The organism is Streptomyces sp. NPDC054961, from assembly GCF_053609145.1.
In genome coordinates this window covers 195,660-246,263 of record NZ_JBSGWY010000003.1, presented here as the reverse complement: position 1 = coordinate 246,263, position 50,604 = coordinate 195,660, and the positions used below count along the sequence as shown (strand labels likewise).

Here is a 50,604-nt window from a genome sequence, read left to right as displayed (position 1 = left end):
TTCGCCACCTGGCGCCCCCCGGGCGCGCCTCACGCTATCGTGCGCCCCCGCCCCGGGGCCCCCCCGGGGGCGCCCGGCGCGCGCTCCGGCTAGAGCGCCGCCGCGGACGCTGCGTCGGCGGTGGCCCGGGTGGTCGTGGCGATGGTGGCGGAGCCGACCACGCGCGTGCCGTCGTAGAGGACGATCGCCTGCCCGGGGGCGACGCCGCGGACCGGCTCCGTGAAGCGCACCTGCAGCTCGCCGTCCACCAGCTCGGCGAAGACCTCGGTCTCACCGCCGTGGGCGCGCAGCTGCGCCGTGTACGTACCCGGGGCGGCGGGGCTGGAGCCGCACCAGCGCGGGCGGATCGCGGTGAGCGCGGTGACGTCGAGGGCCTCGACGGGGCCGACGGTGACGGTGTTGTTCACCGGGGAGATGTCGAGGACGTAGCGCGGCTTGCCGTCGGGGGCCGGGTGGCCGATCCGCAGGCCCTTGCGCTGGCCGATGGTGAAGCCGAAGGCGCCCTCGTGGGTGCCGACCTTCTCGCCGGTGACCCCGTCGACGATGTCGCCCTCGGCCTTGCCGAGACGGCCGGCGAGGAAGCCCTGGGTGTCGCCGTCGGCGATGAAGCAGATGTCGTGGCTGTCGGGCTTCTTCGCGACGGCCAGACCGCGCTCCTCGGCCTCGGCGCGGATCTCGTCCTTGGTGGTGAGGGTGTCGCCGAGCGGGAAGAGGGCGTGGGCGAGCTGCTTCTCGTCGAGGACGCCGAGGACGTACGACTGGTCCTTGGCCATGTCCGAGGCGCGGTGCAGCTCGCGGGTGCCGTCGTCGTTGAGGACGACGGTGGCGTAGTGGCCGGTGCAGACGGCGTCGAAGCCGAGGGCGAGGGCCTTGTCGAGCAGCGCCGCGAACTTGATCTTCTCGTTGCAGCGCAGGCACGGGTTCGGGGTGCGCCCGGCCTCGTACTCGGCGATGAAGTCCTCGACCACGTCCTCGCGGAAGCGCTCGGCGAGGTCCCAGACGTAGAACGGGATGCCGATGACGTCGGCGGCGCGGCGGGCGTCGCGGGAGTCCTCGATCGTGCAGCAGCCGCGGGCGCCGGTCCGGAAGGACTGCGGGTTCGCGGAGAGCGCGAGGTGGACACCGGTCACGTCGTGCCCGGCTTCGACGGCGCGGGCGGCGGCGACGGCGGAGTCCACGCCGCCGGACATGGCGGCGAGGATGCGCAGGGGGCGGGGGCTGCTCGGCAGGTTCTCAGTCATAGCACCGTCCAGGGTACGGGGAACCGCGCGGGGTCACAGCGCGTTATCGGGTCAGGGGGGTGGAGAACCATGGGGAGCAAGGGCGACGGCGGTGCTTCGGGCACCGAAGGGGCCGCGGGGAACAAGGGTGCCGCGGGGGTCAGGCGGCCGGGGCGGACCCGCAGGGCGCTGCTGTTCGGCGGGCTCGGGGTCGTCGCGGTGGCGGCGGTCGCCGGGCGGGACGAGCTGGGACGGGCCTGGTGGCTGGTGCCGGGGGTGTCCAAGCCGCGCAAGGAAGGTGAGCTGGACCACGCGGGGGCGGGGTGGACCTCGGCCTCGCCGGCGAACTGGCGGCTGGCGGACCGGCCCGCCGACTATCGCGTGGACCGGATCGTCGTGCATGTCACACAAGGCAGTTTCGCGTCCTCGGTGGACGCCTTCAAGAATCCGTTCCACCGGGCGTCGGCCCACTACATAGTCGGCCAGGACGGTCACATAGAGCAGATGGTGCGCGAGCTCGACGTCGCCTTCCACTCGGGGAACCGCTCCATGAACGAGCGCAGCGTCGGGATCGAGCACGTCGGTTTCGTGGACCGGCCGCAGGACTTCACGGACGCCATGTACGAGGCTTCGGCGCTGCTCGCCGCCGGGATCTGCCGGAGGTACGGCATACCCGCGGACCGCAAGCACCTCGTCGGCCACTCCGAGGTCCCGGGCGCCGACCACACGGATCCCGGGCCCCATTGGGACTGGAACCGCTACGTCCGCCTGGTCGGCGAGGCCCTGCGTTCAGAGCACTAGTGCCGCGTCAGGCAACGTTCGCCCCGTCGGGGCAAACCTTGCCCGACGCGGCACTAGCTGAGGCCCGCCGTGCGGGCGCGGGTCACGGCCGGGCCGATGGCGGCGGCCACCGCGTCCACGTCGGCCTTCGTGGACGTGTGGCCGAGGGAGAAGCGCAGGGTGCCGCGCGCCAGCTGCGGATCCGTGCCGGTGGCCAGCACGACGTGGCTGGGCTGGGCCACGCCCGCCGTGCAGGCCGAGCCGGTGGAGCACTCGATGCCCTGGGCGTCGAGCAGGAGCAGCAGGGAGTCGCCCTCGCAGCCCGGGAAGCTGAAGTGGGCGTTGGCGGGGAGCCGGTCGACGGGGTCGCCGCCCAGGACCGCGTCGGGGACCTCGCGGAGCACGGCGGCGACGAGCTGGTCGCGCAGCGCGCCGATCTCGGCGGCGAAGCGTTCGCGCCGCTCGGCGGCGAGCACGGCGGCCACCGCGAAGGCGGCGATCGCCGGGACGTCGAGGGTGCCGGAGCGGACGTGCCGCTCCTGGCCTCCGCCGTGCAGGACGGGTACGGGGCTCTGGTCGCGGCCGAGCAGCAGCGCGCCGATCCCGTACGGTCCGCCGACCTTGTGGCCGCTGACGGTCATGGCGGCGAGGCCGCTGTCATCGAAGCGGACGTCGAGCTGGCCGAAGGCCTGGACGGCGTCGGAGTGCAGCGGGATGCCGGACTCGCCCGCGATGGCGGCCAGTTCCGCGACCGGCATGACCGTGCCGATCTCGTTGTTGGCCCACATGACGGTGGCGAGGGCGACGTCCTCGGGGTTCCGCGCGATCGCTTCGCGGAAGGCTTCGGGGCGCACGCGGCCGTAGCGGTCGACGGGGAGGTACTCGACCTGGGCCCCTTCGTGCTCCGCGAGCCAGTGCACGGCGTCGAGGACGGCGTGGTGCTCGACGGGGCTGGCGAGGATGCGGGTCCGGGCGGGGTCCGCGTCGCGGCGGGCCCAGTAGAGCCCCTTGACGGCGAGGTTGTCGGCCTCCGTGCCACCCGCGGTGAAGACCACCTCGCTCGGCCGGGCTCCGAGCGCCTCGGCGAGGGCCTCGCGGGCCTCCTCGACGGTGCGGCGGGCGCGGCGGCCGGCGGCGTGCAGGGAGGACGCGTTGCCGGTGACGCCGAACTGGGCGGTCATCGCCGCAGCGGCCTCCGGGAGCATCGGAGTGGTGGCGGCGTGGTCGAGGTAGGCCATGATCCCCCGATTCTACGAGTCCCCCGTGCCCCGGGATCCCGCGCGGGGCGGGGTCGGTGGTCCGGGGCCTCGGCCGGACCCGCCGGGGGGAGGGCGGCGGGGGAGGGCGGGGCAGGGCCACCGCTGCGCGGAGCCGCTGTCCCCTACCCGCCCTTCCACCGTTCCCCGGGCTCGCCCTGACCGAAAGACCTGGGGCTCCGTCCCGGACCCCGCGTCCCGAACCCCGGCGGGGCTGGACGTGCCGGAGGCTCGGGCGGTGTCAGGGAGCGAGCCGCGACGCCGAGGTCAGGGAGCGAGGCGCGGCGCGCGTGCCAGTTGGCGGGACTGGGCCACCAGCCGGTCCGCCGAGTCCCAGATCTCCGCGTCCTCCTCCAGGAAGCCGCCCGCCAGGTTGCGCGTGGTGATGGCGACGCGGAGCGGGCCCGGGGCCGGACGGTGGCGGACGTGCGTGGTGAGTTCCACGGTCGGGGTCCAGCCGACGAGGCCGAGGTCGAAGGAGGTCGGCGGGAGCGCGTCGACCGCCAGCAGCAGCGAGAGGGGATCCGCGTCGCGCCCGTCGGCGAGCTCGAACCAGGACCGCATCTCGCCCTTGCCCGACGGCTGTCCGACCGCCCAGCCGGCCGTCGCCGGGTCCAGGCGCAGCCGGAGCCGGTCCACGATCGCCGAGCTGCCGGGGATCGGCGCCGGGCCGGCCTCGGGGCCGAGGCAGTCCTCGTAGGCGGGGATGAGCGGCGGGAGGGCCGTGGTGTGGACGGCGTCCGGGAGCGCGGAGAGGTCCCCGTACGAGGCGAGGACGCGGAGGCGCTCGATCTCGGTGCCGTTCTCGTCGTACTGGAAGAGCGAGGCCTGGCCGGTGGAGAGCGTGCGGCCGACGCGTACGACCTCGGTGCGGATCACGGCGGGGCCGGGCACGGACGAGGTCAGGTAGTGCGCGGAGACCGTGAACGGGTCCGGGTGCGGCAGGGTCGCCGACAGGGCGCGGCCGACGAGGGCCAGGAGGTAGCCGCCGTTGACGGCGGTGATGATCGTCCACCCGGCGGAGAGGTCCGCGTCGTACACCCCGGGGTCGCCCGCGCGAGCGGTGACGGCGGTGTCGCGGTCGAACTCGCTGTCGCCGACGGTGGCCTTGGCAGCTGCGTGTGACATGCGGACGACGGTACAACGAAGTAGCTACTAAGCGGTAGCTTTCTTGGGTTTCGGCCTCGTCACGGCTCCTCCGCGACCGCCGAGCGCCGGTTCCAGGCGAGCGGCGCCCGCAGGTGGTAGCGGATGGCCAGGAGCCGGAGCACGAAGGTGGTGACGATCGCGACGCCGGTCGTGACGGCGTTCAGGATGTCGAAGCTGATGAAGAGGGCGACCATCGAGGCTCCGATGATGGCCGGCACCGCGTACATCTCGCGGTCGCGCAGCAGCGAGGGCACCTCGTTGACGAGTACGTCGCGCAGCACACCCCCGCCGACGGCCGTGGCCAGGCCGAGCGCGGCGGACGCGGTGAGGCCGAGGCCGAACTCGTACGCCTTCGTCGTCCCCGTCACGCAGAACAGTCCGAGGCCGGCCGCGTCGCAGACGTTGATCGCGCGGTTGATCCGCTGCACCTCGGGATGGAGGAAGAACACTATGGCGGCGGCGACCAGGGGCGTCACGAAGAAGCCGAGGTCGCCGAAGGCCGCGGGCGGGGTGGCACCGATGACGATGTCCCGGAAGAGACCGCCGCCGAGGGCGGTGACGAGCGCGAGGACGGCGATGCCGAAGACGTCGAAGTTCTTGCGTACGGCGAGCAGGGCCCCGGCCAGGGCGAAGACGAAGATGCCCGCGAGGTCCAGGCCGTGCTGGATTCCGGGCGGGAAGAGATCGTGGAGCACGGGCCCCATTCTGCCGGTCGCCTCGCGGCGTGCGGGAACGGGTGGTCCGGGCAGGGGCCCGGAGATCGTTCCGGGGCTCTTTCCACGCTGGCGCACACCCCGCCGGGCGCGGGCAGCGCCGCCGAGCACGAGCAGCGTCGGGCAGGCGCGGGCAGCGTCGGGCAGGCGCTGCCGGGGCCGGCCCGGGAACCGGACGCGCCTCGAACGCCGGCGGGGCTGAAGTGCGCCGGCGTTCGAGGCGAGGGGTCCTGGGTCCGGGGCTCGGGCGGGCCCGGCTCGGCCGTTACTCCGCGACCGTGGACACCGCTTCCGCCGCACCCGGGAGCGGCGGGTCGTTCGGGGACTGGTCGGGCGCGTTCTCCGGGTGGTGACAGGCCACCTGGTGGCCGGTCTTCAGAGCGACGAGCGGCGGCTCCTGCACCGTGCAGACCTGCGTCGCCTTCCAGCACCGGGTGTGGAAGCGGCAGCCGCTCGGCGGCGAGATCGGCGACGGCACGTCGCCCTTCAGCAGGATGCGGCCGCTCTTCGCGCCGCGCCGCCTCGGGTCCGGCACCGGCACGGCCGACATCAGCGCGGTCGTGTACGGGTGCATCGGAGCCTCGTACAGGGACTTGCGGTCGGCGAGCTCGACGATCTTGCCGAGGTACATGACCGCGATGCGGTCCGAGACGTGCCGGATGACCGACAGGTCATGCGCGATGATCACGTAGGTGAGGCCGAGCTCCTCCTGGAGGTCGTCCAGCAGGTTGACCACCTGGGCCTGGATCGACACGTCCAGCGCCGAGACCGGCTCGTCCGCGACGACCAGCTTCGGCTTGAGCGCGAGCGCCCGCGCGATGCCGATGCGCTGGCGCTGGCCGCCGGAGAACTCGTGCGGGTAGCGGTTGTAGTGCTCCGGGTTCAGGCCGACCAGGGAGAGCAGCCGCTGCACCTCCGCCTTGAGGCCGCCCTCGGGCTGGACGCCCTGGAGCTTGAACGGGGCGCCGATGATGGTGCCCACCGTGTGCCGCGGGTTCAGCGAGCCGTACGGGTCCTGGAAGATCATCTGCACGTCGCGGCGCAGCGGGCGCATGGCGCCGACGCTCAGGTGCGTGATGTCCTTGCCCTCGAACTCGACCGAGCCGCCGGTCGGTTCGAGCAGGCGCGTGATCAGCCGGCCCATGGTCGACTTGCCGCAGCCGGACTCGCCGACGATGCCCAGGGTCTCGCCGCGCCGGACGTCGAAGTCGATGCCGTCGACGGCCTTCACGGCCCCCACCTGGCGGCGCAGCAGCCCCTTGGTGATGGGGAAGTGCTTGACCAGGCCGGTCACCTTCAGCAGGGGTTCGGGGGACGAGTCCGCCTGCGCGGGGACCGTGCCCGCGGCCGGGCCCGTCCCCGCTTCCGTCTTCTTCTTATCGGTCACAGCTTCGGCGCAATCTCTTCGGTCCAGATCCGGTTCCGCTGCTCCGGGGAGAGGTGGCAGGCGGCCCAGTGGCGGCCGTCGTCCTCCGCGGATCCGTCGACCAGGGCCAGCTCGGGCCGCTGGGTACGGGTGATGCCGCCCTTGGGGAGGTCCGCGTAGGGGCAGCGCGGGTGGAAGGCACAGCCGCTCGGGATGTTGATGAGGCTGGGCGGCGAGCCCTTGACCGGGATGAGGCGCTCGGTCTGGTCGCGGTCGATGCGCGGCATCGAGCCCAGCAGGCCCCAGGTGTAGGGGTGCCGGGGCTCGTAGAAGATCTTCTCGGCGCTGCCGCGCTCCACGCACCGGCCGCCGTACATCACGAGGATGTCGTCGGCCATCTCGGCGACCACGCCGAGGTCGTGCGTGATCATGATGACCGCGGAGCCGAACTCCCGCTGCAGGTCCCGGATCAGGTCCAGGATCTGCGCCTGGACGGTGACGTCCAGGGCGGTGGTCGGCTCGTCCGCGATGAGCAGCTCGGGGTTGTTGACCAGCGACATCGCGATCATCGCGCGCTGGCGCATGCCGCCCGAGAACTCGTGCGGGTAGGAGTCCACGCGCTGGTGGGGCTCGGGGATGCCGACGCGGTCGAGCATCTCGACGGCCCGCTTGCGCGCCGTCTTCTTGTCCACGTCGTGGTGGGTCCGGTAGGCCTCGACGATCTGCTTGCCGACCGAGTAGTACGGGTGCATCGCGGACAGCGGGTCCTGGAAGACCATGGCCATCTTGCGGCCGCGCAGGGTGCGTACGTGGTCGGCGTCGGCCTTGATCAGGTCCTCGCCGTCGAGGACGACCTCGCCCGAGATCTGCGGGCGGTTGCGGACGTGGCCGGTGCGGTGCAGCCCCATGATCGCGAGCGAGGTCACCGACTTGCCCGAGCCGGACTCGCCCACGATGCCGAGGGTCTTGCCGCGCTCCAGGTCGAAGGAGAGCCCGTCGACGGACTTGACCAGGCCGTCGTCGGTCGGGAAGTGCACCTTGAGGTCGCGCACCGAGAGGAAGGCCCGGTCCCGCACCCTGCCCTGTTCGGGCACGAAGGCGGGGCCGGAAGCGGGGGCCGTGGAGCCGGACGCGGGGCCCGGGACGGACGCGGCCCCGGCGTCAGTGGTGTGGTTCTCGGTCACGTCAGCCTCACGCGCGGGTCGATGACGGCGTACAGCAGGTCCACGATCAGGTTGGCCAGCACCACGAACAGCGCGGCGAGCAGGGTGACACCCATGATCACCGGGAGGTCGCCCGCGCTGATGGCGGCGACGGCCGCCGTCCCCAGACCCTGGAAGTTGAAGGTCGTCTCGGTGAGCACCGCGCCGCCGAGGAGTCCGCCGAGGTCGAGGCCGAACATGGTGACGACCGGGGTCAGCGTGGAGCGCAGGGCGTGCTTGCGGATGACCACGCCCTCCTTGAGCCCCTTGGCGCGGGCGGTGCGGATGTAGTCCTCGCCGAGCACGTCCAGCATCGTGGCGCGGGTGATGCGGGCGTAGGTGGCGGCGAAGAGGAAGGCCAGGGTCACCCAGGGCAGGATCAGGGAGTTGAGCCAGGCCCCTGGATCCTCGGTGAGCGGTTTGTAGTTGGAGACGTCCAGCCAGCCGAGGCCGTAGACGAAGACCGCGGGGGCCACCATGCCGGTGAAGAAGATCGGCAGGGAGACGCCGGCGAGGGCTCCGACCATGACGGTGCGGTCGACGGCGGTCCGGCGCTTGAGCGCGGAGATCACACCGGTGGCCACGCCCGCGATCAGCCAGATGACGGCCGCGCCGAGCGCGAGCGACAGGGTGACCGGCATGCGGTCGACCAGGGTGTCCCAGACGGGGACCTCGGTCTTGAAGGAGTAGCCGAAGCACGGGGCCGAGCAGTGCGTGATCTCGGTGCCGCCGTCGTAGTCGCGGCCGGTGAAGATGCCCTTCATGAAGATCAGGTACTGCTCGGAGATGGGCTTGTCGAAGCCCATCTTGACCCGGATGCCCGCCAGGGCGGTCGCGTTGGTCTCGCGTCCGGCATACATGAGCGCCGGGTCGCTGCCGGTCAGCTTCGGGACCGCGAAGAAGATGCCGAAGGTGACCGCGGAGACCACCAGCAGCGTTGCGACGACGTTGAAAAGTCGCCGTATGAGGTAGACGAGCACTGCAGTCGGCCGCTCGGGCCGACGGCCGCCGCCCCTTGTGGGGACGGCAACCGCCGCCTGCGGCCTTCACCTGCCCTTCGGACTAGCGCATGTGCGGTGAAGGCGTAACCAGCTGGTGTCTGACGAGCCGTACGGTCGGCCGCCCGATCGATCGGACGAGTCGGGCGGCCTGCGAACCGTGGTGCGGCTGCGACTGACTACTTCGCGACGCCGAGGGTGGCAAGGTCGATCTTGCCCAGGGAGTCGTTGAAGTAGACGTTGGTCAGGCGCGGGTTGTGGTAGACGAAGGCCTTGTCGAAGTTGATCGGCAGGTACAGCGCCTTCTCCATGACCTTCTGGTTGATCTGGGTGTAGAACGGCGCGGCGGCTTCCGGGGTGGCGGCGGCAGCGGCGGTCTTGAACAGCCCGTTGATCTCAGGGTCGTTGATCATGGTGTAGTTGTTGTTGCCGTTCGGCAGGATGAACGACCCGTCGACCAGCGGCTGCAGGAAGCCCGAGCCGGAGTTGTAGTCGGCGCCCCAGCCCATCACGATGATGCCGTAGCCCTTGGCCTTCACGTTCTCCGGCGAACCGATGACGGAGGAGGAGAGCTTGCCGTCGTACTGGTCGATCGTGACCTTGATGCCGACCTTGTCGAGGGCCGCCTGCAGGGACTCCGCGGACTTCACCTCGGGGGCGCGGTTGTTGCGGACCGCGATGGTGGTCGTGAAACCGTCCGGCTTGCCACAGGCCTTGAGGGCTTCCTTGGCCTTCTCGATCTGCGGCTCGCCCTTGGTCAGGCCGTACGGGTCGTACTTCTTGTCGGCACCGGGGATGCCGGGCGGCAGCATGTTCGCGCCGAGGTCACCACTGGTCGGGCCACCGCGGGCGGTCTGCAGGGACTTGCTGTCGGCCGCGTAGATGACGGCCTTGCGGCACTCGACGTTGTCGAACGGAGCGACGGTCGTCGGGAAGGCGAAGTAGCGGATGTAGCCCGTGAACGGGTTGTCCGCGTTGGCCTTGAGCGCCTCGTCCTTGAGGACCTTGTTCTTGCCGGCGGCCTGCATGCCCGTGCCGTCGACCGCGAGGTCGATGTCACCGGAGAGCAGACGCGCGTCCATGTCGTCCGGGTTGGTGGTCACCGTGAAGGAGACCGTGTCCGGCAGGCCCGTGCGGATCGTGTCCGTCGCCGGGTCCCAGTTCTCGTTGCGGACGAAGGTCGCGCCCTTGCTCGCCGTGAACTCCGACACCTTGTAAGGACCGGTGGCGACCGGCTTGTTGGTGTAGGTGGCGCCCGTGTCCTTGCCCGCGGGGACCGGGGAGGACGAGGGCATGGCCAGCAGGTACTTGAAGTCGGAGTTGGCGCTCGCCAGGTTGAAGACGATCGTCTTGTCGTCCGGCGTCTCGACGGACTTCAGACCCATCTTGCCGGGGTCGGTGTCCTTGTACGGGCCGGGGTACTTCTGGCCCTGGTCGAGTATGTCGATCAGGTAGGTGGGACCGCCCGACAGCACGTCCTGCGCGAAGACGCGCTCGATGCCGTACTTGAAGTCCTTCGAGGTGATCGGCGTGCCGTCCTCGAACTTGACGCCGTCCTTGATCTTGACGGTGTACGTCTTGCCGTCGTTGCTCAGGACCGGGTCGGCCGCGGCGAGGTCCGGGACCAGCTTGGTGCCCGCGGCGCCCGGCTTGCTGTCGTACGCGAACAGCTGGCGGATGTAGAGCCGCTGCAGGTTCCACACGAAGCCGTAGTAGGCGCGCGCCGGGTCGAGGTAGTCGACGTCCTGGGGGGACCAGAGCTTGAGCTCTCCGCCCTTGGTGGTCGACGGGTTCACGATGCCCGTGGTCGCGGCGTTGAAGCCGCTGGCACCGGCGGCCGGCTTGCCCTCAGAGGGCTTCTTGGCGTCGTCCTTGGAGCACGCCACGGCGGACATCGACAGGGCAGCGACCACCGCGGTGATCGCGAGCGCCTTCTTTCTGCGGATCACGTTGTTCAACCTCCATTGGTGGGTGAATCGTTGAAGCGGTTCAGCTGCCCTTGGGGTCGAGTGCGTCGCGCAGCCCGTCCCCGAAGAGGTTGAACGCCAGGACGGTGATGAAGATCGTCATACCCGGGACCACCATGTACATGGGGTCGTCCTGGTAGATGGGGATGGCATCCGACAGCATCTTTCCCCAGGAGGCGGTGGGCGGCTTGACGCCGGCACCGAGGAAGCTGAGGGCCGCCTCCGTCAGGATGTTCGTCGGGATGATCAGCGTCGTGTAGACGAGGATCGGCGCGAACAGGTTCGGCAGCAGCTCCTTGATCAGGATGTAGCCGCGGCCGGCGCCCAGGCTGCGCGCCGCCTCGACGTACTCGCGTTCGCGCAGCGAGATCGTCTGGCCCCGCACGATGCGGCCGATGTAGGGCCACCCGAAGAAGCCGATGACGACGACGAGTACGCCCATGCGGACGCCGGAACCGGTGAAGCCCCAGAGGGAGTTGGGGACCACGGAGACCAGGGAGATGGTGAAGAGAAGCTGCGGGAAGGCCAGCAGCAGGTCCATCGTGCGGCTGATGAGGCCGTCGACCCAGCCGCCGAGGAAGCCGGCCAGGGCGCCCAGCAGGCTGCCGAGGACGACGGAGACGAAGGCGGCGAGGAACGCGACGACCAGGGAGATGCGGGCGCCGAAGACGATCCGGCTGAACACGTCGCGCCCGTTGGTCGGTTCGACGCCCAGCAGGTAATCGGGGCTGATGCCGCCGAAGGACCCGAGCGGTGTGCCGAATTCCGGGTCGAGGAGATCCTCGTGGAACTCGTTGGGCGGGTGGCCCAGCAGGCTCACGATCAGCGGGGCGAAGACCGCCACCAGGATCAGGAGGATCACGACCACGCCGCCCGTCAGCGCGATCTTGTCGCGCTTGAGCCGCATCCAGGCGATGCGGCCGGGCGAGCGGCCTTCGATGGCCTTGGCTGGGACGTCGGCTACGGACACGGGTGCGGGAGTCTCCGCGCTCGTGTCATGCAGTGGTGCCGTCATCGTGGTGGGGACCCCTCTCGGCCGACGGGTGGGCCGGCCCATGCCCGCCGCTGTGGCGGCGTTGGTGCGGAGTGGCGCTCGGAGTGCGGAGTACTGGAAGGAGTGCGGGAGGGCCCGAGTGCGCGCGGGGCGTACTCGATGCCGTGCGGTGCTGGCAGTACTGGCGTAGCTGGTGGTGCGGGTGATGCTGTGCGAAACGACGAGCAAATTTCCCGTGGCGCATCCGCTTCCGGGAGGACTGACCTGCTCTTGGGTGGGGAGTCTTCATCGGGCGCTCGATCAGCCGCCAGACCCGCAGGTGAATGGATGCGCAACCGTGATGTGAGGGCCGAGTTCCCGTTATCCGGACTTCGCTGGCGCCTCAGCGGAGCAAGACCGTGCGTTCGGTACGGAATGGGACATGGCGCCCAACTCGTCGTACCAGCATGCCTATTGGACGTACATCAGCGGCGAAATCAGGACAACGCAAAGACCGCACGGAACGCTCGTTCCGTGCGGCCTCGAATGGCTTGATACCGATGTCTCAGTAACCGGCCGCCTGTCCCTCGCGGTCGTAGAAGGGCCTCGTCTGCGCCCGGAGCCACATCGCCACGGGGTCGTGCTCGTCCGCGAGCGCGACCGTGCACACGGGCACTCCCTCGGGGACCACGCCCACCGACTGGCGCATCATCTCCCGTACGGACTCCAGCGCGGGCGCGGAGGCGTCGTAGAGGTCGAGCCCGACGGCGAGGTAGGGAGACCCGAGCGCGGGCTGCACCCAGGCGCGGCGCAGCGAGCGGACGGCGGGCGTGCGGTGCGCGTGCTGCGTGAGCAGCCCGTAGAACTGCGGGAGTTCCAGGGCGGGCTCGGACAGCCGCAGCGGCCCCGCGGGCATCCGGTCGAGGCCGGTGGCGATCCGGCGCAGATCGGCCCAGGGGATGCCGACGCCGCCGCCCTGGGCGTGGGGATTGAGCCACAGCCCCCAGCGGTCGGGGTAGAGGGCGCGGGCGATGTCCCGGCCGGTGACCACCTCGTAGCCCCGGTTCCAGCCACTGGCGGCCAGCTCCTGGGGAGAGGTCACGCAGGGCGCGTAACCGAGGTTCTCCACCTCCATGCCGCCGTACTGGGCATCCGGGGAACCGGGCTGCCCTTGCCAGAGCAGCATCCACAGCCGGCCCTCGGCGAGGGCGTGCAGGAGCGACTCGTAGCTTTCGTAGCGCCCGGGAGTCACCTGGCGCAGCATGTGCTCGACCTGCCCGACCGCGGCCGTGCCTGACGCACTCACCCGGTACCCCTCTTCGTCTGTTCGTCCGCCCGTCGCCCACCCGTGTCCACACCAGCTTAAGCGTGCCTACGGCAGGTAGAAGGGGCGCACGCGCTCACGGATGAAGTCGACGACCGGGTCCTCGGCGGCGTCGAGGAGGATCAACTGCACAGGCCAGGGGGCCGGTACGCGCGCCAGGGCGCGGCCCAGGGCCTCCATCGGGGCGTTTCGCATGCCGGCCTCCCATCCCACCAGCTGGACGCCGACGTACAGCTCCGGGGCCCCGCCCTCGACGCTGGCCAGGCAGCGGTAGGCGGCCGTGACCACCCCGGTGGCCCGGAACTCCTCCGCGGCGGCGGCCAGGAAGTCCACCGGGTCCTGCTGCCAGTCGGGTTCGAAGAGCCGGACCCGGCCGCCGGTGGCGGCGCCGTCGAGCGGGCTCCGGCCGACGCGGCAGAGCTCGGCGACGGCGGGCGGGGGCAGCGGGGCGCCGACGGCTCCCTCGGGGTTGAGCGCGATGCCCAGCTGCGGGGGCAGGCCCCGGGCGAAGTCCACGGCGGGGGCCACGGCGAAGTCCATGGCCGGTCCGGCGCAGGCGCGGAACTGCTCCTCGGAGCTGTAGACGGGGACGTACGCGGCGCCGTTGATCTCCATGGTGGGCAGGTTCAGGCTGCCGACGCCACCGGGCAGCGGGATCCACACGTGGCTGCGCCCGAGCACCTCGACGATCCGCCCGCCGGCGTCCGCCTGCCCCAGCGCCGCCCCGAGCACCTGCTCCAGCTCGTTACCCGGCCACATGTACGCCTCCGCTTCGTTCACGCTTGTCCGCCCCGAGGTTAACGGTCGGCGGCGCCCCGCCCGCCGGGGGCCGGGCCGCGGCGGGCGGTCGCGGGCCGGTCGCGGGCCGTCGGGGCGGTCGCCCGGGGCCGGGGCGGCTCCCGCCCGGCCCGGGGGCGGCTGCCGCCGGGGCCGCGGGGCTACCGGAACCCGATCTCCGTCAGGCGGGACGCCGCCGGCCGGTCCAGGAGGACCACCGACGCGCAGCCGGCCGGCGGACGGCCCGACTCCGCCTCGCGCAGCAGCCGGGCCACCGCGCCCCGGTGCCGGGCGAAGGCGTACGCCGACACCCCCCGCCCGCGCGCCGCCTGCCCGGCCCTGGCCTCCTCGGGGGTGGTGTCCAGGAGCACCAGGTGCAGCGCGCGGCCCCGGCGCCGGGCGGCCCCGGCGAGGACGGCCCGCACCCAGCTCTGCGTCCCGCAGTCGTGGACCACGGCCGAGGCTCCGGAGCGGAGCACCCGCCACAGCCCCCAGTAGTGGGCGATCCGGACGGCCGGCCGGTACACCGCGTACGGCACGGGGGCCGGCATCCGGCGCTCCCACCGCTCGCGCGCGTCCTGGGAGTCGATGCCGCCGCCCTGCGCGGCCCGCTTGATCAGGGTGCTCTTGCCGCCGCCGGGCAGTCCGGACACGACCACGATGTCGCCGTCGGCGAAGCGCAGCCGGCCGGGGCCGGCCACCGCGCGCAGGTCCCGTACGGCCGCCGTCGCCGGCGCGGACGGCGCCCGCGCCGCGCCGCGCTGCGTGGGCACCCCGGCCGCGCCGCCCTCCGCGGTCCCCTGATCGGCTTCCGCGCCCGTGGCCGTACTCGAGGGAGCGCCCGCCCCCGTGCCCGCTGCCGCGCTCGCCGCCGCACTCGTCGCCGTGTCCGTCGCCGCGCCCGCTGCCGTGCTCGCTGCTGTCAGTGCTCCGAATCTCCGCACAGTGATCGCCTCCCCCGCGTCGGGTCACCGGAACCCGTCCCCCTGAGTGTAAAGAGACGGTAATCCGGCACCACCGGTTCCGCTCCGCTTACGGACCCCCTCCCCCATTCGGCCGCACGCCGTGCAATGATGTGCGCCATCTGGACACCAACTGCATACCGGCCGCTTGAATCCACGCGGGAGAGTCCCGGCGGGCCGCAAGGCCGCGTCCGGGCGCCGAAGGAGCAAGTACCTCCCTTGAATCTCTCAGGCCCCGTACCGCGTGGATGAGGCAGATCTGAAAAGCGAGCCGCGCCACCGCCCGTGAGGGCACCGGCGCTGCTCCACCCAAGGTGCAAGTCGACGACCTTCCCCCGGAAGCGGGGAACTCTCGGCGAACCTCTCAGGTTCCGATGACAGATGGGGAGGAACTCCTCCTCGTCATGTCATGCCCTGGGACCCGGGAGCCACACCCATGAGCACTGCCCCCCGCCTGACCGCCCTCGATGCGCTGCACCGTTCGCTCGGTGCGACCATGACCGATTTCGCGGGCTGGGACATGCCGCTGCGGTACAGCAGTGAGCGCGACGAGCACAACGCCGTCCGCACCAAGGCCGGCCTGTTCGACCTCTCCCACATGGGCGAGATCACCCTGACCGGCCCCGAGGCCGTCAAGGTCCTCGACTACGCGCTGGTGGGCAACATCTCCACCGTCGGTGTCGGCCGCGCCCGCTACACGCACATCTGCCAGGAAGACGGCGGGATCATCGACGACCTGATCGTCTACCGCCTCGGCGAGGACGAGTTCATGGTCGTCGCGAACGCCTCCAACGCGCAGGTCGTCCTCGACACGATCACCGAGCGCGCCGCCGGCTTCGACGCCGAGGTCCGCGACGACCGCGACGCGTACGCGCTGCTCGCGGTACAGGGTCCGGAGTCCCCGGGCATCCTGGCCTCCCTCACCGACGCCGACCTGGACGGGCTGAAGTACTACGCCGGCCTGCCGGGCACGGTCGCCGGGGTGCCCGCGCTGATCGCCCGCACCGGTTACACCGGTGAGGACGGCTTCGAGCTGTTCGTCGCCCCCGAGCACGCCGTGGAGCTGTGGCAGGCGCTGACCAAGGCGGGCGAGGGCGTCGGCCTGGTGCCCGCGGGCCTGTCCTGCCGCGACACGCTGCGCCTGGAGGCGGGCATGCCGCTGTACGGGCACGAGCTCACCACCTCCCTCACCCCGTTCGACGCGGGTCTGGGCCGGGTCGTGAAGTTCGAGAAGGAAGGCGACTTCATCGGCCGCGCCGCCCTGGAGGCCGCCGCCGAGCGCGCCGCCGCCAACCCGCCGCGCAAGCTGGTAGGCCTGATCGCCGAGGGCCGCCGCGTCCCGCGCGCCGGCTTCGCCGTCACGTTCGACGGCCAGGTCATCGGCGAGGTCACCTCGGGCGCCCCGTCCCCGACGCTGGGCAAGCCGATCGCGATGGCCTATGTCGACGCGGCGCACGCCGCGCCCGGCACCTCCGGCGTCGGCGTGGACATTCGCGGTACGCATGAGGCGTACGAGGTCGTGGCTCTGCCGTTCTACAAGCGGCAGAAGTAACTCTGTACGGGACCGCTGCCGTTCGGGCCGCCCCGCAGGGGCTCCCGCACGGGTTCCCGTACGCCCTCGCGCCCGCACTCCGTCCCGGTCCTTCCCGGTCCGTCTCGGTACGCGAGACCACCGTTCGTATCCACTCCCCCGCATCCAGGAGAATCAGGTCATGAGCAACCCCCAGCAGCTGCGTTACAGCAAGGAGCACGAGTGGCTGTCGGTCGCCGAGGACGGCGTCTCGACGGTCGGCATCACGGAGTTCGCGGCCAACGCGCTCGGTGACGTCGTATACGCCCAGCTCCCCGAGGTCGGCGACACGGTGACGGCAGGCGAGACCTGTGGCGAGCTGGAGTCGACCAAGTCGGTCAGCGACCTGTACTCCCCCGTCACCGGCGAGATCGTCGAGTCCAACCAGGACGTCGTGGACGACCCGTCCCTGGTGAACTCGGCCCCCTTCGAGGGTGGCTGGCTCTTCAAGGTGCGCGTCACGGAGGAGCCGGCCGACCTGCTCTCCGTGGACGAGTACGCCAAGCTCACCTCCGGCAACTGACCCCGAGGGATCGAAGATGTCTGCAATGAACACCCCTCTCCACGAGCTCGACCCGGACGTCGCCGCCGCTGTCGACGCCGAACTCGTGCGCCAGCAGTCGACCCTGGAAATGATCGCGTCGGAGAACTTCGCTCCGATCGCCGTCATGGAGGCCCAGGGCTCGGTCCTGACCAACAAGTACGCCGAGGGCTACCCCGGCCGCCGCTACTACGGTGGCTGCGAGCACGTGGACGTCATCGAGCAGATCGCGATCGACCGCATCAAGGCGCTGTTCGGCGCCGAGGCCGCGAACGTGCAGCCCCACTCGGGTGCGCAGGCCAACGCGGCCGCGATGTTCGCGCTGCTGAAGCCGGGCGACACGATCATGGGCCTGAACCTGGCCCACGGCGGTCACCTGACCCACGGCATGAAGATCAACTTCTCCGGCAAGCTCTACAACGTGGTCCCGTACCACGTCGACGAGACCGGCCAGGTCGACATGGCCGAGGTCGAGCGCCTCGCCAAGGAGTCCAAGCCGCAGCTGATCGTCGCGGGCTGGTCCGCCTACCCGCGCCAGCTGGACTTCGCCGCCTTCCGCCGCATCGCGGACGAGGTCGGCGCGTACCTGATGGTCGACATGGCCCACTTCGCCGGCCTGGTCGCCGCGGGTCTGCACCCGAACCCGGTGCCGCACGCCCACGTCGTGACCACCACCACGCACAAGACCCTCGGCGGTCCGCGCGGCGGTGTCATCCTGTCGACGCAGGAGCTGGCCAAGAAGATCAACTCCGCGGTCTTCCCGGGCCAGCAGGGCGGCCCGCTGGAGCACGTGATCGCGGCCAAGGCCGTCTCCTTCAAGGTCGCGGCCTCGCCCGAGTTCAAGGAGCGCCAGGAGCGCACCCTGGCCGGCGCGAAGATCATCGCCGAGCGCCTGGTGCAGCCGGACGTCACCGAGGTCGGCGTGTCCGTCCTCTCCGGCGGTACGGACGTCCACCTGGTCCTGGTCGACCTGCGCAACTCCGAGCTGGACGGCCAGCAGGCCGAGGACCGGCTCCACGAGATCGGCATCACGGTCAACCGGAACGCCATCCCGAACGACCCGCGCCCGCCGATGGTCACCTCCGGCCTGCGGATCGGTACCCCGGCCCTGGCCACGCGCGGTTTCGGCGCGGAGGACTTCACGGAGGTCGCGGAGATCATCGCGGCCGCGCTGAAGCCGGCCTTCGACGGCGACTCGCTGAAGGCGCGCGTCTCGGCGCTCGCCGCGAAGTACCCGCTGTACCCGACGCTCTGACGTCACCGTGAGGGGCCCGGTGCCTGCCTGTTCGTCCACGGGCTCCGGGCCCCTCTCATGACCAAAGGCCCGACGGAACCTGCCGATCGCCACTGATTCGTTTTATTTCATGGCAAATAGGCTGCGAATAAGGAGTCGCCGGACTCGACGGTCCCCTCGGCAGGACGGACAGCACACCTCATGGACATGAGCGCGGCCAACAGGAAAGGGCTCAGCCTTTTCGCCCTGATCATGATCGGGCTCGGCTCGATCTTCGGCTCGGGATGGCTCTTCGGCGCCGGCCAGGCCGCCGCCGTCGCGGGGCCCGCGGCCATCGTCGCCTGGATCATCGGGGCCGTGTTCATCGGCATGATCGCCATGTCGTACGCGGAGGTGGGCGCCGCCTACCCGCTGCCCGGCTCGATGGCCCGCTTCGGCACCCTCTCGCACGGACCGGTGCTGGGCTTCATCACCGGCTGGGCGGTCTGGATCGCCATCGCCGCACTGATCCCGATCGAGTCCATCGCCGGTACGCAGTACATGTCGTCCTGGAACTTCGGCTGGGCCAGGGGCCTGGTCGAGGACGGCGGCCTGAGCACCTCCGGCATGGCGATGGCGCTGTTCCTGACCGTCGCCCTGTGGCTGGCCTGCTACTGGTCGGTGGCGGTGCTCGCCAAGGCGAACAATCTGCTCACCCTCGTCAAGTTCGCCATCCCGGTGCTCGCCGTGATCGCCCTGATCGCCTCCGGCTTCCACCCGGGCAACTTCACCGACCACGGCGGCTTCGCGCCCAACGGCTGGTCCGCCGTCATGACCGCCGTCACCACCTCCGGCGTGGTCTTCGCCTTCAACGGCTTCCAGGCCGTCGTCAACCTCGGCGGCGCCGCCAAGAACCCCGGGCGCGCCATTCCGCTGGCCCTGGCCGGCGCGCTCTCGCTGGGTCTCGTCATCTACCTGGCCCTGCAGATCGCCTTCATCGGCGGTGTCCCGCCGGAGAAGCTGGCCGAGGCCGGCGGCTGGAGCGGCATCAACTTCTCCTCGCCGTTCGCCGACCTGGCCAAGATGCTGATGCTGCACTGGGTCGTCACGATGCTCCAGTTCGGCGCCTTCATCTCGCCGTCCGGCGCCAACATCGGCAACGTCGCCTCGGCCTCGTACATGGCGCAGAGCCTCGCGGACACCGGCTTCTTCCCGAAGAAGATCCGGGAGGTCCACCCCAGGTACGGCACCGCGCGTCCCGCGATGTGGCTCAACCTCGGCTTCTCGGTCCTGCTCCTGGTCACCGTGGGCCACAGCTGGGAGGCCCTGGCCAGCGTCGTCTCCGCCGCGATGGTGGTCTCGTACCTGATCGGCCCGATCGCGGTCGGCGTCTTCCGCGTCACGAAGCCCGAGCTGCCGCGCCCCTTCCGCCTGCCGGCGGCCAAGATCCTCTGCCCGGTCACCTTCGCCTTCGCCGCCTGCGCCCTGTACTGGTCGAAGTGGCCGGACACCGGCAAGGTGGTGCTGCTCACCCTGGTAGCCGCCCCGATCGCGGCCGTGGTGCTCAAGCGCAGGGGCGAGAAGAACCTGGCCGGGCAGTTCGCCCCGGCCTGGTGGATGATCGTCTTCCTGCTGTGGCTGGGCACCCTCTCGGCGCTCGGCAGCGAGGAATTCGGCGGCCACGGGGTCATCCCCGGCGGTGTGGACATCACCGTCGTGGGCCTCTCGGCCCTGGGCTTCTACTTCTGGGCCGTCCGGTCCGGGGTCAAGGCCCACTGTGCCGGTCTTCCGGGGCCGGACCCGATCCTGGACGCCGCCCCGGCCGGGAAGGCCGCGGAAACCGGCGCGACCGGCGCGACCGGCCCGACCGACGTACCGGAGCACGCCCTGTCCCACGCCTGACCACCATCCCCTCGACCCGTCCGACAGCCGAGCCGTTCACCTCACCGCGTTAAGCTCGTCTGCCGGACAAAATCCGCAGATCCACCCGATCAACCCCTCCTGCCCCGCTTTCCACCCACGAGCAGACATAGGAGTCCGCAACCGTGGCCATCTCCGTCTTCGATCTCTTCTCGATCGGCATCGGTCCCTCTTCCTCCCACACCGTCGGACCGATGCGCGCCGCGCGCATGTTCGTGACCCGGCTCAAGAAGGACGGCTTCCTGGCCCAGACCGCGTCCGTCCGCGCGGAGCTCTTCGGCTCGCTGGGCGCGACCGGACACGGCCACGGCACCCCCAAGGCCGTCCTGCTGGGCCTCGAGGGCCACTCCCCCCGCACCGTGGACGTGGAGAGCGCCGACGACGAGGTCGAGCGCATCCGTACGACGGGCCGCCTGCGGCTGCTGGGCACGGAGATAGGCGATGTCCACGAGATCGCCTTCGACGAGCCGAACCAGCTGATCCTCCACCGCCGGCGGTCGCTGCCGTACCACGCGAACGGCATGACGCTCTTCGCGTACGACGCCGCCGGCACCCCGCTGCTGGAGAAGACGTACTACTCGGTGGGCGGCGGCTTCGTCGTGGACGAGGACGCGGTCGGCGAGGACCGGATCAAGCTCGACGACACGGTGCTGAAGTACCCCTTCCGCAGCGGCGACGAGATGCTCCGCCTCGCGAACGAGACCGGGCTTTCGATCTCCTCGATGATGCTGGAGAACGAGAAGACCTGGCGCACCGAGGAGGAGATCCGCGAGGGTCTGCTGGAGATCTGGCGCGTCATGCAGGCCTGCGTCTCGCGCGGCATGTCCCGCGAGGGCATCCTCCCCGGCGGCCTGCGGGTCAAGCGCCGGGCCGCCTCCACGGCGCGCCAGCTGCGCACCGAGGGCGACCCGATGATGCACCGCAGCGAGTGGGCGACCATCTACGCGATGGCGGTCAACGAGGAGAACGCGGCGGGCGGCCGCGTCGTGACGGCCCCCACCAACGGCGCGGCGGGCGTCCTGCCCGCCGTCCTGCACTACTACATGAACTTCGTGCCGGGCGCGGACGAGGACGGCGTGGTCCGCTTCCTCCTCGCCGCGGGCGCGATCGGCATGCTCTTCAAGGAGAACGCCTCGATCTCCGGCGCCGAGGTCGGCTGCCAGGGCGAGGTCGGCTCGGCCTGCTCGATGGCGGCCGGCGCCCTCGCGGAGGTCCTGGGCGGCACCCCGGAGCAGGTGGAGAACGCGGCCGAGATCGGCATGGAGCACAACCTCGGCCTGACCTGCGACCCGGTCGGCGGCCTCGTCCAGATCCCGTGCATCGAGCGCAACGGCATGGCGGCGGTCAAGGCCGTCACGGCGGCCAAGATGGCCATGCGCGGCGACGGCAGCCACAAGGTCTCCCTGGACAAGGTCATCAAGACCATGAAGGAGACCGGCGCGGACATGAAGATCAAGTACAAGGAAACCGCCCGCGGCGGCCTGGCGGTCAACGTCATCGAGTGCTGACCCGGCATTCCGCGTAACCCCGCTCAACGCCGATGGGGCGTGACTCTTCAAGTCACGCCCCATCTAGCGCCTTTGGGCAGCCTGCCGCCGCGACAGCCAGAAGCCCCATCGAAATGATATTTCGATGGGGCTTCCGGCTATTTTTGGACGCCTCGACGGCCAGGAGTCGAACCCAGCCGGACCGATCAGCGTGAAGTGTCCGCGTCAGCTAGCCTGCGACCTTCGAATGGAACGCTGCTTGCGCCGGGATACATTCAGCCATCCACCCAACTTTCATCCGTCCAACTCTCGAACTCCGGCGGGCGGTCGATGAACTCCGCAGGAAAGAATGGACAGTTGAGGCGCCCTTCAAGGAATCTCAACACTACTTCTGGTGACGACTCTTCGATCACCATGAAGTCAAGCTGACCCGCCTCGATGATCAGCGTCGGCCAGGAATCGGCCTGGCCCGAGGGAATCCAGAAGAGACAGTCTGCATTGTCAGTCCCTCCCCACTCGATCAATTCTCCTGGATCGACGTCGAATCCAGCCAAAGCCGATCTCACTCCTGAAAGGTCATTCTGGATGAACATCGCCGACGATGCCCGAGTGCGCATCTCGATATTCGGCCAGATTTCAGGGTTCGAATTCCCGTAAATCCAGAGGAAATCGTTGAAACTGCCAGGCCCGTAGACGTCCAGCATGGCCGCATGACCAGGTGGGATCTGTACACCCGGCAGCTTCCCGTCATTCGCGTCTAGAAATCCGCCCGTGACAGGTGGCGGGCAGAGCCGGATCAGGGAATCAAGTGGATTCATGACTGGGCCTCAGAAGTTGGGGATGGTCTTGTCGAACGACCACCCAAAATCATCCACGGCCTCAATGCGTACGGCCTCCGCTCGATACTTTGCCGAACCATAGACAGGACTGACGCTCATGATGACAGTGCGCCCAGTGTCTCGCACATACTTTGCAATCATATCCTCGATATTACTGATGGCCACATTGTTCACATCCTTGCCCTGGGCAATGATGTTCCGCATGTCGGTACCAGAACCACCGAACTGCTTCCCGATCAAGTGCCCCCGCGAGTCACCCTTTCGGAACCCGTCGGGCTTCTTACCGCCAGGCGGCGTTCCACCGTTTTTGGCTAGCGACTCCGGGGTGATCTCGACATAGGCAGCGCCGCGTCGCCCATTCTCAATCTCGGAGTAGATCGGGCAGTTGTGGACGAGGACCGGCGTGGCACCTGCCAGCACATAGTACGTATGCAGGTCATCAACGGTGAGGTTGTGCGTGGTGACGGCGTAGGGGTAGTTGCGTGTCGCCTTGACCGTGAGGGCGGTGCCGTCAGGCTGACGGAGCTTTTCGCCCGGGGTGAGTTCGCCGGCGTCGATCCACTGGCGACGGGTTTCGCTCCAGTAGGGGTGGTGGTACGTGGAGGTGATCTTCGCGGGCGGGCCGCGGGGGCTGGCCTCGTCGGTGAGGGTGAGGTCGGTGAAGTCCTTGTCGTCCGGGGTGGTGATCGTGGTGGTGACGGTTTCGGGACGGGTTTCGCCGGTCTGCGGGTCGGTGGCCATGACCACGTCGCCGTTCTTGACGTCCTCGATGGGCTTGGCCGTGCCGTCGGCCATCAGCACCTGGACGCCGGAGGGGAAGCTGTTGCACTTCGGGCTTACCGGTGCGTCAGAGCCCCCGCCGTGGGCCTCCGCGTCGGCGCCCTCCTTGGCTGCATGGCTTTCTGTGCTGGCCGCGTCGCTGGCTGTTTCCTTCCCGGCCTTCTCCGCTCCGGCTTGGGCAGCCTTGGCCTCCGCCTCTCTGGCTTCCTTGAACGCCTTTTTGGCTGTGCTGTACGCCTCTGCGGCCTTGGCGGCTCCGCGTTCGGCTTCGTGGATGGCGTCATAGGCCTTGTTTACTTCTTTGTAGATCTTGAAGGCCTTGATGCCGATTTTGACGGCCTTGAAGAGTTTGCCCCAGGGAACGAAGTTCAGGGCCGTGTTGATGCAGGCCATGACGTCGCCCTTGGTGAAGCAGTCGCGGGCGTCGTTGTATCCGATCAGGTCGCCGACGATGTCGATGACTTCGTCGATGAGGTGGTCGCGCTTCTTCTTGGCGTCGGAGACCTTCTTCGTGGACTCCTTCAGCTCCGTGTCGTCCGGGCCGTCGTCGGACTTTCCGGGGTGCTTTGCGTACCAGTCCGGATCGTATGTGGAGCCGGTGTCCGTGCCGTTGCTGCCCGAGCAGTACCCGTATCCGAAGCAGCTCTCCAGGCCTGTCGCGTCGGATTTGTTGACGGGGTTGTTCTCGGAGTACGCGTACGCGTTCCACTGCTGCGGGTTGCCCGCGTTGATGATGGGGTCGGGGCTGATGAAGCGGCCGGTGGTGGGGTCGTATTCGCGGGCGCCGAGGAGGGTGAAGCCGGTGGCCTTCTCCTTGGTGCCGCCGATGAAGCCCTTGTCGCCGGCCCAGGCGCCGGGGGCGGGCTGGGTGCCGCGTTCGTTGCCGAACGGGTCGGCCGGGCGGCGGATGTGGGTGAGGTCGGTGGCCTTGAACTGGACGCCGCCCGTGCCGTGGTGGTCCGAGCTCTGGTAGGTGAGCGAGGAGCCGCTGACGGTGTTGGTGGTGCGGGTGATGGACAGGCCGCCGGGTGCGGCGTAGGTGCGGACGTTGGAGACCTTGCCGCTGGCGGTGTCCAGGGTGATCTGGTCGGTGCCGATGCTCAGCGTGGTGCTGGTGGGGTCGCGGCGGATGAGTTGGTTGCCGGAGGTGTCGTAGACGTAGCTGGTGCCCGCGCTCTCACCGGTGCCGACGATCTTGTCGAGCTTGCCCTGGCCGTTCCAGGTCAGGGACTTGGTTCCGGCGGTGGTGGTGATGCCGGCGGTGTTGCCGGACTGGTCGTAGGTGTAGGAGGTGACCTTGGTGCCTCCGGCGGTGCTGGTTTCCGTGGAGGTCATCAGCGCGTGCGGGCCGCCCGTGCCGCCGCCCGTCTTCGGGTCGGTGGAGGGGGTGTTGGGGCCGGTGCCGAAGGTCTGGGTGACCGTCGTGTCCTTGGCGGCGTTGCCGGTGACGTCCTTCTTGACCAGCTTCTTGCGGTTGCCGAGGTTGTCGTAGGTGTACTGCTGCCAGTACGGAGCAGGGCCACCCACGCTGGGCTTGCCGGTGCCGTCGACAGCGGGCCCGGTGGCGTTGGTGCAGCCGCCTATGCCGCGGACGCTGGGCTGGGGGGCGGTGGTCTGGGTGCCCGTGTCTGTCCAGGCCTGGGTCAGCCGGCCCAGGTAATCCTGCGTGAAGCACTGCAGGTCACGGCTCGCGCCGTCCTGGGTGTCACCGATCGAGGTGAGATCGCCGACCTTGTTGTAGGTGTAGTCCAGGACGTCCACGCTCGCGGTCGCGGCCGTCTGCTTGTCAAGAGTTGAACGGACCGGACGTCCCGTGCCCGCGTCGTAGTCAGTCGTGGAGACGACCTGCATGCCGGTGTCGCCGAGGGTGGTGCGGATCGGGCGCCCGTAGGGGTCGTAGCGCATGTCCACGACGTACGGCGTCTTGGTGAGGCCGGTCTTGCCGCTCAGCGAAGTGAAGTTGCCTGCGACATCGATACCGAAGGTCAGGGTTTCGCCCCCCTGTCCGGCCTTGGGAATGCCGGGGAGGGCGGTGGTCTTCAGCTGCCCGTAGGCGTCATAGGTGTTGGCGGTCTGGTAGGTGCCCGCCAAGTCCTTTTCGACGTCGGGGATGGTGACCTTGGTGCCGAGGGAGCGGTAGCCTCCGTCGTACCCGGTGATCTCCATGGTGTAGGCGCTGCCCGTCTTGCCGCCTACGTAGCGGGTGCTGGAGTCGGGCTTACCCAGGGCCTTGGTGTCGTAGGTGAACGCACCGACCTGCTTGGTCGGATCGACGGCCTTGCCCTCGTAGGTCGCCAGGGTACGGCCGAGGATGTCCGTGACCGTGGTCGCGCTCTTGCCGCGGGCGTCCGTGGCGGTGACGAGGTTCTTGCTCTCGTCGTAGACCGTGCTGCCGATGCCGGCGTCCGGGTCAGTGGTCTTCACCACACGACCGAGGAGGTCGTAGGTGAAGGTCCACTCGTTGCCCGCGGAGTCCTTCCGCGACAGCTCCTTGCCCTGGCTGTTGGAGACGTAGGTCGTCTCGTCGTAGGCACCCGTGGGCGTGTTCGACTTGTACTGGCGCAGGACCGAGGTGAGGCCGTTGGTGATGGTCGCCGTCGCGAATCCGCCAGCCGGCGGGGTCTGGCGGACCTCGTCCGCGCCCGGGTACTCGGTCTTGGAGCGGGACTGCTCCACGCCGAAGGACTGGAAGACGGAGTCGGTGACGCGGCCGAGGCCGTCGAAGACCTGGACGGTCTGGGCCGGGATCTTGCTGTCGGGCTGGACTCCGCCGTTGGGCAGGAACAGGGCCCCGGACGGCGACCCCTGGTCGGTGTAGTAGGCCGAGCTGGTCTTGACCTGGTGGCCGTGCGAGTCGAAGAGCGCGTCGGTGATCATGCGGCCGGCGACACCGGAGGGTGCGGTGGCCTGGGTCTGGCGGACCCGGCCGAGGCCGTCGTAGATGGAGTAGCTGGAGGTGTAGGAGTTGTCGTTCATGAGCGCCTGGCTCAGAACGGCGGACGGCGCGTTGGTGCCGTTCATCGTGTACGAGTACTTGCGGACCGGCAGCGCGTTGTTCGCGCGTTCCTGGCCGGGCTGCCAGATGGAAACGACTCTGCCGAGAGCGTCGTAGTCGCGTTCGGCGACGTGGTTGTTCTCGTCGGTGCTCTTGAGCGGCTGCGAACGGCCGATGTCGAGCGTCGTGGTCGACTTCCAACCCAGCGGGTTGGTGTGCGCCACGGTGCTCGGCAGGACGCCCGTGGCCGGGGTGTATTCGGTCGTGGTGACGGCGCCGCCGGGGTGGGTGGCGTCGGTGCGGACCTTGTTGGTGTTGCTGGTGACGCGGCCGTAGGCGTCGTAGGTGGAGGTGGAGTTGAGACGGTAGACCGGCTTGCCCGCCGTGTCGTACTTCTCCAGGACCTCGGTGCCCGTGCCGTTCGCCGTCGCTCCGACCTGGCCGTAGGCCAGACCGTCGAAGAGGGAGCGGGTGTCGCCCACGGTGTTCGCCGCGGTCGGGGTCTGACCACACACACCGGATATGACCAGGGTGCGGGAGGCGAGCTCGGTGACGGCGCCGCCGGGACCGGTCGGGTACTCGAAGGTGGTGCACAGACGCTGGTCGGTGCGGGAGATGTCGCTGTTGTCGTCCACCTGAAGCGGGCGGGTCGTGAGCGTGCTGTCGTACGTCGACGAACGCTCGGCCGTACGCCAGGTGCCGTTGGCGAGCTTCGCGCGGCTGGTGACCTTCGCGGTGTTCACCGCGCGGGCCGTGATCGCGGGCATGCCGGCGGACTGGGCGCGGGTCGCGGTGACCGGACCGATCCACGGTGTCGTGACCTCGTCCGAGACCACCGTCCCGCCGTCCCGGTCGTACGTTTCGGTCTGACGGACGAACCCGGACAGGACGTCCTCGTCCTTGATGGTCCCGCCCTGCGCAACACCGACGTTGACGCTGCGCTTGGTGCCGTTGGCCAGGACGTCGCCGTCCATGCCGCGCAGGTAGGTGGTGACGTTCTTGGTGCGGGGGGCCTCGGACGCGTTGCCGTTACCGGTGCGGGTGGTGACGGTGGAGAAGCCGCGGAACTGGTCCCAGGTGCGGGTCTTGGGGTCGGCGAACTCGGAGTCGTTGCGGTGCCAGGCGATGCCACCGGTGTACTCGTAGTCGGTGACCGTGGAGACCTGACCGCCGACCCTGTCCTGCTGGGTCACGGACTGGACGACGACCTTGTTGAACCAGTCGTTGACCGGGTCCGCGAAGGACTGGCCGGGCAGGTACCACTTGACCGGCATGCAGGCCATCGTGTTGCCGTCCTCGGAGGACGGCATCGTGCCCGCGAGGCGGGAGCACTCGGGCGCCTTGTAGGCGACGTTGATCTGCCCACCGGTCTCGGTGGTGATCGTCTGGATCCGCGGACGACGGTAGGAGGGCGCGGAGGCATCCGTACCGTCCGGGCGCCGGACGACACCATCCACACGGTTGGGGAACTGCGTCGCCTGGAAGGAGACCGCCGGGAGCTTGATCGCGGTCTTGCCGTTCGAACCGGTCCGCTCGATCTTGTCGATCCACAGGGTCGGGGACGTGCCGTCACCCGGGTCCTGGAACGACTGCGTCAGATCGTAGGTGTCGACCTTGGTCCATGCCGTGCCCGTCCACACCTCGGTGTAGATCTGCGGGAACTTCTTCGTCGTGAAGTACGTCGGGGAAAGGTTCAGGCACTGACCGGTGGCCGCGCACTCCTGGTCGATCGGGGTGTCCGGCCACGACTTCGCGTTCGCCTTGACGCGCTGGGCCGGGTCACAGGTGATCGCACCCGCCACGACACAACGCTCTGCGTTGGTGATCGTGATCTGGGCGGCCGGCTTCGCCGCGCCCTTCGCCGCGATCTGGTCGGGCAGACGCTGCCCGTAGCCGATCCACGTCGCGTAGGAACCACGCTGGTACTTCGTGGACGTACCGGTGCCGTTGTTCTGGCCGCCGCCCCGCCCGTAGTAGTTGTCCTCCTGCTCGTAGCGGTAGGTCACCAGGTTCTGGTGCGGGTCCACGACGTAGTCGAGGTTCCACTGCCAGCCCAGCTGCTGCCACGTACCGTTCGCAGGGGTGTCGGCGCCCAGGCACTTGTCCTGACCGCTGTTGAAGTACACCGGAACCGTCGAAACCGACTTGGCTTCGGGGTCGGTGCCGTCACCGCCCGGCAGGCGGTTGGAACCGAAGTAGTACTGGGTCCCGTCGGTCGTGGTGACCTTGAAACCCTCACCCTTCCAAGCAGCGTTCCGCTGCCCGGTCAGACGCTCGATCTTCGTGCCGTCCTCACCCTGAAGGTGATAGACGCACGTCGCGTCGTCACGGACGATCTGACCCGCGTGACCCGCCATGGACAGGTTGAGGATGTCACCGGCCCAGCACTCGTCACCCGACTCCGCGATCCCCGCGTCCTTGCAGCCCTTGTAAGAACGGGAGATGGAACCGGGACTCCAGTCCCAGCCCTCACCGAAACCTGACGCCTGCGCGTTCGTCGACGCCGTACGGCCATCGATGGACGAGGAGTCGTAGGCCAGGCCCAGGTCCGGTCCGGCGCCCGCGATGGAGGACGGGACCTCCACCGTGTAGCCGTAGGTGAAGTTCGCCGCGTTCGAGCCGGCCTGCCAGGAAGCGGAAGGCGCCAGCGGGGTCGCGGTGTAGTCACCGCTCGCACCCGACGGACCCGGCTCCACCGCGAGCGCGACCGCCTGCGGCGCCATCATCTGCGGAGCCGCCGCGGGCGCCGACTGCGCACCCGAGGAAGACTTCAGCAGGCTCGGAGTGGCCGCGGCCGCCTTCGGCGCGTCGACCTCCGCCACCAGACGGCCCGACGCGTCCTTGTGCGAGGCCACCGGCATACGCGCCGTACAACCCGCCGCACCCGGAGTCGTCAGCGCACAGTCCGGCAGCCGCACCACACGCGCGCGGTCACCCCAGTTCGCACCGGTCGTCTTCGACCACGCGGAGAGGTCGATGCCGACCTGAACCTTGCCCGAAGCCGATCCGCCCGTGGCGTCGGTGAGGGCGACGAGCGCACCCTCGACACCCGCCGCACGCGTCTTCGCCTCGTCCTTCACCTCCACCCGCAGCGAACCCTCACCCGAGCCGCCATTACCGGCGGCAGGAGCGGTCGCGAGTTCGGAAAGCTTTGCGGAAGGCTTTGAGCCGGAACGCGCGGAGAGCCATACCGGAAGCTCGCCCGCCTGAACGGGCTTTGCGTCCGCCACGTTCCCGGACCCGCCGGCCGAGGCGAGCGGAACGGTCGCGGAGCCGGCCGGAGCCTTGGCCTTCGCGTCCAGGGTCCACGGCTTGCTGGCCGGCGCCTTGGCGTTGACGGGCTTGGCTTCCGAGCCCTTGACGGGCTTGGTCTGCGGGAGCGCCGTTTTCGGCGGCACCCACACCTTCGGCGGCTTCGCCGCCGCTTCGGCCGCGGGCAACCCGAGGCCGGAGATGAACACCGCGAGCACGGCGATCATCGCTACTCGCGGCCGTCTCGCGCGCGCGCGCGACGACAAACTGCGTTGACGATACAACAAATTTCCCCCACAGAAAGGAACAAGAGAGTCCGTTTTTGACGTAATCCGGACAGCGCACCTTAAGGAAGGGGTAGTTGTTTCGTACAGACTTTCCTTAGTATTTCCTTACATGATCAATCTCACTTGACAACCAACATGTCCCTAATGGGAGTGAGTCAGACATATGGACTTGCAAATGCTTTGACAGATTTGTTGGCCAACAAGCACCGTGCGCGTGACCTTCGTTCACCGACGCTCATAGCGAGGACCTCTGCCCATGAGGCGATCTTCTTCATCAGTCGACCCGAGACCGGGGGCCCTCCGGCGTCGGCGGGCATCCGCGGCCGGGATGCTTCCCGTGGTCGGTGCAGCCGTACTGTCCCTCGGGGCCGGCCTGATCACCGCACCGGACGCCTTCGCGTCGAACGGGCCGGCCGACCACAACTGGCCCGCCGCGACCTCCAAGCCCGAGCCCACGGCCCAGCAGAAGGCCGTGGATGCCGCGTTGGCCCAGGCGAAGAGCATGGGCAAGCGCGTGGTCATCGACCACCTGACGACCGGTAGCTCGCAGACGTTCGCCAACCCGGGCGGGACCCTCAGCGTCGACGCCGCCTCGGCTCCCGAGCGGGTGAAGCAGAAGGACGGGGCCTGGCGGGCGATCGACACCACGCTGCGGGTCAACGCCGACGGGACGATATCCCCGGCCGTGGTCCCCTCCGCCCTGAGCATCTCCGGCGGCGGCACCGGCCCGATGGCGACGATGACCACGGCCGATGGAAAGAAGCTGGCCGTCAAGGCCCCCTTCAAGCTCCCCAAGCCCACGCTCGACGGCAACGACGCGCTCTACAAGAACGTCCTGCCCGACGTCGACCTGCGCCTGACCGCCACCCAGCTCGGCGGCTGGAGCCAGGTCCTGATCGTCCACACCGCCCAGGCAGCCGCCAACCCGGCCCTGAAGAAGATCCGCCTCGACATCGACGCCCCGGGGATCAACACCTCCGCCGACGCCGCCGGAAACATCACCTTCAAGGACACCCAGGGCAAGGCCCGCTTCACCAGCCCCACTTCCCTCATGTGGGACTCCACCAAGAAGACCACCCCCGAAGCACCCGCCGCCCCGCAGAACCCGAAGGCCGGCAAGTCCGCCGCCGCCAACGCCGCCCCCCAGGCCGCACCGGCGGACAGCTCTTCCCCGGCCGCCGACCAGGTCCTCGCTTCCTCCCCCGACGGCCCCGGCGACACCGCCAACGTCAAGCCGATCGCCGTGAAGGCCGACACCACCGGCATCGAGCTGACCCCCGACACCTCCCTCCTCGGCCAGGGCACCGGCCCCTGGTACATCGACCCGGGCGTCAACCCGACCGCCGACAGCGGCAACCAGGCCTGGTCGCAGGTCCAGGAGGCGTACCCGGACACCAACGAGTTCAACTCGACCTCCGACGGCCAGAACACCCCGGCCACGGGCTACTGCGGCTACTCCACGTGCACCCGCAAGGGCCGCGAGCGCGCGTACTTCCAGATCGGGATCAACTCCGCCATCCACGGCTCCGAGGTCCTCGACGCGCGGCTCTACGCCACGATCGTCTCCTCGTCGAGCCCCAGCACGTCGACCCCGATGGGCCTCTACCACAGCCCCACCGGCATCAGCAGCCCCACGAGCTGGAACCACCAGCCCTGCGACAAGAACTCGCTCATGGGCGGCTGCACCAAGATCGGCGGCAATTGGATCTCGGGCACCGGTGAGATCCAGTACGACGTCACCACCCAGATGAAGAGCCACGCCGCCACCAGCGCGTCGACCTTCACGTTCGCTTTCGCGCCGGACGACGAAGGCAACATGTACTACCGGCAGCGGTTCAACAACACCCCCCACATCGTCACCACGTACGACTTCCAGCCCCACGTCGGCAGTCCCCGCACCAGCCCCACCCCGGGCTTCGCCGGCACCGGCACCTACTCGGCCTGCACCACCCCCGGAGTGGCCAACGCCTGGGACAACCCGGGCTGGATGGGCGCCAACTCCAACGTCTACCTGTCGTCCGACACCTGGTCGCCCACCGGCCGCCAGCTCCAGACGACGTTCCAGATCTGGGACGACGACGCCGCCGGCGCCTCCGTGTGGCACCAGACCGGCTGGAACGGTTCCTCGGGCAACGTCGTCGTGGACGCCGGCGCCCTCATCGAAGGCCACCAGTACGGCTGGACCGCGCGCACCACGGACGGGACGCTGACCAGCGCCGAGACCGGCTGGTGCTTCTTCCGCGTCGACCGGACCCCGCCGTCCGCATCGGTCGCCTCGACCGACTTCCCGCTCTCCGGCACCACCGGCGGTCACCCCAAGCGGGTCGACGAGGAGGGCACCTTCACGCTCTCGGGTGCGGACAACGCCCCGGCCACCGGCACCAACCGCAGCTCGGGCCTGGCCTGCGCCCGCTGGACCACGGACCCGGTCAAGGCGGCTTCCGACTGGAACTGCACGGACTCCGACCCGCAGATCATCAAGACCTTCACCGCGGGCAAGGCGACCGTCAAGTACACCCCGCGGGCCTGGGGCACGAACTACCTCTACCTGCAGACGCAGGACAACGCGGGCAACATGTCCCAGCCCGTCGTGCACAGCTTCTACGTGCCGTCGAACCCGAACAGCCCCGCGCCGATCTTCGGTGACATCAACGGTGACAAGAAGGCCGACGTCGTCCTCGCCGACTCCGCCGGCAACATCCGCCAGATCAACGGCGGCGGCGACCCCGCCTCCTCCGCCGTCGCCCTCGCCCGCTCCAGCGTGAGCGGCAACGGCTGGAACGGCATCCAGCTCACCCACCGCGGCAGCCTCGGCAACAAGAACGTCGACGACCTGCTCGCCCACGATCCGGGCCAGCCCAACCTCTACAACTTCACCAACAACAGCACCGGACTCGTCGACGGCCAGGCACCCATCAACGTGACCAAGCCGGGCTCCTGCGCCACCCCGGACTTCACGCCGATCACCTGCGCCGACTACGGCTTCGGCACCGACTGGTCCAAGGTCACCCAGATCGCCGCCTACGGCTCCGTCAGCGGAGACAGCAAGCCCGGCGGCGACGTGAACCTGCCCCAGACCTCGCTCCTGTTCATCGAGAACGGGCGCCTGTGGCTGGCCATCGCCGGCGCCACCAACCAGCTCGACTCCCCGGCGATCCTGATCTCCGCCAACGACACCAAGTGGGAGTCCTACGAGCTCCTCACCCCGGGCCGCGCCCAGGGCACCAACTTCCCCACCCTGTGGGCCCGCAACAAGACCGACGGCGGCACGCTCCACGCCTTCAGCATCAAGGGCACCGCTGACGCCCCGGACCTGACCGGCTTCACCAACCCCGCCCTCGGCCTCATCACCGGCAAGATCGACCCGAGCGTCTACCCGCGCGTCGGCTCCGACGGCGACCTCGACGGCGACAAGATCCCCGACCTCTGGGCCGTCGACAAGGACCAGCAGCTCGTCTCCTTCAAGGGCCTCGGCACCGCCCCGAACGGCACCTCGGTCCCGTACCCGACGGTCACCGGCATCGCCCCGGCCTTCACCCTCCAGGGCAGCCTCAACGCCCCCACCTACCAGTGGAAGCTGAACGCCGTCACGGGCACCAGCACTCCCAGCGCGGGTGGCAACAAGAACCCCGGCACCACCGCGGGCGCGGTCACCTTCCCCACCGAGACCATCGAGGGCCGTAGCACCAAGTACGCGGCGTTCGGCGGCGCCGGGTCCACCATCACCACCACCGGCCCGGGGATCGACACCCGCAAGAGCTTCACCGTCTCCCTCTGGGCCAAGCCCGGTTCGACGCCGGGCGGTCCCACGACCAGCATGGTCGTCAGCCAGGACGGCACCCAGAACAGCTCCTTCATGATCTGGGCCGACAAGGCCTCCGGTCAGTGGCACTTCGCCATGGCCAACGCGCAGGGCGGAGCCTGGCCCTTCGACTTCACCACCTTCAGCAGCCAGGCGGCCCGCTGGACCCCTGACACCTGGACCCGCCTGACCGCCGTCTACAACGCCGGCAGCGGGATGATGAGCCTCTACGCCAACGGCGTCCTCGTCAGCAGCGGCTACCACCCGGCGTCCACCAGCCCCGCTCCCAGCGGTCCGATCGTCTTCGGCCGGTACAAGGTCGGCGGCGCCGGCGCCGACGTCATGAACGGCGGCGTCAGCGACTTCGCCGCCTACAACTACGCGGCCGCGCCGACCGCCCCGTCGGCCGTGGGCCGGATCTCGCTCTCCGAGGCTCCGAACTCCTGCGCCGACAACGACTACGCCCGGCCCGACGACGGCAACAAGATCCAGATCGCGGCCTGCAACGGCACCGTCGCCCAGGACTTCTCGGTCCGCGCCGACGGCTCCCTGCGGATCCAGGGCAAGTGCGTGAACGCGACCAACGCGGGCACGGGCAACACCACGCTGCTCGAACTGCGGACCTGCGGCGGTACGCCGACGCCGGCCCAGACGTTCGTGCCCCGCGCCGACGGCTCGATCTACAACCCGGTCTCCGGCCGGTGCATGGACCTCGGCAACTACGACCTCACGCCGGGGCACCAGCTGTGGCTGTTCGACTGCAACGGCTCCGCCGCCCAGCGCTGGAGCATCACGGCCCTGGCCACCGCGCCGCTTCCGATCCCCACCCTGGACGCGGCGAACTGACCCACCCGTAGCACCCGACAGCACCACGGCATGACGACGGCCGCCCCTCCCTTCCGGGAGGGGCGGCCGTTGCGTTGTGTCCGCGGGCCGCCGTCAGTGCGGCAGCGTCGCCGGGGAGCCGCCGTTCGCCTCGTAGCCGGCCACCGCCAGGGCGCGGTAGACCGTGTACGAGGCCGCCGGGTCCGGGTCGGCCGACCAGGGGAGGGCGCCGACGTAGCCGTCGACGTGACGGACCTGGTCCATCGCCTCCGCCCACCGCTCGCCGCCGACCAGGAACAGCAGCAGCAGGTGCCGTACGTGAGCCAGCATCGGGTCGTCGGCACGCGCGCCGTGGACCGCGTACAGCGCGCCCTCCACCGCCCGCGTCACCGCGGCGCTCTGGTGGAAGCTGCGGATCAGGACCACGTCGGGGAGGTGCTCGTACAGGGCGAACAGGGGCAGCGACGAGAGCAGCGAACCCTGCGGGGCGCGCGCCGCCGCGTAGTGGGTGAAGGCGTCGGCCTTCTCCCGGGAACCGTGCCACTTCGCGCACCAGTAGTTCAGCGCGGCCAGGTGCGCGCCCATGTGCTGCGGCGCCCGGTCGATGATCTTCGCCCACAGGGCGTCGTACTCGGCCTCCGGGTAGTGCAGCACCCGCGCGACGGCCAGCTCGACGATGTACGGGACCGGGTCGCCGGGGGCCAGCAGCGCGGCCGTGCGGCAGGACTCCCGGGCCTCCTCCGCGATGATCCGGAGGTCGCCGTCGGCCATGCCCTCCGGGCGCCGCGCCATCTGCTGCGCCAGCAGCTCCGCGTGCACCTGTGCGCCGCCCGCGTCCTTGGGTGCCTCCAGCCGCCACGCCTTCAGCCACTGCGCGCCCAGCCCGGGCTCCCGGGCGAGCTCCAGCGCCGCCGAACCGGCGAAGGCCTGGACCCGCTGCCAGCGCACCTCGCCCTCCTTCGGGGTACCGGCCAGCAGCTGGGACGCGGCCTGCCACTGCCCGGTGCGGCGCACGTGGTCGAGGGCGTCCATCAGGTCCTGGTCCGGGCCGGGGATCCGGATGTCGAGCTCCTCCTGGAGGGCGAATCCGTAGTCCGCGGGGTCGGCGGCGTCGGGGCTGCCGGGCGTCACCAGGCGCAGGCCGCCGCGCTTGCGCCGAATGTACGGTCCGACGGCGGCCAAGAGCAGGCCCATCGCGAGCAGGAACCACAGAATCTCCATACCCCCCAGCGAACCAGACCCACCCGTACGAACGCCAATACGGGCGGGTCAGCGCGACGGGGGAGAGAGGAGGACGGGGGCCGCCGGGCATTAGCATCGGGCCATGAGCGACGACAGCCACGAGCACCAGAGCTTCGAGACCCGTGCCATCCACGCGGGCAATACGGCGGACCCGCAGACCGGCGCGGTCGTACCGCCGATCTACCAGGTCTCCACGTACAAGCAGGACGGGGTCGGCGGACTGCGCGGCGGCTACGAGTACAGCCGCAGCGCCAACCCGACCCGCACCGCCCTGGAGGAGAACCTCGCGGCGCTGGAGGGCGGCCGGCGCGGCCTCGCCTTCGCGTCCGGGCTCGCCGCCGAGGACTGCCTGCTCCGTACGCTGCTCTCCCCGGGCGACCACGTGGTCATCCCGAACGACGCCTACGGCGGCACCTTCCGCCTCTTCGCCAAGGTCGTCTCCCGCTGGGGCGTCGAATGGTCGGTGGCCGACACCTCCGACGCGGAGTCCGTACGGGCCGCCCTCACCCCGAAGACCAAGGTCATCTGGGTCGAGACGCCCTCCAACCCGCTCCTCGGCATCACCGACATCGCCATGGTCGCGGGCATCGCGCGGTCGGCCGGCGCCAAGCTGGTCGTGGACAACACCTTCGCGTCCCCCTACCTCCAGCAGCCCCTCGCGCTCGGCGCGGACGTGGTCGTGCACTCGCTGACCAAGTACATGGGCGGGCACTCCGACGTCGTGGGCGGCGCGCTCGTCACCGCCGACGAGGCGCTGGGCGAGGAGCTGGCCTACCACCAGAACGCAATGGGCGCGGTGGCCGGACCCTTCGACTCCTGGATCGTGCTGCGCGGCATCAAGACGCTGGCCGTCCGCATGGACCGGCACGCGGAGAACGCCGCCAAGATCGTCGAGGTGCTCCAGCGCCACCCGAAGGTCACCAAGGTGCTCTACCCGGGCCTGCCCGAGCACCCGGGCCACGAGATCGCCGCCAAGCAGATGCGCAACTTCGGCGGGATGGTCTCCTTCCAGGTCGCCGGCGGCGAGGAGGAGGCCGTCGCGCTCTGCGCCCGCACCAAGATCTTCACGCTGGCCGAGTCCCTGGGCGGCGTCGAGTCCCTCATCGAGCACCCGGGCCGGATGACCCACGCCTCCGTGGCCGGCTCGGCCCTCGAGGTGCCGGCGGACCTGATCCGCGTCTCGGTCGGCATCGAGAACGCGGACGACCTGATCGCGGACCTGACCCAGGCGCTGGGCTAGGCCGAGGCGCGGGCGCCGGCTCCCGGCGCCCGCTTCCCCGCTTCCCCGCTTCCCGGCTTCCCGGCTTCCCCGTTTCCCGGGTGACCGGCCCGGCCGGCGCCCGGTCAGCGGTCCCGTCGGCCGCCGGGGGTCACCCGTCCCGCCACGGCGGGGACGTCTCGCTCGACGGGGTCACCCACGGGTGGGTCAGCGAGGCCCAGACCACGAAGGCCACCGCGGCCGCGAAGAGCACCGTCCAGCCGATCCGGCGCAGCACCCGGCGCCGCCGCAGCACCCGGTCCCCCCGTGCGGCCGCGCCCGCCGCCAGCCCGGTCGGCACCGTCGGGTACGGCCCCTCCAGGAGTCGCCTGACCTGCACCTCCTTCGGTTCCGGGCGGCTCATGCGGCATCCGCCGCAGCCGGCCCGGCAGCCGCCGGAGCCCCACCGGACGCGGGAGCGTCCCGCAGCTGGGCCACGGCCCGGCCGCACAGTGCCCTCACCCGCTCGGGCGGCAGCCCCAGTTGCGCCGCGGTGACCTCCTCCGCGACCCCCTCGTAGATCCGCAGGACCAGCACGAGGCGCTCCAGCGGACCCAGCCGGGCGAGCACCCCGCTGCCGCCGTGGTGGCGGCGGCCGGTGCGGACGAAGGCGGCGCACAGCTCCTGGCGGGTGTGGTCGTACGGGTCGTCCCCGCGCAGCCTGCGCCAGTTCACGTACGTACGGGCCAGCGCGCCCCCGAGGAGCCCGCGCGCGGCGGGGGCGTCGGCCGCCCCGGCCGCTCCCGTGTCGGGCTCGGCCGTGAGCAGGATCGCGACGCGCAGGAGCCGCCCCGCCGCACCGGCGACGAAGGCCTCGAACTCCGCGTAAGGGCCCGGCCCGTGGTCCATGGACCACATAGTGCGGCCGGTGGGACCACCCCGGTCAAGGGGTCGGTCGCACCGGGATCGGCCGGGATCAGCCGGGATGAGCCGGGATCAGGAGGCGGGGCCGGCCGCGGCGCTCGGGTCGGACCCGGCCTCGGACCCGGCCGACATCAGCTCGGACAGCGACACGTTGAAGCGGGTCAGCAGAGCGGTGAACGACTCGCGCTCCTGCGCCTGCCAGCCGTCCGTCACCCGGGCCATCAGTTCGCGCCGCGAGGAGCGGACCTCCTCCAGCCGCGCCAGCCCGCGCGGGGACAGCGCGAGCACCACGGCCCGCCCGTCCTCGGGGTGCGAGGTCCGCTTGACCAGGCCGCTGTCGACGAGCGGCGCGACCTGGCGGGTGACGGTCGAGGAGTCGATGCCCATGCCGCCGGCGAGCGCCTTGACGCCCATCGGGCCTTCCAGATCGAGCCGGTTCAGCAGCAGGTACGCCGCCCGGTCCATGGAGTTGCGGGCCTGGCCGACCCCGCCCAGGCGGGTCTGCTCGGCGCGCCGGGCGAAGACCGCCACCTGGTGCTGGAGTGCGTCGAGGAGGCCGGCTTCCGCGGGCGCTTCGGCCGGTGCGGGCAGGTCGGAACTGGCCGAGGTGGAAGGCATGGCCGTGGGCTCTCTTCACGTGGGGCCGACAAGGATGGGGGACAGAGTACGCGGCCGTGCGGCGGCTCGTACGCCTCGTACGAGAACTGATACGGCCCATGTGGAACCCCGGGCTCGGGCCGTCCCGGATGGCGGGATCCCGCCCCTCGCGGGCGGTCGTCCGCACGGCACTCCTCGTGCCGCGCGGCGGACCGGCTGCGAGACTGACCGCATGAACTACCGCGTGCCGCAGCCCGTTCCGCAGGTCATCCTCGACGACGTCAGGGGAGCCCAGAAGATGCTCTCCGGCGTCTCCCGGACGACCGCGATGGAGGGCAGCAGGTACCTCTCCTCGCTCATCGGCTCCCCGGTCCACCTCAAGTGCGAGAACCTGCAGCGCACCGGCTCCTTCAAGCTGCGCGGCGCGTACGTGCGCATCGCCGGCCTGCGCCCCGAGCAGCGCGCCGCCGGGGTCGTGGCCGCCAGTGCCGGCAACCACGCCCAGGGCGTCGCCCTGGCCTCCTCGCTCCTCGGGGTCCGCTCGACGGTGTTCATGCCGGTCGGGGCGCCGCTGCCGAAGGTGGCCGCGACCCAGGACTACGGCGCCGAGGTGCGGATGCACGGGCACGTGGTGGACGAGACCCTCGCCGCCGCCCAGGAGTACGCGGACCGCACCGGGGCGGTGTTCATCCACCCCTTCGACCACCGCGACATCATCGCGGGCCAGGGCACGGTCGGCCTGGAGATCCTGGAGCAGTGCCCGGAGGTGCGCACGATCCTGGTCGGCGTCGGCGGAGGAGGGCTCGCGGCGGGCGTGGCCGTCGCCGTGAAGGCGCTGCGCCCGGACGTCCGGGTGATCGGCGTCCAGGCGGCGGGCGCGGCCTCGTACCCGCCCTCGCTGAGGGTCGGGCACCCGGTGTCGATCGACGACCCGAGCACGATGGCCGACGGCATCAAGGTCGGGCGGCCCGGCGACATCCCCTTCAAAATCATCGGCGAGCTGCTCGACGACGTCCGGACGGTGTCGGAGGACGCGCTCTCCAGCGCCCTGCTGCTCTGTCTGGAGCGGGCGAAGATGGTGGTCGAGCCGGCCGGGTGCAGCTCGGTGGCCGCGCTGCTCAGCGAGCCCGAACGGTACGGCGACGGCCCGGTGGTCGCGGTCCTGTCCGGCGGAAACGTCGATCCGCTGCTCTTGCAGCGGATCCTGCGCCACGGCATGGCGGCGGCCGGCCGGTACCTGTCGCTGCGGCTTCGCGTCGCCGACCGGCCGGGGGCGCTGGCCGGACTGCTGGGAGTGCTGTCGTCGGTGGACGCCAACGTGCTGGACGTGAGCCACGTACGGACCGATCCACGGCTCGGGCTCACGGAGGTGGAGGTGGAACTGCACCTGGAGACGAAGGGGCAGGATCACTGCGCGGAGGTCGCGCGGGCGCTGCACGGCGCGGGGTACAAGGTCATGCGCTAGGTCCGCGGCCCGGCCGGCCCGGCCGGATCCCAGGCCGTCCCGCACTACCGTGGCGGAACACGATATGACGCGATATCGTTCGCCCGTCCGGCCGGGTGTCCGCCCGGCAACCCTAGGATGTGCGCGGAAGAACAACGATTCTGACCGGCTCGATCCGCACTGGGAGAATCCCTATGCCAGGCGCCATCTACGCCGAAGGACTGGTCAAGACCTTCGGTGGGGTACGGGCTCTGGACGGCGTGGACCTCGATGTCCCCGAAGGCACCGTTCTGGGCCTGCTCGGCCCGAACGGGGCGGGCAAGACCACGACCGTGCGCGTTCTGACCACCCTCCTCCAGCCCGACAGCGGCAAGGCCGTCGTCGCGGGCATCGACGTGCTCAAGCACCCCAACGAAGTCCGCCGCTCGATCGGCCTCTCCGGCCAGTTCGCCGCCGTGGACGAATACCTGACCGGCCGCGAGAACCTCCAGATGGTCGGCCGGCTCTACCAGATGAGCGCCAAGGCCGCGAAGGCCCGCGCGGCCGAACTCCTGGAGCGGTTCGGCCTCGGCGACGCCGCCGACCGCACGGCCAAGACGTACTCCGGCGGCATGCGCCGGCGCCTCGACCTCGCGGCGGCCCTGGTCGTCAGCCCGCCCGTGATGTTCATGGACGAGCCCACCACCGGCCTCGACCCCCGCAACCGCCAGGCCTTGTGGGGCATCATCCAGGAGCTCGTCGCGGGCGGCACCACCCTGCTGCTCACCACGCAGTACCTGGAGGAGGCCGACCACCTCGCGCACCACATCTGCGTGGTCGACCAGGGCAAGGTCATCGCGCGGGGCACCTCCGACGAGCTCAAGGCCCGGACGGGCGGCGAGTGCGTGGAGGTGGTCGTGCACGAACGCGGCCACATGGCGGACGCCCGTGAGGTCCTCGCCGGCTTCGGCAAGGGCGAGGCCACCGTCGAGGAGCACACCCGCAAGCTGACCGTGCCGGTCTCCGGCGGCGCCAAGCTGCTCGCCGAGGTCATCCGGGAGCTGGACGGGCGCGGCATCGAGATCGACGACATCGGTCTGCGCCGCCCCACCCTGGACGACGTGTTCATCTCCCTCACCGGCCACGCGGCGCAGCTCGCGGACGCGGAGGAAGGCGACGCGGCACCCGCCGCCGACACCAAGGCCGGCCGCAAGGCCCGTAAGGAGGCGGCCACATGACCCTCACCTCAGCGACCCCGAACCGGTTGGCACCCCGCCCGCGCGGCGGGCTCGTCCAGGGCGCCAAGGACTCCCTGGTCATCGCCAAGCGGAACCTGATCCGCATGTCCCGGATCCCCGAGATGATCGTCTTCGGCGTGATCCAGCCGGTGATGTTCGTCGTCCTGTTCAGCTACGTCTTCGGCGGGTCCATATCCGTCGGCGGCAACACCTCGCCCGCCGCCTACCGCGAGTTCCTGATGGCGGGCATCTTCGCCCAGACCGTCACCTTCGCCACGGCCGGCGCGGGCGCCGGCATCGCGGACGACATGCACAAGGGCCTCATCGACCGCTTCCGCTCCCTGCCCATGGCCCGCGGGGCGGTCCTGACCGGCCGCACCCTCGCCGACCTCGTCCAGACCACCCTCACGCTCGTGGTCCTGGCGATCGTGGCGCTGCTCGTCGGCTGGCGCACCCACACCAGCGCCGGCGAGGTCCTCGGCGGCTTCGCCCTGCTGCTCCTGCTCGGGTACGCGTTCTCCTGGATCGGGGCCCTGATCGGCCTGTCGGTGCGCACCCCGGAGGCGGCCACCTCGGGCGGGCTGATCTGGCTCTTCCCGCTGACGTTCATCTCGAACGCCTTCGTCCCCTCCGACAACATGCCGACGTTCCTGCGGCACATCGCGGAGTGGAACCCCTTCAGCGCCACCGTCCAGGCGGCCCGGCAGCTCTTCGGCAACCTCCCGGAGGGCTACCCGACCCCGGCGGCGTGGCCGATGCAGCATCCGGTCACCGCGTCGATCCTCTGGTCGGTGCTGATCATCGTGGCCTTCCGCACCCTGGCGGTCCGCAAGTACCGCTCCGCGACGGCGTAGGGCGAGGGCGTACGGCGACGGCTCGGGCGGGTGCTCGGGCGAAGGCTCGCGCGGGTGTTCGCGTGGGCGCTCGGGCGGGTGCGGGGCGGCTCGTGTCCGCCCCGCACCCGCCCGGCCCCGTACCCGCCCGTGGACGCACGTCGCCCCGCCGGGCTGACGCCCGGCGGGGCGAATTCCACGCAGGGGGTGATCAGCCGGTGAAGGGCTTGACGTCAAGGATCTTGACCGAGGCCTGCTTGCCGTTCGGCAGCTCGTACTGGGCGTCCTCGCCGATCTTCTTGCCCATCACGCCGGCGCCCAGCGGGGACTGCGGGGAGTACGTCTCGAAGTCCGAGGACGCGTACTCGCGCGAGGCCAGCAGGAACTCCATGGTGTCGTCCTCGTCGCCGTCGAAGGCGATCTTGACGAGGGTGCCGGGGGCCACCTCGCCCTCCGCGGCGGGGGCCGTGCCGACCTTGGCCTTCTCCAGGAGCTGCGTGAGCTGGCGGATGCGGAGCTCCTGCTTGCCCTGCTCCTCCTTGGCCGCGTGGTAACCGCCGTTCTCGCGGAGGTCACCTTCCTCGCGCGCGGCAGCGATCTTGATCGTGATCTCCGTGCGTGCGGGACCAGAGAGGTAATCCAGCTCGGCCCTCAGCTGGTCGTACGCCGCCTGGGTCAGCCAGGTGACGCTCTCGCTCGTCTGGGTCACGGGTGCTCCTCGTCGGTACAGGGGACTACAAAGCCGCCAGCGGCGGACGAAACCACGAGCCTAACAATTCGGGAGGAGAAGGGGGAGGACACAGGACGTGTGAAGTGCGTCGGGGCCCGGTGACGAAGCCGGAGGAACCGGACTCCGCGGAACGAGTGACTCCGCCGCGGCCCGGCGTGTTGCCCGTCCCGCGCGGTGCGTCCGGCCGTCCGGTTTCAGTTCGCGGAGCCGGCCGGGCGGCAGCCGATCAGTTCGATCATGGTGGCCCGGCCGGTCGTCTTCAGCGTGACGACCTCGTCCACCCGCTTGTCCTTCTGCGCGAACGTGAAGTCGGCGCGGCCCACCTCGCCGTGCTCCTTGTCCTGCGAGCTCAGCGTGCACACCCCGGTGACCGAGGCCTCCTTGCGCACCTCCAGGTGCACGTCGACCGCGGTGTCGGAGACCACCTTGAACTTGATGACCTCGGCGCTGACGCTGTGGCCGGCGACGTAGCCCCAGCCGATCCAGCCGACCACCCCGAGCAGCCCGATCCCCAGGACCGAACCCGCGATCTTGAGCCTGCGGTCCGCACGCTCGTCCGCCGACCGGCCGTAGCGGCCCTCGGGCAGCCCTTCGCGCACCGCGCTCATCGCTCGTTCCCTTCGAGGTGGGTGGACACCGTCGCGTTCCGGGGCGACCCCCCGGAATTTTTCCACCCCCCGATTCGGTCACTATAGAAGGCGCCCGCCCTGACGACTCAAAGAGGATCCTGTCTTGACCGAGCAGCTTCGACTGATGGCCGTCCACGCCCACCCCGACGACGAGTCGAGCAAGGGCGCGGCCACCATGGCCAAGTACGTGTCCGAGGGGGTGGCCGTACTGGTGGTGACCTGCACCGGAGGCGAGCGCGGTTCCGTCCTGAATCCCAAGCTCCAGGGCGACAAGTACATCGAGGAGAACATCCACGAGGTCCGGGCCAAGGAGATGGACGAGGCCCGCGAGATCCTCGGCGTCGACCAGGAGTGGCTGGGATACGTCGACTCCGGACTGCCCGAGGGCGACCCGCTGCCGCCGCTGCCCGACGGCTGCTTCGCCCTGGCCGACCTCGACGAGGCCGCCGGCGTCCTGGTGAAGAAGATCCGCGCCTTCCGGCCGCAGGTCGTCACCACGTACGACGAGAACGGCGGCTACCCGCACCCCGACCACATCATGACCCACAAGATCTCGATGGTGGCCTTCGAGCACGCGGCCGACACGGAGAAGTACCCGGAGGCCGAGTTCGGTCCGGCCTACCAGCCGCAGAAGCTCTACTACAACCAGGGCTTCAACAAGCCGCGCACCGTCGCCCTCCACGAGGCGCTGCTCTCGCGCGGCCTGGACTCCCCGTACGGGGAGTGGCTGGAGCGGTGGAAGGAGTTCCAGCGCGCCGAGCGGACCCTCACCACGCACGTGCCCTGCGCCGACTTCTTCGAGATCCGCGACAAGGCGCTCATCGCGCACGCCACGCAGATCGACCCGGACGGCGGCTGGTTCACCGTGCCCATGGAGATCCAGAAGGAGGTCTGGCCGACCGAGGAGTACGAGCTCGCGAAGTCCCTCGTGGACACTTCCCTCCCCGAGTCCGACCTCTTCGCGGGCATCCGGGAGAATGCGTAGCTATGAGCGCTACGCAGGCAGCAATCGCCCAGCTCCTTCCGCTGGCCGGCGACACCTTCGACAAGAACAAGGTGACCCCGGGACTCCTGGGCTTCATCGTGTTCGCCGCCCTCGCCCTCGGGGTGTGGGGCCTGATGAAGTCCATGAGCCGGCACATGGGCCGCGTCGACTTCAAGGAAGCCCCCGAGCCCGTCCCGGCCGCCACGGACGGGGCCAAGGCTCCGTAGGCACGGCCCTTCGCGCGACCGCCGCCCCCCCGTCGAACGGCGGGGCGGCGGACTTCCGCCTGCGCGGTGGCGCCGGCGCTGACGTGCGCGCTACGCCTCGGGCAGCGGCACCGGGATGCCCATGATTTCCCGCGCGTGCAGATTCGGCACCAGCGACAGCCGCCAGCCCTGCCAGCCCTCCGAGGGGTCCACACCCCGGGCGAGGACCACGGCGTAGGTGTCCAGGCAGTCCTCGAGCCGGCCGTCCCGCATCGGGTGGGGGGCGGCGGACAGCCGGGCCAGTTCCGTGCGCGCCTCGTCGGGTGCGGCGGGAAGGGCGTAGGGCAGGAGCGTGCAGCGCAGGAAACGCGCCCAGTCCTCGCCGCGCCGGTCCCCGTAGGAGATGAACAGCCGCACCGCCTCCTCGCACAGGTCCAGGGCCTGCGCGGTGCGCGCGTTGCCCGCGTCGATGACGGCGAGCTCCACGCAGGTCCACGCCTCCCCGTGGGCCAGACCGATGCGCCGGAAGTCCGCCCGGGCATCGACCAGCAGCTGGCGGGCGAAGCCGGAGTTCCGCAGGTTCCCGGTCTGCGCCGCCCGCTGGTCGCGCGTCACCCGGCCCGAGTGGTGGCGGGCATGGGCCAGCCCGTACACGTCCCGCATCCGGGAGAACATCGTGCGGGCCCGCTCCAGCTCCCGCACCGCCCGGTCCCGCTCCCCGGCCTCCTCCAGGGCCTGACCGAGGTAGTACAGCGTCCACGCCTCGCCGCGGGCGTCCTCGGACGCCCGGTGGCGCGCCAGCGCGTCGCGCAGCCGCTCCAGGGCCGGCCCCGGGTCTCCCGCGACCACCCGCGCCCGGCCCAGCTGCGTCAGCGCCCACGCCTCACCCCGGTCGTCGCGCGTGCGCCCGTACAGCTCCAGGGCCAGGCGCAGCTCCGCCTCCGCGCGCACCACCTCGCCCAGGCGCAGGAACACCTGCCCGAGCTGGAGGTGCGCCCAGGCCTCGCCGTGCACGCTCTCGCTCTCCCGGTGCAGCGCGAGGGACTCGCGCAGCAGCCGCAGCGCCTCCGCGAGGTGCGTGCGGTCGCGCTCGACCGCGGCGAGCGCGTGCAGGCCCCACGCGCGGTCGCCCGCCAGCTCCTCCGGGGCCTGGAGCACGAGCGCCTCGCGGATGCGGGCCGCGGCCTCGGTGAGGTTGCCCTGGTGGTGCAGGGTGATGCCGAGAGAGACCAGTGCCATGCCCGCGCCCGCCTCCTGGTGCGCCTCCATGTACTGGTCCACCACCGAGGTCAGCGTGGTGCGGGCCTTGTCCAGCTCACCGAGCTGACGGGCCGCGATGCCCGTACGCCACTGCACCGAGCGGACCAGCAGCCCCTGGTCGACCGCCTGTGTGAGCTCGTTGATCTCGCCGAGCCGGTACAGGTCGCCGCGCAGCAGGCAGAAGTCGCAGAGTGCGCCCAGCAGGTCGAGGACCGCCTGCTGGTCCACGCCCTCGGTGTGCCGCAGCGCCGCCGTGATGAAGCTCGACTCGTCGTCCAGCCAGCGCAGCGCCGCGTCGAGGGAGACGAAGCCGTGCCCGCCGACCGTGCTCGTCCTGGACAGGGCGTTCGCGCGCGTGGACATCTTCCCGTCGACCATCCGGATCACCGAGTCGGCGAGCTGCGCGTACGTCCGGATGAGCCGCTCGTGCGCCGCCGCGGCCCCGGCCCGGTCCTCGTCCCGCGCGAGGCGCGCGGCCGCGTACGCGCGCACCGCGTCGTGCATCCGGAACCGGTCGGCGCGCACGTGGTCCAGCAGCCCCCCGCGCGCCAGCTCCCGCAGCAGCCGCCCGGCCTCCACCTGGTCGGCGTCGATCAACGCCGCCGCGGCCGCCGCGCCGAGCGAGGCCCGCCCGGCCAGCGTGAGCCGGCGCAGCAGCCGGCGCCGCTCCTCGGGCAGGGTCGCGTAAGCCAGATCGAGGGCGGCCTCCAGCGAGCCCCCGGGAGCGTCCGACGCGTCCCCGGCGGTGTCCGGCGCGTGCGCGGGGACCTTCAGCGGGTCCCCGGGGGCGTCCAGGGCGTCCCGCGCGGCCAGGGAGTCCCGCGCGTTCCCGAGGGGCGCCAGGACGCGCAGCGCGATCGGCAGGCCGGCGCCGAGCGGGAGCAGCTCCCGTACGGGCTGCCCGCCGGACGGGGCCTCGTGCGCGGCGGCCACCGTCTCCATCAGCTCGGCGGCCGCTTCCGGCGCGAGCCGGCCCACCGGCAGCTGGTACACCCAGGCCGCCAGATCCGGCGGCAGGTCCAGCGGCTCCCGCGCCGTGACCAGGACCAGGCTCTCGGAGCGCTCGGGCACCAGCATCCGCACCTGGGCGGCGTCCACGGCATCGTCCAGGACCACCGTCACGGGCGTGCCCTGCAAGTGCAGGTGGTACAACTCGCCCAGCCTGCGCACCTGCTGATCGGCCGAGGAGCCCTCCCGGAACAGCAGCTGCTCGCGCGGCGCACCCAGCCGGTTCATCAGGTGCAGCAGCGCCTCCCGCGTCGGCAGCGGGCTCTCGGTGGCACCACCGCCGCGCAGGTCCACCACGCAGGCGCCCCGGAACTGGTCCCGCAGCGCGTGCGCCGCGCGCAGCGCCAGCGTGGTGCGGCCCACCCCGGGCTCACCGTGCAGCACCACGACCACCGGACGGGTCTCGGTACTCGCCCGGGCGCTGCGCACCCACTGCGCGATCCGCTCCAGCTCCGCCTTGCGCCCCACGAACACCTCGTCCAGCAACGGAAGTTGCCCGAAGGACTGCTCCAGCATGCTCCGCCGGCGCGCCTCGGCGCTGCGGTTCGCCCCGATCAGCTGGGGCCGCCCGCCGTTCGCGTTCCCGTTCACCTTCTGCGCGGAGCGGGCGGCGACGGCCACCTTGCGCTGCTGCTCCAGGAACGGCCGGACCCCGCGCACTTCCAGCGCCGACAGCCACTGGAGCTTCAACTGCTCCGCCCCGCCGGGCCGCCCCAGCTCCCCGGCCCGCCGGTTCGCGGCCGGCAGGTGCAGGGCCGTCACCTTGGCCACGGTCGCCGTCGCCCCGGCCACGCCGACCACGGCGCCGGCGGTCAGCGCGGTGCCGGCCGCCACGCCGAAGGCCAGGTCGGCGCCGATGGCCGAAGCCGCCGCGACCGCCGTCACCAGCAGGGCCGTCGAGAGGTTCGCGCGCCGGAAGGCCTCGCCGAGCGATTCGTCACCGGCCGCCGCCTCGTCCAGGGCGCGCGCGTAGGCCCCGTACTCCTCGGCCGCGCTCGCCGCGAGCGAGTCCAGCGCCTCCCTGCCGCGCGCGAGCAGTGCCGCCTTGGCCTCGGGAGTCCCGGCCGCGCCACCGGCGCCCCGCCGGGCCTCGTCGTCCACGGCCCGTCCCAGCAGCCGTTCGGCCTCACCGCGATGACTGTCACGCATCGGCATCCCCTCAGAGAGCTCCGGCACCGTGCCCAAGTGTCCGTCGGGACGGTCGGGAGCGCGAGGAATCTGAGCTAGTTCAGAGGGAGTTGGAGCGCGAACGGTCACGAACGGCCCGCGGATGCCGACAGCGAGAACCCCTCCGTCCTCACACGACCCCGAGATCTACGGTGAGGGAGAAGGGCGCGGCGGCCTTCACCGTGCCGGTGAACACCTCACCGTCCCTGTACGCCTTGGTGGCGGGGTCGAGGACGTACGTGCAGACGATCGGGATGCCGGTGGCGGCATGCTCGACACGCCAGTAAAAGGGAATGCCGGCCTTGGCGTGCTGGTCCACCTTCACGATCCGGTCAGTGGTCTCCGAACCGGGCGGCACGACCTCGACGACCAGGAGCACGCGCTCGGGGCGGGTGGGCGTGAGGCCAGGAGCCGCGCCAGCCGGTCGTGCCGTGTGGAGGCGCTCGGGCTCACGACGACCATCCCGTCCACGATCTCGATGCCGGCGCACTGCTCCTCGGACCAGGAGTCGTATGGAGCTCGGCTGGCTGTCGAAGACGGACACCACCACGGAGAAGTGAGTTCCCAGCACAAGGCCAGGCCACTGGGGCCGGCGGGTGGGCCACCGGCTCCCGACGGGTACAGGGGCGCCCTCGCGAACCGCGCCGGGTGCCCGCGGGCACCCGGACACACCCGCGCGCTGTCCCGTGGCGCCTGGGCGGGGTGAAGGCGGGTGCGCAAGGATGGGGGGATGTCCAACCGACTTGCGCAGGCCACGTCCCCGTACCTCCTCCAGCACGCGGACAACCCCGTCGACTGGCGGCCCTGGGAGGCCGAGGCGTTCGAAGAAGCCCGGCGGCGCGGAGTGCCCGTGTTCCTGAGCGTCGGCTACAGCTCGTGCCACTGGTGTCATGTGATGGCTCACGAATCTTTCGAAGACGAGCTGACCGCCGCGTACATGAACGAGCACTTCGTGAACATCAAGGTGGACCGCGAGGAGCGGCCGGACGTCGACGCCGTCTACATGGAGGCGGTCCAGGCGGCGACGGGGCAAGGTGGCTGGCCCATGTCCGTTTTCATGACGGCCGAGGGGGAGCCCTTCTACTTCGGGACCTACTTCCCGCCCGAGCCCCGGCACGGCATGCCCTCCTTCACGCAGGTGCTGGAGGGCGTGCGGACCGCGTGGGTCGGGCGGCCCGAGGAGGTCGCCGAGGTCGCGCGGCGGATCGTGGGGGACCTCGCGGGACGCCAGTTGGACTACGGGAAGGCCGGCACGCCCGGGCCCGAGGAGCTCGCGCAGGCCCTGCTCGGGCTGACGCGGGACTTCGACGAGAGCCGGGGCGGATTCGGCGGGGCGCCGAAGTTCCCGCCGTCCATGGTGCTGGAGTTCCTGCTGCGTCACCATGCCCGCACCGGTTCGGAGGGGGCCCTGCAGATGGCCGCCGACACCTGCGAGGCCATGGCCCGGGGCGGGATCTACGACCAGATCGGGGGCGGGTTCGCGCGCTACTCCGTGGACCGGGAGTGGGTCGTACCGCACTTCGAGAAGATGTTGTACGACAACGCGCTGCTCTGCCGCGTGTACGCGCACCTGTGGCGGGCCACCGGATCGGAGCTCGCGCGGCGGGTGGCCGTCGAGACCGCCGACTTCATGGTCCGTGAGCTGCGCACCGGCGAGGGCGGCTTCGCCTCCGCGCTCGACGCCGACAGCGAGGACCCGGTCACTGGCGAGCACGTCGAGGGCGCCCACTACGTCTGGACCCCGCAGGAGCTCCGGCAGGTGCTGGGGGAGCGGGACGGGGAGCTCGCCGCCGCCTTGTTCGGGGTGACCGAGGAGGGGACCTTCGAGCACGGGAAGTCCGTGCTCCAACTGCCCCCGGGCGGACCCGGCCTCGACGCGCGGCAGGTCGCGGACATCAAGGCCGCGCTGCTCGCCGCCCGCGGCGGGCGGCCCGCGCCCGGCCGGGACGACAAGGTCGTCGCCGCCTGGAACGGGCTGGCCATCGCCGCCCTCGCCGAGTGCGGGGCCTACTTCGACCGGCCGGACCTGATCGAGCGGGCCACCGAGGCCGCCGATCTGCTCGTGCGCGTGCACCTGGACGGGCGGGCCCGGCTCGCGCGCACCAGCCGGGACGGGAAGGCCGGACCCCACGCCGGGGTGCTGGAGGACTACGGGGACGTCGCGGAGGGGTTCCTGACCCTGGCCGCCGTCACCGGGGAAGGGGTCTGGCTGGAGTTCGCCGGATTCCTCGTCGATCTGGTCATGGCCCGGTTCACCGCCGAGGACGGATCGCTGTACGACACCGCGCACGACGCGGAGCAGCTCATCCGCAGGCCCCAGGACCCGACCGACACCGCCGCGCCCTCCGGGTGGACGGCGGCCGCCGGCGCGCTGCTCTCGTACGCCGCGCACACCGGTTCGGAGCCCCACCGCACGGCGGCCGAGCGGGCGCTCGCCGTGGTGCACGCGCTCGGTCCGCGCGCTCCGCGCTTCATCGGGCACGGGCTGGCGGTCGCCGAGGCGCTCGTCGACGGTCCGCGCGAGGTGGCGGTCGTCGGGCATCCGGAGGATCCGGCGCGGGCGGCGCTGCACCGGGTCGCCCTGCTGGGGACGGCCCCCGGGGCGGTCGTGGCGACGGGCCTGCCGAGGGCGGCGGACGGCACCGGCGGGGAGTTCCCGCTGCTGGCCGACCGGACCCTGGTGGGCGGCGTTCCGTCGGCGTACGTGTGCCGGCACTTCGTCTGTGCGCGGCCGACGTCGGATCCGGCCGACCTGGCGGAGCAGCTGGGGGCGGTCCGCCCCTGAGCGTCACGGCCGCCCCTGAGCGTCACGGCCGCCCCTGAGCGTCGCGGCCGCCCCTGAGCGTCGGGGGGGGGGGGCGGGGGGGGCGCGCGCGCCCCCCCCCGCGGCGGGGGGGGGGGGGGCGGGGGCGGGGGGGGGGGCGGAGGGGGCCGCGCGCCGCGCGGGGGGAGGGGGGGGGGGTCTG

At 70.8% G+C, this 50,604-nt stretch carries 35 protein-coding genes, 1 pseudogene and 1 riboswitch; of the genes and pseudogenes, 14 read left to right on the top strand and 22 right to left on the bottom strand.

The window, feature by feature from the left end:
* Nucleotides 1-89 precede the first annotated feature (89 nt).
* On the bottom strand, nt 90-1,241 hold the full coding sequence (gene mnmA, locus ACWF9Z_RS05235; RefSeq protein ID WP_453597626.1) for a tRNA 2-thiouridine(34) synthase MnmA: 1,152 nt from the start codon (nt 1,239-1,241) through the stop codon (nt 90-92).
* 69 nt (nt 1,242-1,310) lie between these two features.
* On the opposite strand from mnmA, the gene ACWF9Z_RS05230 reads away from it, so the two are divergent.
* Nucleotides 1,311-2,021 carry an N-acetylmuramoyl-L-alanine amidase gene (locus tag ACWF9Z_RS05230; RefSeq protein ID WP_453597624.1) on the top strand — a complete coding sequence of 237 codons (711 nt, stop codon included), beginning with the start codon at nt 1,311-1,313 and terminating at the stop codon, nt 2,019-2,021.
* A gap of 53 nt (nt 2,022-2,074) precedes the next feature.
* On the opposite strand, the gene ACWF9Z_RS05225 is transcribed toward ACWF9Z_RS05230, so the two are convergent.
* The 11 genes from ACWF9Z_RS05225 to ACWF9Z_RS05175 form a co-directional block, all read right to left on the bottom strand.
* Nucleotides 2,075-3,238, bottom strand: a complete 1,164-nt coding sequence (locus tag ACWF9Z_RS05225; protein WP_453597622.1) for a cysteine desulfurase family protein — start codon at nt 3,236-3,238, stop codon at nt 2,075-2,077.
* A 285-nt stretch (nt 3,239-3,523) separates the two neighbouring features.
* Nucleotides 3,524-4,384, bottom strand: a complete 861-nt coding sequence (locus tag ACWF9Z_RS05220) for a thioesterase family protein (protein ID WP_453597620.1) — start codon at nt 4,382-4,384, stop codon at nt 3,524-3,526.
* Between the two features lie 59 nt (nt 4,385-4,443).
* Nucleotides 4,444-5,100 carry a trimeric intracellular cation channel family protein gene (locus tag ACWF9Z_RS05215; RefSeq protein ID WP_453597618.1) on the bottom strand — a complete coding sequence of 219 codons (657 nt, stop codon included), beginning with the start codon at nt 5,098-5,100 and terminating at the stop codon, nt 4,444-4,446.
* 283 nt (nt 5,101-5,383) lie between these two features.
* Nucleotides 5,384-6,505 carry an ABC transporter ATP-binding protein gene (locus ACWF9Z_RS05210; RefSeq protein ID WP_453597616.1) on the bottom strand — a complete coding sequence of 374 codons (1,122 nt, stop codon included), beginning with the start codon at nt 6,503-6,505 and terminating at the stop codon, nt 5,384-5,386.
* Nucleotides 6,502-7,578, bottom strand: a complete 1,077-nt coding sequence (locus ACWF9Z_RS05205; protein ID WP_453597841.1) for an ABC transporter ATP-binding protein — start codon at nt 7,576-7,578, stop codon at nt 6,502-6,504. Before ACWF9Z_RS05205 ends, ACWF9Z_RS05210 begins: the two co-directional genes overlap by 4 nt.
* An 86-nt stretch (nt 7,579-7,664) precedes the next feature.
* Nucleotides 7,665-8,666, bottom strand: coding sequence for an ABC transporter permease (locus ACWF9Z_RS05200; protein WP_453597614.1), 1,002 nt, complete (start codon nt 8,664-8,666; stop codon nt 7,665-7,667).
* A gap of 197 nt (nt 8,667-8,863) precedes the next feature.
* Nucleotides 8,864-10,579, bottom strand: a complete 1,716-nt coding sequence (locus ACWF9Z_RS05195; protein ID WP_453597839.1) for an ABC transporter substrate-binding protein — start codon at nt 10,577-10,579, stop codon at nt 8,864-8,866.
* 94 nt (nt 10,580-10,673) lie between these two features.
* Nucleotides 10,674-11,666 (bottom strand): ABC transporter permease, encoded by a 993-nt coding sequence (locus ACWF9Z_RS05190; RefSeq protein WP_356655298.1) that lies wholly within the window; start codon nt 11,664-11,666, stop codon nt 10,674-10,676.
* Between the two features lie 523 nt (nt 11,667-12,189).
* Nucleotides 12,190-12,930, bottom strand: a complete 741-nt coding sequence (locus tag ACWF9Z_RS05185) for an enhanced serine sensitivity protein SseB C-terminal domain-containing protein (RefSeq protein WP_356655300.1) — start codon at nt 12,928-12,930, stop codon at nt 12,190-12,192.
* 66 nt (nt 12,931-12,996) lie between these two features.
* Nucleotides 12,997-13,707 (bottom strand): enhanced serine sensitivity protein SseB, encoded by a 711-nt coding sequence (locus ACWF9Z_RS05180; RefSeq protein ID WP_453597837.1) that lies wholly within the window; start codon nt 13,705-13,707, stop codon nt 12,997-12,999.
* A 179-nt stretch (nt 13,708-13,886) separates the two neighbouring features.
* Nucleotides 13,887-14,498 carry an AAA family ATPase gene (locus tag ACWF9Z_RS05175; RefSeq protein WP_453597611.1) on the bottom strand — a complete coding sequence of 204 codons (612 nt, stop codon included), beginning with the start codon at nt 14,496-14,498 and terminating at the stop codon, nt 13,887-13,889.
* A 338-nt stretch (nt 14,499-14,836) separates the two neighbouring features.
* A riboswitch (glycine riboswitch) is annotated at nt 14,837-14,940 on the top strand.
* A 183-nt stretch (nt 14,941-15,123) separates the two neighbouring features.
* Here ACWF9Z_RS05175 and gcvT point away from each other — a divergent pair.
* The 5 genes from gcvT to ACWF9Z_RS05150 all read left to right on the top strand — a co-directional run bounded on the left by gcvT (nt 15,124) and on the right by ACWF9Z_RS05150 (nt 21,439).
* Nucleotides 15,124-16,239: a glycine cleavage system aminomethyltransferase GcvT gene (gcvT, locus tag ACWF9Z_RS05170; RefSeq protein WP_453597609.1), complete on the top strand. Its 1,116-nt coding sequence runs from the start codon at nt 15,124-15,126 to the stop codon at nt 16,237-16,239.
* A gap of 160 nt (nt 16,240-16,399) precedes the next feature.
* The gene (gene gcvH / locus ACWF9Z_RS05165) at nt 16,400-16,780 is read left to right on the top strand and encodes a glycine cleavage system protein GcvH (protein ID WP_453597607.1); all 381 of its coding nucleotides are present in this window, start codon (nt 16,400-16,402) and stop codon (nt 16,778-16,780) included.
* A gap of 16 nt (nt 16,781-16,796) precedes the next feature.
* On the top strand, nt 16,797-18,053 hold the full coding sequence (gene glyA / locus ACWF9Z_RS05160; protein WP_453597605.1) for a serine hydroxymethyltransferase: 1,257 nt from the start codon (nt 16,797-16,799) through the stop codon (nt 18,051-18,053).
* A 186-nt stretch (nt 18,054-18,239) separates the two neighbouring features.
* The gene (locus ACWF9Z_RS05155) at nt 18,240-19,913 is read left to right on the top strand and encodes an APC family permease (protein WP_453597603.1); all 1,674 of its coding nucleotides are present in this window, start codon (nt 18,240-18,242) and stop codon (nt 19,911-19,913) included.
* Between the two features lie 143 nt (nt 19,914-20,056).
* Nucleotides 20,057-21,439, top strand: a complete 1,383-nt coding sequence (locus ACWF9Z_RS05150; RefSeq protein ID WP_453597601.1) for an L-serine ammonia-lyase — start codon at nt 20,057-20,059, stop codon at nt 21,437-21,439.
* A 254-nt stretch (nt 21,440-21,693) separates the two neighbouring features.
* Here the strand turns inward: ACWF9Z_RS05150 and ACWF9Z_RS05145 are convergent, their stop codons facing one another.
* Both ACWF9Z_RS05145 and ACWF9Z_RS05140 read right to left on the bottom strand, forming a co-directional pair.
* Nucleotides 21,694-22,236: a hypothetical protein gene (locus ACWF9Z_RS05145; RefSeq protein ID WP_453597599.1), complete on the bottom strand. Its 543-nt coding sequence runs from the start codon at nt 22,234-22,236 to the stop codon at nt 21,694-21,696.
* A gap of 9 nt (nt 22,237-22,245) precedes the next feature.
* Nucleotides 22,246-29,511 (bottom strand): polymorphic toxin-type HINT domain-containing protein, encoded by a 7,266-nt coding sequence (locus tag ACWF9Z_RS05140; protein WP_453597597.1) that lies wholly within the window; start codon nt 29,509-29,511, stop codon nt 22,246-22,248.
* 397 nt (nt 29,512-29,908) lie between these two features.
* Between ACWF9Z_RS05140 and ACWF9Z_RS05135 the strand changes: the two genes are divergently transcribed.
* Nucleotides 29,909-34,219 carry a LamG-like jellyroll fold domain-containing protein gene (locus ACWF9Z_RS05135; RefSeq protein ID WP_453597595.1) on the top strand — a complete coding sequence of 1,437 codons (4,311 nt, stop codon included), beginning with the start codon at nt 29,909-29,911 and terminating at the stop codon, nt 34,217-34,219.
* Between the two features lie 93 nt (nt 34,220-34,312).
* On the opposite strand, the gene ACWF9Z_RS05130 is transcribed toward ACWF9Z_RS05135, so the two are convergent.
* Nucleotides 34,313-35,419, bottom strand: a complete 1,107-nt coding sequence (locus ACWF9Z_RS05130; protein ID WP_453597593.1) for a hypothetical protein — start codon at nt 35,417-35,419, stop codon at nt 34,313-34,315.
* A 103-nt stretch (nt 35,420-35,522) separates the two neighbouring features.
* Here ACWF9Z_RS05130 and ACWF9Z_RS05125 point away from each other — a divergent pair, with 103 nt between their 5' ends.
* A complete protein-coding gene (locus ACWF9Z_RS05125) occupies nt 35,523-36,680 on the top strand; it encodes a cystathionine gamma-synthase (RefSeq protein WP_453597591.1) in 1,158 nt (385 codons plus the stop codon).
* A gap of 130 nt (nt 36,681-36,810) precedes the next feature.
* Here the strand turns inward: ACWF9Z_RS05125 and ACWF9Z_RS05120 are convergent, their stop codons facing one another.
* The 3 genes from ACWF9Z_RS05120 to ACWF9Z_RS05110 form a co-directional block, all read right to left on the bottom strand.
* On the bottom strand, nt 36,811-37,062 hold the full coding sequence (locus tag ACWF9Z_RS05120; RefSeq protein ID WP_453597589.1) for a hypothetical protein: 252 nt from the start codon (nt 37,060-37,062) through the stop codon (nt 36,811-36,813).
* A complete protein-coding gene (locus tag ACWF9Z_RS05115) occupies nt 37,059-37,547 on the bottom strand; it encodes a sigma factor-like helix-turn-helix DNA-binding protein (RefSeq protein WP_453597587.1) in 489 nt (162 codons plus the stop codon). Before ACWF9Z_RS05115 ends, ACWF9Z_RS05120 begins: the two co-directional genes overlap by 4 nt.
* An 87-nt stretch (nt 37,548-37,634) precedes the next feature.
* Nucleotides 37,635-38,180: a MarR family winged helix-turn-helix transcriptional regulator gene (locus ACWF9Z_RS05110; RefSeq protein WP_453597585.1), complete on the bottom strand. Its 546-nt coding sequence runs from the start codon at nt 38,178-38,180 to the stop codon at nt 37,635-37,637.
* 211 nt (nt 38,181-38,391) lie between these two features.
* On the opposite strand from ACWF9Z_RS05110, the gene ilvA reads away from it, so the two are divergent.
* From ilvA to ACWF9Z_RS05095, 3 genes are all read left to right on the top strand, one after another.
* Nucleotides 38,392-39,624: a threonine ammonia-lyase gene (ilvA, locus tag ACWF9Z_RS05105; RefSeq protein WP_453597583.1), complete on the top strand. Its 1,233-nt coding sequence runs from the start codon at nt 38,392-38,394 to the stop codon at nt 39,622-39,624.
* A gap of 173 nt (nt 39,625-39,797) precedes the next feature.
* Complete coding sequence (locus ACWF9Z_RS05100; RefSeq protein WP_453597581.1) at nt 39,798-40,820, top strand: ATP-binding cassette domain-containing protein; 1,023 nt, start codon at nt 39,798-39,800, stop codon at nt 40,818-40,820.
* The gene (locus ACWF9Z_RS05095) at nt 40,817-41,674 is read left to right on the top strand and encodes an ABC transporter permease (RefSeq protein WP_453597579.1); all 858 of its coding nucleotides are present in this window, start codon (nt 40,817-40,819) and stop codon (nt 41,672-41,674) included. The genes ACWF9Z_RS05100 and ACWF9Z_RS05095 overlap by 4 nt, the downstream gene beginning before the upstream one ends.
* 190 nt (nt 41,675-41,864) lie before the next feature.
* Here ACWF9Z_RS05095 and greA read toward each other — a convergent pair whose 3' ends face one another.
* Together greA and ACWF9Z_RS05085 are read right to left on the bottom strand one after the other, a co-directional pair.
* Nucleotides 41,865-42,362 (bottom strand): transcription elongation factor GreA, encoded by a 498-nt coding sequence (gene greA, locus ACWF9Z_RS05090; protein ID WP_453597577.1) that lies wholly within the window; start codon nt 42,360-42,362, stop codon nt 41,865-41,867.
* 215 nt (nt 42,363-42,577) lie between these two features.
* Nucleotides 42,578-42,991, bottom strand: a complete 414-nt coding sequence (locus ACWF9Z_RS05085) for a DUF4307 domain-containing protein (RefSeq protein ID WP_453597575.1) — start codon at nt 42,989-42,991, stop codon at nt 42,578-42,580.
* Nucleotides 42,992-43,115: 124 nt separating this feature from the next.
* Here ACWF9Z_RS05085 and mca point away from each other — a divergent pair, with 124 nt between their 5' ends.
* Both mca and ACWF9Z_RS05075 read left to right on the top strand, forming a co-directional pair.
* Entirely contained in the window at nt 43,116-43,997 is an 882-nt protein-coding gene (gene mca / locus ACWF9Z_RS05080) for a mycothiol conjugate amidase Mca (protein ID WP_453597573.1), read from the top strand.
* Between the two features lie 2 nt (nt 43,998-43,999).
* Complete coding sequence (locus ACWF9Z_RS05075; protein WP_453597571.1) at nt 44,000-44,224, top strand: hypothetical protein; 225 nt, start codon at nt 44,000-44,002, stop codon at nt 44,222-44,224.
* A gap of 90 nt (nt 44,225-44,314) precedes the next feature.
* Here the strand turns inward: ACWF9Z_RS05075 and ACWF9Z_RS05070 are convergent, their stop codons facing one another.
* Nucleotides 44,315-47,620 (bottom strand): tetratricopeptide repeat protein, encoded by a 3,306-nt coding sequence (locus ACWF9Z_RS05070; RefSeq protein ID WP_453597569.1) that lies wholly within the window; start codon nt 47,618-47,620, stop codon nt 44,315-44,317.
* A gap of 148 nt (nt 47,621-47,768) precedes the next feature.
* Nucleotides 47,769-48,211: pseudogene (locus ACWF9Z_RS05065) on the bottom strand (Uma2 family endonuclease).
* Nucleotides 48,212-48,368: 157 nt separating this feature from the next.
* Between ACWF9Z_RS05065 and ACWF9Z_RS05060 the strand changes: the two are divergent.
* Entirely contained in the window at nt 48,369-50,423 is a 2,055-nt protein-coding gene (locus tag ACWF9Z_RS05060) for a thioredoxin domain-containing protein (RefSeq protein ID WP_453597567.1), read from the top strand.
* The last annotated feature ends 181 nt before the right edge of the window (nt 50,424-50,604 follow it).

What these genes read in the sequence shown, in the direction of transcription:
- mnmA (WP_453597626.1), bottom strand. Translation starts at nt 1,241, where the DNA reads ATGACTGAGAACCTGCCGAGCAGCCCCCGCCCCCTGCGCATCCTCGCC.
- ACWF9Z_RS05230 (WP_453597624.1), top strand. Translation starts at nt 1,311, where the DNA reads ATGGGGAGCAAGGGCGACGGCGGTGCTTCGGGCACCGAAGGGGCCGCG.
- ACWF9Z_RS05225 (WP_453597622.1), bottom strand. Translation starts at nt 3,238, where the DNA reads ATGGCCTACCTCGACCACGCCGCCACCACTCCGATGCTCCCGGAGGCC.
- ACWF9Z_RS05220 (WP_453597620.1), bottom strand. Translation starts at nt 4,384, where the DNA reads ATGTCACACGCAGCTGCCAAGGCCACCGTCGGCGACAGCGAGTTCGAC.
- ACWF9Z_RS05195 (WP_453597839.1), bottom strand. Translation starts at nt 10,579, where the DNA reads ATGTCCGCCGTGGCGTGCTCCAAGGACGACGCCAAGAAGCCCTCTGAG.
- ACWF9Z_RS05190 (WP_356655298.1), bottom strand. Translation starts at nt 11,666, where the DNA reads ATGACGGCACCACTGCATGACACGAGCGCGGAGACTCCCGCACCCGTG.
- ACWF9Z_RS05180 (WP_453597837.1), bottom strand. Translation starts at nt 13,707, where the DNA reads ATGTGGCCGGGTAACGAGCTGGAGCAGGTGCTCGGGGCGGCGCTGGGG.
- gcvT (WP_453597609.1), top strand. Translation starts at nt 15,124, where the DNA reads ATGAGCACTGCCCCCCGCCTGACCGCCCTCGATGCGCTGCACCGTTCG.
- gcvH (WP_453597607.1), top strand. Translation starts at nt 16,400, where the DNA reads ATGAGCAACCCCCAGCAGCTGCGTTACAGCAAGGAGCACGAGTGGCTG.
- glyA (WP_453597605.1), top strand. Translation starts at nt 16,797, where the DNA reads ATGTCTGCAATGAACACCCCTCTCCACGAGCTCGACCCGGACGTCGCC.
- ACWF9Z_RS05155 (WP_453597603.1), top strand. Translation starts at nt 18,240, where the DNA reads ATGAGCGCGGCCAACAGGAAAGGGCTCAGCCTTTTCGCCCTGATCATG.
- ACWF9Z_RS05145 (WP_453597599.1), bottom strand. Translation starts at nt 22,236, where the DNA reads ATGAATCCACTTGATTCCCTGATCCGGCTCTGCCCGCCACCTGTCACG.
- ACWF9Z_RS05140 (WP_453597597.1), bottom strand. Translation starts at nt 29,511, where the DNA reads ATGATCGCCGTGCTCGCGGTGTTCATCTCCGGCCTCGGGTTGCCCGCG.
- ACWF9Z_RS05130 (WP_453597593.1), bottom strand. Translation starts at nt 35,419, where the DNA reads ATGGAGATTCTGTGGTTCCTGCTCGCGATGGGCCTGCTCTTGGCCGCC.
- ACWF9Z_RS05125 (WP_453597591.1), top strand. Translation starts at nt 35,523, where the DNA reads ATGAGCGACGACAGCCACGAGCACCAGAGCTTCGAGACCCGTGCCATC.
- ACWF9Z_RS05120 (WP_453597589.1), bottom strand. Translation starts at nt 37,062, where the DNA reads ATGAGCCGCCCGGAACCGAAGGAGGTGCAGGTCAGGCGACTCCTGGAG.
- ACWF9Z_RS05115 (WP_453597587.1), bottom strand. Translation starts at nt 37,547, where the DNA reads ATGGACCACGGGCCGGGCCCTTACGCGGAGTTCGAGGCCTTCGTCGCC.
- ACWF9Z_RS05110 (WP_453597585.1), bottom strand. Translation starts at nt 38,180, where the DNA reads ATGCCTTCCACCTCGGCCAGTTCCGACCTGCCCGCACCGGCCGAAGCG.
- ilvA (WP_453597583.1), top strand. Translation starts at nt 38,392, where the DNA reads ATGAACTACCGCGTGCCGCAGCCCGTTCCGCAGGTCATCCTCGACGAC.
- ACWF9Z_RS05100 (WP_453597581.1), top strand. Translation starts at nt 39,798, where the DNA reads ATGCCAGGCGCCATCTACGCCGAAGGACTGGTCAAGACCTTCGGTGGG.
- ACWF9Z_RS05095 (WP_453597579.1), top strand. Translation starts at nt 40,817, where the DNA reads ATGACCCTCACCTCAGCGACCCCGAACCGGTTGGCACCCCGCCCGCGC.
- ACWF9Z_RS05085 (WP_453597575.1), bottom strand. Translation starts at nt 42,991, where the DNA reads ATGAGCGCGGTGCGCGAAGGGCTGCCCGAGGGCCGCTACGGCCGGTCG.
- ACWF9Z_RS05075 (WP_453597571.1), top strand. Translation starts at nt 44,000, where the DNA reads ATGAGCGCTACGCAGGCAGCAATCGCCCAGCTCCTTCCGCTGGCCGGC.
- ACWF9Z_RS05070 (WP_453597569.1), bottom strand. Translation starts at nt 47,620, where the DNA reads ATGCGTGACAGTCATCGCGGTGAGGCCGAACGGCTGCTGGGACGGGCC.
- ACWF9Z_RS05060 (WP_453597567.1), top strand. Translation starts at nt 48,369, where the DNA reads ATGTCCAACCGACTTGCGCAGGCCACGTCCCCGTACCTCCTCCAGCAC.